The sequence below is a fragment of the Type-E symbiont of Plautia stali genome, assembly GCF_059731115.1.
Genome location: NZ_AP035906.1, coordinates 172,711 through 230,381, shown reverse-complemented (window position 1 = coordinate 230,381; position 57,671 = coordinate 172,711). Strand labels below are relative to the sequence as shown.

The following is a 57,671-nucleotide window of genomic DNA, read 5'->3' as shown; positions in this document are numbered from 1 at the left end:
TGCCCAGCATCAGGCTGGTGGTCAGCACATGATCATACCAGGCGAAATCGCCCACGGGCAGCAGATCCACCCCCGCGTCTTTCTGCTGTTGCCAGTGGCGAGCGCGCAGCTCGCACCCCACCGCCAGCAGCGCTTCCTGTGAGCTGTTACCTGCCCAGTAGCTTTCCTGTGCTTTTTTCAGTTCACGACGCAGACCGACACGAGGGAAACCGAGCGTATGGTTCAGAATGGTCATTTAGTGATCTCCAGATATGCTTAACGGGTCGAGCCCGTTTACGTTCATCCAGCGAGTGACATTGCCGTCCGCTGAACGCCTGAACTGGACGAAAGTCATGTGGCGGTGGCGCTTGCTTGAGATGTTTAGCCGTCCAGATGTTTACACCGCCATAATCTGCGGGTACTGTATGTTCCTCAAGCGCAATTTGTTCAATCTCGATGTGAAGGACTCTCATGATCGAACTCAAACATCTGAGAACGCTGCAGGCGTTGCAAAATACCGGCTCGTTGGCCGCTGCCGCCGCTCAGCTTCATCAGACACAATCGGCGTTATCGCATCAGTTCAGCGATCTGGAACAGCGGCTGGGCTTTCGCCTGTTTGTGCGCAAGAGCCAGCCGTTGCGGTTTACGCCGCAGGGGGAAATCATGCTGCAGTTGGCCGAGCAGATTTTGCCGCAGATTCAGCAGGCGTTGCAGGCATGCCACGAGCCGCATCAGACCACGTTACGCATCGCCATTGAGTGCCACAGCTGCATTCAGTGGCTAACGCCAGCCCTCAATAATTTCCGCCAGAGCTGGCCGCAAGTGGTGGTCGATTTTAAATCGGGCGTGACTTTTGATCCCCAGCCCGCCCTGCAACAGGGCGAACTGGATGTGGTGTTGACCTCCGATATCCTGCCGCGCAGCGGTTTGTTCTATACGCCGATGTTTGATTTTGAGGTACGTCTGGTGCTGGCCCCGGACCATCCGCTGGCGAAGCTGGAACATATCTCACCGGAAGATTTGGCCGATGAGGTACTGATGATCTATCCGGTGCAGCGTCAGCGTCTCGATATCTGGCGTCATTTCCTGCAGCCTGCAGGCATCAGCCCGGCGCTGAAGAGTGTGGATAATACGCTGTTGCTGATTCAGATGGTGTCAGCACAGATGGGTATTGCGGCCCTTCCGCATTGGGTGGTGGAGAGTTTTGAAAAGCAGGGTCTGGTGGTGACCAAGACATTGGGTGAGGGTTTGTGGAGCCGTTTATATGCCGCCGTGCGCGATGGTGAGCAGCGTCAGCCGGTGTTAGAAGCCTTTGTGCGCTTCGCCCGCCAGCACGCCTGTGACCATCTGCCGTTTGTACGTGATGCCGCTCGCCCGGGTTCATTGCAGTCAATTTCTTGATCATCCCACGGGCGACCTGTGTCGCCCGTGCTGTTATCCCTGCCCGGCCTGCTCTATAATGCGCCGCCTCAATCCGCGACCAAGAGAGTTTCACCATGACGAGTAACGATGTTCTGCGCAGCGTGCGCTATATGCTTGATTTGAGCGATAGCAAAGTGGTGGAGATTTTTGCCTTAGCGGGCAGTGAAGTGCCGCTGGAGGATGTGCAGGCGTGGATGAAGAAGGATGAAGACGCGGCATTCCGTAAGCTGCCGGACGTGCTGATGGGCTATTTCCTCAACGGTTTGATTTTCTTCCGTCGCGGTAAGAGTGAAGATGCACCAGCGCCGTCAGTCGAACGTCGTATGAATAACAATATTTTCATCAAGAAGCTGCGTATCGCCTTTGCGCTGAAGACCACGGATATTCCGGTGGTGCTGGAGAAGGCAAACTTTAAGATTTCCCAGGCGGAAGTCGGTGCGATTTTCCGCAATCCGGATCATAAAAACTACCGCGAGTGCGGTGACCAGATTCTGCGTAACTTTTTGAAGGGATTGACGATGATGAATCGTCCTGCGGCGCCCGCGAAAAAGCCCTGATGGCTTTGTGTTAGTGCTCAGTCGGGAAAGGGCTGATTGCTATGTGTTAGTGCTCAGTCAGGGATAGCATGGCAGATCGCAAAAGAAGCCCACATCCCTGTGGATCGGCCTCGCCATCCATAGCTCGGACGCTTTACTCCTCTGCCACGCTATCCCTTCCCTTTAGCTTTGAGCGTCGCTTTGATACCAGGTCAGATGCAGGCCGCTCCGATCATGAAGGAATCTCACTTCCCTGTTGATCGGCCTGTCTCTTCACTCTGGCTCAGGTGCTACTTTTTACTAACACCTCATACAGCGAAGCCAGAGCAAAGCAAAGAGCGTCTTAGCAGTTCAGCTAATTAGGCATCGCTTTTAGCGACATGCCCCACTACCCAACGCTTGTGCACGTATAGTGAAGCGAAAATGACGATCGCCCCGGCAATAAAGCTCGGCCAGTGCGGTTTTTCCTGCCAGATCGCCAGATTCACCAGCAAGCCCGCCGGCACGTGCATGTTGTTCATGATGCCCAGCGTACCGGCATCGACCTGCGTCGCACCGTAGTTCCACATAAAGTAGCCCAGCCCGGAAGCCGCCACGCCCAGCCACACCAGAATGCCCCACTGCAGTGAGGTGGTTGGCAGTTTGTTCGGGTTACCCCACAGGCTCCACGCAATGATGGCGATGATCACCGCGCCAAGATAGAACCAAGAGAAGGCCGTGTGTTGCGGCATTGGGCGGGTTTCCTGCAAGCGCTTGTAGCCAACCATACCAATGGCGAAGCAGATGTTAGCCGCCTGAACCAGCAGCAAACCGAACCAGAAATGATCGCTGACTTTGTCATAGCGAATGATGGCCGCACCGGCTACCGCCAACAGCGCGCTGAAGGCATAGCCTATTCGCAGCCGACGTCTGCTGAGCAAATCGTAAATCAACGTGACGTAGAGCGGCGTCATCACGGTAAACAACAGGAATTCTGTCACGCTCAGGTAGGTATAAGCCTCAAAACTCAGCAGATACATGATGCCGAGTTGCAGCATCCCCACCAGCATATACAGCAGGATGGTTGAGGCGCGATAGCCCTTCCAGCGCAGGAAGGGCAAAAAAACGAGCGCAGCCAACCCAAGGCGCATTAGTACAGAGAACCAGGAGTCAACCTGGCCCGCAAGGTATTCCCCTATCAAACTAAAGGAAAAAGCCCACAAAATGGTGGTAACGATCAGTAACAGCACGGTATTGATCCCAAAATGAACAGTGGCGCTAGTGTAAACAAACTGTCGTGGACGGGCTGAAATATCTGGTTGACGAGTGGTCAAATTAAAATCAAACAAATCGCCGTATCCCCGTCACTCATTAAGATAAGGCCCACTGCTGAAATCAGGTTGCTGGTTGCAGATGCAGTGAATCTGATTCGACACGGCAACGGATTCCCCTTACAAACCCAAAAGCCCCGACGCTTCATGCGCGAATACCAACATTTCCTGGTTTATATCGCTCTTTAATGTCATCAAACTGTAACAATTGTGTCACACATCACAGTAACGTAGCGTAACCATCACTATCCTTTGCGCGAAATGGAACTTTGGTTTTGTTGTTACGCCAGAGGGCATTTGACCCAACCTGCTGGGAATTTATAAAAATATTGCGCCCTGGAGGGCCACCTTCATGTTAAGTATCTTCAAACCGGCACCGCATCAGCCGCAAGTCGCTGACGATCGTGTCGATCCGCTCTATCGTCGGCTACGCTGGCAAATCTTCATCGGCATTTTCTTTGGCTATGCCGCCTATTACCTGGTCCGTAAAAACTTTGCGCTGGCGATGCCCTATTTGGTTGAGCAAGGCTTTTCGCGTGGCGATCTTGGCTTTGCGCTGTCCGGAATCTCCATCGCCTACGGTTTTTCCAAGTTCATCATGGGTTCCGTCTCTGACCGTTCAAACCCGCGTGTCTTTTTACCTGCCGGACTGATTCTGGCCGCTGCGGTGATGCTGTTTATGGGCTTTGTACCCTGGGCCACCTCCAGCATCATGGTGATGTTTGTGCTGCTGTTCCTGTGCGGTTGGTTCCAGGGTATGGGCTGGCCACCGTGCGGGCGCACCATGGTGCACTGGTGGTCACAGAAGGAGCGTGGCGGGATTGTCTCGGTGTGGAACTGCGCCCATAACGTGGGCGGTGGTATTCCACCCTTGCTGTTCCTGCTGGGTATGGCGTGGTTTAACGACTGGAAAGCCGCGCTCTATATGCCGGCGTTTGGTGCCATCCTCATCGCGATTATTGCCTTTGCTCTGATGCGCGATACGCCGCAGTCTTGTGGTTTGCCGCCGATTGAGGCGTACAAGAATGATTATCCGCCAGACTACAGCGAGGATCATGAGGAGGAGTTGACGGCGAAGCAGATTTTTATGCAGTACATCCTGCCTAATAAGCTGCTGTGGTATATCGCGCTGGCCAACGTGTTCGTTTACCTGCTGCGCTACGGCATTCTCGACTGGTCACCGACCTACCTGAAAGAGGTGAAGCATTTCACGCTGGATAAATCTTCGTGGGCTTACTTCTTCTATGAATATGCGGGCATTCCCGGCACCTTGCTGTGCGGCTGGATGTCGGACAAGGTGTTCAGAGGCAATCGTGGCGCCACCGGCGTGTTCTTTATGACGCTGGTAACCATCGCAACGGTGGTGTACTGGCTTAACCCACCCGGCAATCCAGGTCTCGATATGCTGTGCATGATCGTCATTGGCTTCCTGATCTACGGCCCGGTGATGCTGATTGGTCTGCATGCGCTGGAGTTAGCGCCGAAGAAAGCGGCCGGCACGGCAGCAGGCTTTACCGGTTTGTTTGGTTATCTCGGCGGTTCAGTGGCAGCCAGTGCGATTGTCGGTTACACCGTGGATTACTTCGGCTGGGATGGTGGATTCATGGTGATGATTGCCGGATCGGTGTTGGCGGTGATTTTGTTGCTGCTCACCATGGTCAGCGAGCATAAACATAAGAAACAGATGGCATAACAAAAATGGGCCAGTATCACCGGCCCATTTTTTTAAGCAAGGAACAACTTACGTAGCGTATGCGGCACCGCATCTTCAGCGTTGCTGCCAATCACTTCCAGCGTCGGCAAGGTATCTTTCAGGCGCTGCTGCGCATTACGCATGATGCAGCCTTTACCCGCCATACTCAGCATTTCCACGTCATTCATGCCATCACCAAAAGCGATGCACTCTTTCAATGAGAAGCCAAGCTGCTTTGATACCGCCTCCAGCGCGTGACCTTTGGATACGCCACCCGCCATCACTTCCAGACAGGTCGGCAGTGAGAAGCTGACGTTAACGCGATCGCCCCAGCGCGCTTCGATCGCTAGCTCCAGCGGCACCAGACGTTCAGGATCGTCGCAGGTAAAGAACACCTTGCTGATGCCGTCGGTTTCAAGCATGCCCGGCTGATAAACCTGATAGTTAAACACCGACTCACGGAAGTAGTCCTGCTCCTCCGGGCGATGGCGGCTCATATACCACTCATCGTCACGATACACGTGCGTCAGGATATGTTCATCGTGGTACTGCAGACCGTAAAGCTCGCTGGCGATGTCGGCGTCGAGGTTATGGCTAAACACCAGTTCACCGTCTGCGTTGTGTACGCGGGCCCCGTTGGAAGTAATCATGTACGCCGGAATGCCAAGGTTATCGCGCATCTGGCCTACGTCGATATAGTGGCGGCCGGTGGCGAAAACGAAGTGGACATCTTGCGCCACCAGTTCCTGCAGCGTGGTACGGGCAAAAGGTGTCAGGCGGTGTTCCGGTGAGAGCAGCGTGCCATCCAGGTCGGATGCGACGATGTGGTACATGTAAACCTCTGGTATTGATGTCGGAAAATGAGTTAAACGTGGCGCTCGAAAAAATCGACCACCAGGTTGAGCGCTTCAGCGCGCATGGCGTCTGTTTCGAACAAAATCTCGTGACGCGCGCCTTGAATCACATACGGCACGGTGCCTTCGCAGGGATGTCCCGCCTCAGCCATCGCCGTACAAAAAATATCTTGCGAGCGGTTATCCACCACATCGTCTTCACTGGCCTGCAATACCAGGGAAGGCGTGGTGATTTTCGCCGCCTGGCTGATGATACTGCGTCCGGCATGCACGCCTTCGCGCACCCAATGATAGGTTGGGCCACCGACGCGCAGCCCCGGATCGTCCGCGTAAAAACGCAGGTTGCGCCGATAGCGCTCCCGGCTGTGCGTCAGGCGATTAATGCCAAACGGGCTGGCGCGCCAGCGGCCGGTGCCAAGCGCATAGCGTTCGCGAATCGCCGGCAGTTTTTCCGCCCAGTCCAAAATCGGGTGAGCCATCCAGTCAGGCAACGGCAGCACAATGCCAAACATCGGTGCCGAAAATACCGCGGCATGGAACGCCTGCGGCTGACGCGCCAGAAACAGCGCTAAAATCGCGCCGCCCATCGAATGCGCCAGCACGTAGCGTTGCTGATAATGGTTGCTGACCATCTCTTTCAGATACAGCGTTTCTAAGTCGTCGACATAGTGGCTGAACTCCACCACATGGCCGCGATGCGAATCCGCCAGCAAGCGATCGGAGCGGCCCTGCCCGCGATGGTCAATAATCACCACGTCATAGCCGCAGTGGAACAGATCGTAAGCCAGTTCCGGGTATTTGATATAGCTTTCGATGCGGCCAGGAACAATCAGGATGACACGGCGATGTTGCGGTGAGGTGAAACGAACATAGCGAATCTTCAGGTTACCGACGCCGGTGAATTCGCACTCTTCACGACGACGCCAGAAGTCGAGCAGCGGACCGGTAGCAAAGGCGGAAAAGCCTTTCTCTCGCCCGAGCCAACGCTGTTTGTGATGCTGCATCCGTCCCCCTGAAAAAAAGCCTCATCGCGCGTCTGTACGCCATAGCGCACCGCGATATTCTGGCGTATTGTGTCACACTTCGTTCACTTCAGGGAATGTCACACATGACCATTGAATGGTGGTTAACCTACCTGTTGACCACAACTATCCTCAGCCTTTCACCCGGTTCCGGTGCCATCAACACCATGAGCACCGGCATTAGCCATGGCTATCGCGGCGCGGCGGCTTCCATCACTGGCTTACAGCTTGGGCTGGCGATTCACATTGTGCTGGTGGGTGCCGGTTTGGGTGCGCTATTTTCACAATCGATCATGGCGTTTGAAGTGCTGAAGTGGGCAGGCGCCGCCTATTTGGTGTGGCTGGGCATTCAGCAGTGGCGTTCCGCAGGCGGTATTGATCTGGATGCCGTGGCAAAAGCGATGCCGCGTCGTCGCCTGTTCAAACGCGCCATTCTGGTGAATCTCACCAATCCGAAAAGCATCGTGTTTCTCGCCGCGCTTTTCCCGCAGTTTATTCAGCCACACCAGCCGCAGTTGATGCAGTATCTGGTGCTCGGTGTCACCACCATCGTGGTCGATATTATCGTGATGATTGGTTACGCCACGCTGGCAACCCGTATTGCGGGCTGGATTAAAGGGCCAAAACAGATGAAGCTGATGAACCGCACCTTCGGTGGCTTGTTTATGGCCGTCGGAGCCTTGCTGGCAAGTGCGCGCAGAATCGCGTAAGAGGCTTTAAAAAACCGCGGCACCGAGGTGATAACCGTCAGTGCCGCAGCTATTTCAAGGTAGTCAGTGCGCAAGTTCTAATGCACAGATGCTGAACGTAAAGCACGCGAGCGCTGCCCGGTGGCGAAATGGCAAGTCAACCCGATTTAACGCGAGATAATCAGGTGAATGCCGAATCCGGCAAACAGCACACCCGCCATCCCATCGACCCACTTCGCCATACGCTGATACTTATCACGCATCCACGGTAGTGCAAAAATCGCCGCGACCAGCGTGAACCAGGCAAAGGTCTCACCGATAATCAGCAGGAATAACCCCCAACGCTCCATCGCGCCCACATCATTACCCACAAACAGCGAGAACACGCTGCCGAAATAGATAATCGCTTTCGGGTTCGACAGATTAGTCAGAAAACCTTTCAGGAAACTCATGCCTTTTTTTGGCAGCTCCACCACCGGCGCATCAACCTGCGGGGCTTTATGCTGCTGACGTGCCGAGCGCAGGAGTTGCCAACCCATCCACAGCAGGTACAAACCACCGCCCACCATGATGATTTCATGCAGCCAGGCCATTTTTTGCAGGATCAGATGCAGCCCCATCAGCGCCACACTGGCCCAGATCACGATTCCCAGCGTGATGCCCAACACGCCCATCATCGCCTCTTTACGTGAACGGCTGGCCGCCGTTTGCGACACAAAGAAGAAGTCCGGGCCGGGACTCATCAGCGCAACCAAATGCACCAGCGCGACGGTGGCGAATAACATCAACATGGTTTCTTTCCTTTACTCTTCATCGACATGTTCTTTGATCATCACCAGGAACGGTTTACCAAAACGTTCCAGCTTGCGATGACCGACACCGTTCACGCTCAACATTTCTGACGCGGTAATCGGCATTTGCTCCGCCATCTCAATCAATGTGGCATCGTTAAACACCACGTAAGGCGGAATGTTGGATTCGTCGGCAATCGCCTTACGCAATTTACGCAGTTTGCCAAATAGCGTGCGATCGTAATTGCCGCTGTGCACTTTCGGCGAGCTGCTGCGGCTCTTCACCGTGACGATACGCGGCACCGCCAGCATCAATGGCACTTCGGCACGCAATACCGGACGCGCCGCTTCCGTTAGCTGTAAAGCGGAGTGCATGGCGATATTTTGCGTCACCATACCAAGATGGATCAGCTGACGCAGCACGCTGACCCAATGCTCCTGGCTCTGCTCACGACCAATGCCGTACACCGGCAATTTGTCGTGCCCGTTATCGCGAACGCGATGGTTAGTGGAACCGCGCAGCACGTCGACAATATAGCCCATACCAAAGCGCTGGCCGGTACGATAGATGCTGGAAAGCGCCTTCTGCGCCTCCACCAAACCATCATAGCGACGCGGAGGATCAAGGCAGATATCGCAGTTGCCGCACTGCTGCTGACGCCCTTCACCAAAGTAGTTGAGCAGCACTAAACGACGGCAGGTTTGCGCTTCGGCAAACGCGCCCATCGCATTGAGCTTGTGACGCTCAATATCCTGTAACGGGCCGGGCGCCTTCTCCTCCAGACATTTACGGAGCCACGCCATATCCGCCGGATCGTAAAGCATCATCGCTTCTGCGGGCAGGCCATCACGCCCGGCGCGGCCGGTTTCCTGATAGTAGGATTCGATATTGCGCGGAATATCGAAGTGCACCACGAAACGCACGTTAGGCTTGTTGATGCCCATACCAAATGCCACAGTGGCGACCACAATTTGCAAATCATCACGCTGGAAGGCTTCCTGCACGTGCGCACGCTGAGCGCTGTCGATACCGGCGTGATACGCGCCGACACTCAGCCCACGGCTTTGCAGACGCGCAGCCGTGTCTTCCACCTTGGCACGGCTGTTACAGTAAATGATGCCGCTCTTACCGCGCTGCTCTTGCACATAGCGCAACAGCTGATCGGTGGGTTTGAATTTCTCCACCAGCGTGTAGCGAATATTTGGGCGGTCAAAGCTGCTGATTTGAATCAGCGGATCGTCCATCTGCAACAGATGGGCGATGTCGTTACGCGTGGTTTCATCGGCGGTTGCCGTCAGCGCCATCACCGGCAGATCCGGGAAACGCTGACGCAGTTGACCAATCGAGCCATATTCCGGGCGGAAATCATGGCCCCATTGCGAGATACAGTGCGCCTCATCCACCGCCAACATCACCGGATTCCACTGGTGCAGGCTGTCGAGGAAGTTATCCATCATCAGACGTTCAGGCGCGATATACAGCAGTTTCAGCTTGCCGGTACGGCAATCCGCAAAGACCTGTTGCTGCTGCTCACGCGTTTGCGTCGAGTTAAGACACGCCGCTGCCACGCCGTTGGCCAGCAATTGATCGACCTGATCTTTCATCAGTGAGATCAGCGGTGAAACCACCAGCGTCAACCCTTCGCGCACCAGCGCCGGGATTTGATAGCACAGCGATTTCCCGCCGCCGGTCGGCATCACCACCAGACAATCACGCCCGGCAAGAGCGGTTTCGATGATGGTTTGCTGACCGGGACGAAATTGCTGGTAGCCGAAGGTATCTTGTAATACCTGCTGCGCCAGCATTTCCTGATTAAGCACTGCCGATGTTGCCACGGTAATCCTGTTTTTCTGACTGGTTAGAACAGATCGTTAAGTGTTACGCCCACGCCAAAACGGGTCTGGCGGTGGTTATAGTCGATAAGCGATTCACCATACCCGCTGAACAGCTGGGTGTAAAAGCGCACATGTTCAGAGATAGGATAGCTCCAGGCAAAAGTCGCGCCGCCATAGCCGCTGTTCCAGTTGTAATTACCTTCCACGCTGAAAATACTTTCACCCATTTCATAACCGAGCTTGGCGCGATAGTAGCCCATGTACTTGGTGATGTCGGGGTTATCATCATTATTTTCATTTTCTGGAATTCGATACCAGGGTTTGATTTCCGCGAGGAAGTTACCGTTCTGTGCCATCAGACGCGCATAGACGCGGTTCCAGCTGCGTGAAGTCGGATCGCTGCGGCCGTTCGACTCGTGGTTCAGACCGGTTTCAATATCACGCAGTGTCCAGCCCGCAAAGGTATAATCCGTTGCCCAGCCGAGGAAAATCTGCGGTTCATAGTTGGTTTCACGGAACGGCGATGAGGCTCCACGGTTAGAGAGCTGCCACCACGAACGTTGGGTATAGGATGCGGCCAATACCGAATTATCACCCAGAATGCCACGCCACAGCGGGAACGCCAGGCTGAGCTGGAATTTTACTTCATCGTTTTTTGCTTTGTCTGCCCAGTTGTACGAAGAGATCGCCTCTTTGTTCATGTCGCTGGTGTAGGTGTAGAGCAAATAGTTGTTTTCGTAAGGATAAAGCACGAACGGGTTATCGTGTTTCTCCAACAGGTTCGCAATAATACTGCCCTTCACTGCCGGGGCGTCATGCACCTCTTTTATGGTGGCTTCATCAGCCTGTGCCAGCGCAGGTATCATCAAAGCTGCGGTCAGCAACGCGTATAGCTTACGCATAACATTCTCCAGGGAACTGCGTGTTGTCATTATTAGGCCCATGTTCAAAAAGCACGCCATTCTACACGCAAAGAGACAGGTTGATCAGTGCCGATTTCTGAAACTGGAAAGCCGCGCGAACGCGGCATAATATACACAACTCTTTAACATCTTAAGGCAGAAAACATGTCATCCCCGTTGCTGTCACAGCAGGAAGCTCGCCGACTGATTGGCGAAATCTTTGTTTATCACATGCCCTTCAACCAGGCGCTGGGTTTAGAGCTGGATCGACTCGAAGCGGATTACGCCGAGTTGGGCTTTGCCAACAAAACCATGCTGGTTGGCAATGCTGCCCAAAATATTTTGCACGGTGGCGTGATTGCATCAGTGCTGGATGTCGCTGCCGGGCTGGTGTGCGTCAGTCATGCACTGTCGCGTCAGGAGAGCATCAGCGAAGAGGAACTGCGTCAGCGTCTGTCGCGCATGGGCACTATCGATATGCGCGTTGATTATTTACGTCCCGGACGCGGCGATCGCTTTGTCGCCACCAGCAGCCTGCTACGCGCCGGCAATAAAGTGGCGGTAGCGCGAGTGGAACTGCACAACCAGCAGGGCGATTATATCGCCACAGCAACCGCCACCTATTTGATTGGCTAGTTACCTTTTTTGGAAAGCATGATGGATACGCAACAAACGCGTCAGGGCATTGGCTATGCGCTCGGCGCTTATTTTATCTGGGGCATTGCGCCAGCCTACTTCAAGCTGGTGAAAGAAGTCCCGCCAACAGAAATCATGACGCATCGCGTGATTTGGTCGGCACTGTTTATGCTGGTACTGATTACCCTGAGCCGGAGCTGGCAGCAGGTGCGCACGGTGCTCGCTCAGCCAAAGAAAGTGCTGTTGCTGGCCGTCACTGCCGTCACCATTGGCGGCAACTGGCTGCTGTTTATCTGGGCAGTGAATAATCAGCACATGCTGGAAGCCAGCCTCGGCTACTTTATCAACCCGCTGATCAACGTAGTGTTTGGCATGCTGTTCCTGCGCGAGCGCTTCCGCCGCTTGCAGTGGCTGGCGGTGTTGCTGGCAACGATTGGCGTACTGGTGCAGCTGTGGCAATTTGGCTCGCTGCCGATTATTGGCCTGGGGCTGGCGCTGAGTTTTGCCGTCTACGGTCTGCTGAGGAAAAAAATCCAGGTGGATGCGCAAAGCGGCATGCTGATCGAGACCGCATGGTTATTCCCGCTGGCGGCAATCTATTTGTTTGGCTTTGCTGACAGCGCCACCAGCCACCTCAGCGTCAATCCAATGAGCCTCAATTTCAAGCTGATCGCGGCGGGCATCGTCACCACGATTCCGCTGATGCTGTTTGCCGCCGCCTGTGCGCGTCTGCGTTTGTCGACCGTGGGCTTTTTCCAATACATCGGTCCCACGTTGATGTTCCTTTTGGCCGTGCTGTTCTACGGCGAGAGCCTGACGCCGGACAAGATGGTCACCTTCGGCTTTATCTGGCTGGCACTCGCCGTATTTATCGTTGATGCAATCGCGTTCTCAGCTCGCACCCGCGTGCGCGTAGCGTGAGATAAAGCGCGCGATAGCCGGGCCGGTCAGCAGGATGGTGAACAGGCGTAAGGTCTGCAACGCCATCACAAACGCGATATCGACCCGGCTGCCCGCCGCAATAATCGCCACGGTATCCAGCCCGCCCGGGCTGGTTGCCAGATACGCCGTCATCAGATCGACGTGCAGCACCTGCGTCAGCATCCACGCCAATCCACCACACAGCAGCATCAAGCCGAAAATCGACACCAGCATTTGCGGAAGGGTGCGCAGCGCCAGCAGGAAGATCGGGCGCGTAAAGCGCAAACCCACGCTCCAGCCAATCAACGCATAGGCCAGCGCCAGCAACCACTCCGGCACCTGCAAAGTGGCGACATCGGTGCCGTGGAGCGTCGCACCAATCAGCGCGGGCAGCAGCAGCGCACCCGAAGGGATACGCAGTTTTTGTCCCAGCCAGGCGCCCGCGAACATCACCACCAATGTCAGGATGAAGCTGCTTTGTAAGGCAGGGAACCATACCAGCTCCACTGCACCACCGTTGGTGCCCAGCCCAATGCGCGCCACCACTGCCGCTGCAGTCGCCACAAACAGCACGCGAAGATACTGCATAAACGCCACTAAGCGCACGTCCGCACCGAAATCACCGGCCATCGCCACCATCGCAGAAGCGCCGCCGGGAGACGATCCCCACGCACCGGTAGGCCCTGGAAGGTTGCTAAAGCGTACCAGTAGAAAACCTGACAAACCGCTGGCCGCCAGCGTAAGCACCAACACCGCCAGCACCACCGGCCAATCCGCTAACAGCGGTGAGAGAATAGCCGGTGAGAGTGTTTGCCCGATCATGCAACCCAACACCGCTTGTGCGAGCACAAACAAACGTTTGTCGATGCGTACGGTGGCGCCAGAAAGGCCCATGACGGTTCCGACGATCATCGGACCTAAAAGCAGTGCAGCAGGAAGGTGAAACAGCTGGAGAATGATCCCCAGTACTAACGAAGCAATCAGCAGAATGGTCCACTGCTGTCGCAAAGAAAAACGCGCCATAGGGTGGAAATCAGAAAGTGAGAAGTGACAACAGCCTACGCAGAATTGTGATGCAGCGCCAGTTTAAAGGGCCGCAAATGCGGCCCCGAAAGCGTTACAACCAGTTTTTCCGTTTGAAATAGAGGTACGGCGCCAGACCGGCAAGGATCATCAGCGTAATCGCGCCAGGATAACCAAAACTCCATTTCAGCTCAGGCATAAACTCGAAGTTCATCCCGTAGCTGGATGCCACTAGCGTGGGTGGCAGGAACACCACCGACACCACTGAGAAGATCTTAATGATGCGGTTCTGCTCGATGTTGATAAAGCCCATCGCCGCCTGCATCAGGAAGTTGACCTTCTGGAACAGCGATTCGTTATGCGGCAGCAGGGATTCGATATCGCGCAGGATCTCACGCGCCTGCTCCAGCTGATTGCCTGGCAGACGGGCTTTACGCACCAGGAAGTTAAGCGCGCGTTGGGTATCCATCAGACACAAACGCACTTTCCAGCCGATATCCTCCAGCTCCGCCAGACGCGACAGCGCCTGATCGTACTCTTCGCCCTGTTGCCCTTCCATGATCACGCGGCTGAGTTTTTCCAGCGCGCTGTAGATGTTCTCGATCTCATCCGCCAGCTGTTCGATTTTCGTCTCAAACAGATCCAGCAACAGCTCGTAGGCGTTGCCATCGGTCAGCGTCTGGTTGCGCGCACGCATACGATACAGACGAAAAGCCGGCAGCTCGCGCTCGCGTAATGTATAGAGGCGATCTTCACGGATGGTGAATGCCACGGTGGAGTTGCCAGCGTGGTCTTCCGCATCTTCAAAGAAGAAGAAGGAGTGAATGTGCAGACCATCTTCATCTTCGAAGAAACGTGCGGAGGCCTCGATGTCTTCCAGCTCCGGACGCGTCGCCAGGCTTTGACCCAGCTCGGATTGCACACGATCACGCTCAGTGTCGTCGGGCTCGATGAGATCGACCCACACCGAGGTGTTGAGTGTGTCGTTGTTATCTTCCAGTTCGATGCGCGTCAGGCGATCGCGTTCGAGTTTAAAAGCGCTCAGCATAGCAATACTCCCCATTGCAGACTTAATGGGACAAGGCGGCACACCGTGATGCCGAAGGCAAAACGGGCACGGCAAAGCCTGAACGCGGAAACTTTCGCTTCAAGGGTAAATCAGTGCTGACTCGTGCGACGAGAGTGTAAAGGGAGGTCGCTGATAACCGCTAAGGCTACCCGCGTATAGAGGTAGCCTTAGATGTTATTCCTGTTAAACAGGCGGTTGAGCCAGCATCGACTGGGCGCGTCCAAGGCATTGTCCTCTCATGATAATAGTGCGCGCATGTTACGCTGAGACGAAAAAGTCGTCAAGGTAACGCAACGGCGCTACACCGTTTCCAGACGCGCGTACGCCGCCACCAGCCACTTGATGCCCTGGCCCTGAAATGCCACCTGCAAGCGGCTGTGTTCACCGCTGCCTTCGAGGTTGATGATGGTGCCTTCACCGAATTTGGCATGGCGTACACGCTGGCCCAGCGCGAAACCACTGTCGTTTTCCGTGATTGGCGTGCCCATGCGTTGATGGCTCACCGGACGGCTCACACTGGCGCGCAGACGCACTTCCTCGACGCACTCTTCCGGCAATTCGCCGATGAAGCGCGATGGACGGTGATACACTTCTTTACCATAAAGGCGGCGAGTTTCGGCGTAGGTCAGCGTGAGCTTCTCCATCGCGCGCGTGACGCCAACGTAGGCAAGACGACGCTCCTCTTCCAGACGTCCGCCTTCATCCAGCGACATCTGGCTTGGGAACATGCCCTCTTCCATACCCACGATAAATACCTGAGTGAACTCAAGACCTTTCGCCGAGTGCATGGTCATCAGCTGTACCGCATCCTGCCATTTGTCGGCCTGACCTTCACCGGCCTCCAGCGCCGCATGCGACAGAAACGCCTGTAGCGGCATCAGATCTTCGTCCTCGTCCTGATAGCTGAACTGACGCGTTGCCGTCACCAGCTCCTCTAAGTTTTCGATACGTGCCTGGCCTTTTTCGCCCTTTTCCTGCTCGTACATGATCCACAGGCCGGAATCCTTGATCACGCGATCGGTCTGCACGTGCAGTGGCATATCGGCGGTTTCCGTGGCCAGCGAATCCACCAGCTCGCAGAAGCGCTGCAGCGCGGAAGCCGCACGTCCCGCCAGGGCTTTGTTTTGCAGCAGTTCACGCGTCGCTTGCCACAGCGTTAATTGCTGTTCGCGCGCGGTCTGGCGCACCACATCCAATGTGCGATCGCCCACGCCGCGCACTGGCGTGTTCACCACGCGCTCAAACGCGGCATCGTCATTGCGGTTCGCCATCAGACGCAGATACGCCAGCGCATCTTTGATCTCCTGGCGTTCGAAGAAGCGCATGCCGCCGTAAATGCGGTACGGCATGCTGCCTTGCAACAGCGCTTCTTCCAGCACGCGCGACTGGGCGTTGCTGCGGTAAAGAATAGCGCAATCCTGCAGCGCGTTGCCATTCTCATGCCAGGTTTTGATGCGGTTGACCACAAAGCGCGCTTCATCTAACTCATTGAACGCGCAGTAGAGAGAAATTTTTTCGCCGTCGCTGCCATCAGTCCACAGCTCTTTCCCGAGGCGGCCATTATTATTGGCGATCAGCGTGTTGGCCGCTTTCAGGATGTTATTGGTCGAGCGGTAGTTCTGCTCCAGACGGATGGTTTCTGCGCCAGGGAAATCCTGCAGGAAGCGCTGGATGTTCTCGACCTGCGCGCCACGCCAGCCGTAAATCGACTGATCGTCATCCCCGACGATAATCACACGACCGGTATCGCCCGCCAGCATACGGATCCACGCGTACTGGATGTTGTTGGTATCCTGGAATTCGTCCACCAGCACGTTGCTAAAACGCTCGCGGTAATGATTCAGGATATGCGGCTTGTTCAGCCACAGCTCATGCGCACGCAGCAGCAGTTCGGCAAAATCCACTAAGCCCGCGCGATCGCAAGCCTCCTGATAAGCCTGATAGATGCGCAGCCAGGTTTGTTCAATCGGATTACCGTAGCTTTCGATGTGTTTTGGACGTAGCCCTTCATCTTTTTTGCCGTTGATGTACCACATGCCCTGGCGTGCAGGCCACTGTTTCTCATCAAGGTTCATGGCTTTGATCAGACGCTTGAGCAGGCGCAGCTGATCGTCGCTATCGAGAATCTGGAAATCCTGCGGCAGATTGGCATCAAGATGATGGGCACGCAGTAAACGGTGCGCCAGGCCGTGGAAGGTGCCAATCCACATACCGCCCTGACTGGTGCCGATCAGTTGATCAATACGATGGCGCATCTCTGCCGCCGCTTTGTTGGTAAAGGTCACCGCCATGATCGAGTAAGGCGAGCAATTCTCTACCGACAGCAGCCAGGCAATGCGATGCACCAGCACGCGCGTTTTGCCACTGCCTGCCCCGGCCAGCACCAGCAGATTGCTGCGCGGCGCGGCGACCGCCTCGCGCTGTTTGTCATTCAAGCCGTTAAGCAGATCAGAAACGTCCATAAGCACCGTTTTGCCAAAATAATAAAAGGAGGATTGAGAAATGCGGTTTCTCAGCATTCAGTCAACGCACCATTTGTAGCGGCGCTATTCATCGCAAAATGAAGGGTGCCGCTACGATTTGTGCGTTAGGAAATGCCTGCCATCATCCAGCCATTAGCTGGATGAACATACAGCATTATAGCAGCGAGGTCAGCGATGCCAACTGATGAATTTCGACGTGCGGCAGCAAACGCGCATCATCAATCTTCATCAGATTGCCATCGCGCAGGTTGATCCAGCAGGCTTGCATGCCCGCGTTTATTGAACCGACCACATCGGTGGTGAGATCGTCGCCCACATGAAGAATATGCTCAGGTGCGATGTTCAAACGCTCAGCCGCCAGCTGATACATATCCTGCCACGGCTTAGCACGGCCGTGCGGGCCGGCGCGCAGGGCGAACTGGAAGTAGTGGTTGATCCCCAGCTTTTCCGGACAGGCATTGCCGTTGGTGATCGCCACCAGCGGGACGCGCTCGCCCAGCCACGTCAGCGTTTGGTGCGTCTCATCTGGCATCTCGACTTCGCTGCGCCACTGATGGAACACGCCCATCACTTCGCTGGCACCGGCGCGGGCTTCAGCAGCGGATAAGCCGATATTGATCATTGCCAGCTCAACCGAGCGGCGGCGCCACTCAGATACGTCGTGGTAAATTTCCGGCTCACGCGCCAGCAGTTCGTCACGCAGCGCCTGATAATCAGCGGGGGTGAATTCACGCAGTGCCGGATGGAAGGCCTGCAACGCGGCGTGGGATTCGGCGGTGGTTTTACGGATCACCGGATGGTTGTCATACAGCGTATCGTCGAGATCGAATGTGATCGCTTTGATCGGGCCCAGCGGGCGGTAGAACTTCATTCAGACTTTCCTCGTTTAGCACGTGGATGCGCCGCGTCGTACACGGTCGCCAGATGCTGGAAATCGAGATGGGTATAGATTTGCGTGGTCGACAGATTAGCGTGCCCGAGCAGTTCCTGCACGGCGCGCAGATCGCCACTCGATTCGAGCAAATGGGTCGCAAAAGAGTGACGCAGTTTATGCGGATGAATATGGTTGGCCACGCCCTGCTTGATGCCCCACTCGGCAAAACGCTTTTGCACGTTACGCGCCGAAATACGCGTGCCGCGACTGGAAACAAACATCGCATCATCCTGCGGCGCGAAGCTTGCACGCAGTGGCAGCCAGTGTTGCAGCCAGGTCACCGCCGTGCCACCAATCGGCACACGTCGCTCTTTACTGCCTTTCCCCAACACCCACACTTCACCGGCATCGAGATCGACATGACGACAATCCATGCCCACCAGCTCCGACAGACGTAAACCACCGCCGTACATGGTTTCCAGCATCGCTCGGTCGCGCACCGCCAGCGGATCGTTGAGGTCGATCTCCAGCAGCTGGTTAACCTCGTCGACATCCATATTTTTTGGCAGATGACGAGCATTGCGCGGCGTGGAAATGCCTTTGGCCGGATTGGCGCTTAGCATCCCCTGACTGACCTGCCAGTCGAGAAAACTGCGTAGCGCCGACATGCGCAGCGCCAGGCTGCTGGGCCCGAGTCCGGCACGACGGCTGCGAGCCGCCAGCTGACGAACCTGTGCGGGCTCCAGTTGTGCCCATGAGGCGATCTTCATCTCATCGGCCATCGCGGTCATCGTCTGCAACTGGCGGGTGTAATTCTTTTGCGTCAACGGGCTGAGCTGGCGTTCGACTTTCAGATAACGCAGAAAGCCCTCAACGGCAGGCTGCAACGGGCTGACGTCACTCATGCGCGTTCAATCCAGCGAGACAGCAGATCCGGCAGCATTTGCGCCAGATGCTGTAACAGCAAAGTGCCCATGCCCGCTTGATAGTGCTGTTTGTCACGGCTGCTGAAAATCAGCACGCCAAGCTCGCCGCGTTCGCCCATCAGCGACATCGCCACCGAACCGATGGCTTTCGCCTGTGGCAACAGCAGCAGCAATTCGGGGCCGTTCAGGCTGCCAAGGTAATGATGTTCATCACCAAAGCGTTGAATGCGCAGCGGCTCAAACGCCTGACGAGAAAGACCCAACTGGGTGAAATCAGAAGGTGCGCCGATGTGCCAATGGTCGTTGAACACCCGCACATTGGCGCCGGCCAGACCCAACTCACGCGCCCAACGGTGCAGACGCGTTAACATTTCCTGCAGGCTGTCCGCCGCGGCAAGATGGCCTTGTAACCCCAGCAGACGATCGAACAGTTGATGGTTGGCCGTAGCCTGCTCCATCAACAGCGTGATTTCCTCTTCCAGCTGCTGGATGTGGTTGCGCTGACGCGCCATATGCCACTCCACCAGCGATACGCTGCCGCGCACCGGATGAGGCACCATCATCTGTTCGACCTGGCGCGCATTGCGAATAAAGAAATCGGGGTTCTGGCGCAGGAAGGCGCTTACCGACCGATCGTCCAGCAAAACCGCGCTGTCGGTTTGCTCTTCGACATTTTTCATAGATGAATAAACCCATCGTAGACGTGTGTGGCTGGCCCGGTCATAAACAGCGGCTGACCCACTCCTTTCCAGGCGATATGCAGCGTTCCGCCAGGCAAATCAACGCGAACTTTTTCCGCCAGAATGCCTTGCTGAATGCCGCAGGCAACGGCTGCGCAAGCGCCGCTGCCACAGGCCTGGGTTTCACCCGCGCCGCGTTCATACACGCGCAGACGAATGTGTTCAGGATTAACCACTTCCATAAAGCCCACGTTGACGCGCTCCGGGAAGCGTTCGTGGCTTTCCAGCAGCGGACCGAGGGTTTCCACGGCGGCCGTTTTCACACTCTCAACCTGAATCACACAGTGCGGGTTGCCCATCGACACGGCGCCAAACATCACGGTCTGCTCCGCAACACGTTGCAGATACAGGCTTTCCGCTTTATTGGCGCGCAGCGGCACCTGTTGCGGATCGAAGTTGGGTTCACCCATGTTGACACGTACCAGCTCATCGCTGGTCACGCTCAGCACCATGCGACCGGTTTGCGTACTCACGCGAATGTCGCTTTTGTTGGTCAGCCCTTTCAGGCGCACAAAGCGAGCGAAACAGCGCGCGCCGTTGCCGCACTGGGCCACTTCACTGCCATCGGCGTTGAAAATTCGGTAATGAAAATCGAGGTCCGGATCGTAAGGCGGTTCGACGATCAACAGCTGATCGAAACCGATCCCCAGATGCCGATCCGCCAGACGGCGAATCAGTTCCGGCGAAAAAAAGACGTTTTGCGTCACAGCATCCACAACCATGAAATCGTTGCCGAGACCGTGCATTTTAGAGAACTGCATTTTCTGCTCCGCCGGATTACTCATAGAGATTAGTTCGCCTGTGAACCCGATTTGCTGGTGACCAAACCGTTAACGTCAGCATTCTGCGCCGCTTTTTGCTGCTGCTCGGTGACCTGCTGATTTTGTTTAGTCGGCTGATCTTTGGGCGGGAAATACAGCGGTCCTTTCAGGCCACAGCCTGCGAGGCTGACCAGTGCCAGCGCGATACCCAGCTGACTTATCATGTGTCTCATTCTGTCTGCTCTTCCTGTCCTTAAGCCTTGGCTGCTTATCATCGCAGTTGACGTTGTAAAAGCAACAGGAAATACCCGCAAATCCGGGCGCATGTCAGAGGAAAAGCCAATCCCACCGCGCGAACGCGGGCGGGATCAGTGCATTTGGTATCGCGGCTGGAAATCGCCGTTGTCGTTATCGGGTTGCGTCGCGCAGAGCTGCGTCAGCGTCTGGCTGCGGAAAGGAATCACCTGGAAGCGATCGCCCGCGTGCACAATCTGGTAGAACTGCGGCAGGTTGAAGTTAATAAAGCTGGAGCCGTAGGTGAAACGGTCATGCGACGAGGAGTAAAAACGGCTCACGTCACGTACCAGCTCTTCTTTGCTGCCTTCGCAATGGTGATAAACCTCAACGCGATTGGTTTCGTCGAGGATATAAATGTTGAAGCCGCGATCGTCATTGGTGTCTTCGAAGAAGAACTGAATGATACCTTCGCTGGCATAGCCATTCACCACCGGCGGCAATGGCGTCTGATTCGATTCCACTTTGATCGACAAACCGTGCAGCTTGTTGTTGGAAATCGCGCCGTAGAACTCCACCGCATTTTCCAGTTTCTGCACCGAGACGCTCATGCGCTCGAAGAACAAGCCCCACGTCTGGCCCGCCATGCGCAGCGCTTTAAAGCGGCCAGGCTCCTGACGGGTACTCGACAGGCGCAGCTCAATACACTCAGACACCAGCTGCTGTACGCGGGTACGAATCAAACCGCGCAGGTGCTGGCTGTAGCAGAACACTTCCACCGTATCCGGCGGTGCGGCATCCTGATGCATTTTGCCGAGAATGGTTTTCAGCGCTTCGATCATCGCCTGCTCACCGCTGAAGTGCAGCGTACGCACTTCATTCCATGAGTTGCGGTACAGCAGATCAATGCTGCCAATCAGGCACTGTTGCTGCTGACCGAAGCTGAACACATCCAGCTTGCGGAAATCAAAGTGCACCACCTGATTGCGGAAGGCGGAGGTCGGATCGTGTTCGAGGTTAACGATAATCGCCAGATGACGGATTTCGCACGGACTGTATAACGCTTTTGGCGTCGGTGCAGGCACACGCAGCGGGAAGTGGCTCGACACATCGTTCACCAATTCCTGCAAACGTGGCAGATCGCAGAATTCGTTGCCCTTCATGTGCAGACGCGTTTTGCTGGTCAGTAAACCGTTGAACCACGCCCACGCCACTAACTTGTTCAGGTAGCGGTTAAATTCCAGCGGCTGATGGCTGATGATCGAACTCATGTCCGGCGACTGGTTGTAAAGATACCAACCCGCACGATTAGCGCGGCCTTCCGGCACATGAATGAAGGTCAGATTATCTTCCGACAGATCTGGCGAAATCTGTGGGTTCACCAGCGTCACTTTACCCGGCAGCGCTTCAAACGCGGCATACAGTTTACGCGTCAGCACGCCGATGTCCTGCGGGCTGGCACTGACGCTTAAATTGTTACGACGGGCAAAACGGATCAGGTTGCGATAGCTCTGCATCATCGCATCCAGCAGCTCGTTGTGTGCTTCACGCACACGTTCGATTTTCCACTGGGCGCGGTTATCCAGCACTGCAAGTTTCTCTTCATCCCAGCCCCACTCTTTCACCAGCTGCGAAAGAATCTCGCGACGCCAGCCTGAGCGGTGATGATGGTGATCGTCGCTCGAGAGCTTCTCGCACACTTTCAAATAGAAACATCGACGCACCAGATCGAGGCGCGCCATGTCATCGACGCTGGTCAGATAGCGCGTCACGCGCTCCAGCATCATGCAATAGGGGTCGAGGCCGAAGCAGACGATTTCGCCATCGTGCAGGCGCTGTTTGATATCCATCGCCAGCAGTTGCGTGTTCGGGTATTCCCAGCTGTACGCTTCTAACAGCAGGGTTTTCAGCACCGCTTTGTAGGGTGAATCGATGCTTTTATACAGCTGCCACAAGCTGGCGCCGAAGTACTCTTCGGCTGACAGCGTGCCGAGGCCGCCGAGATCCAGCCATTCATTCGGCGTCAACACGCCTTGTGAATAGAGTGACATCACGTAATCGTCGTAATGCTGCTCTTCTTCGCCAGGCACCATGTTCCATAGGATGCGTTTGCCCGCCATGCGCACAGCGGTACGGTAAAACTCATCCAGCAGCAAAATATGTTGGGTCGAACCGCAGTCTTCGCCACCGAGGCTGCCGCTCTCATTGTGACGGAAGCGGTTCTCGTCGATCAGGAAGAAACTGACTTCCACACCCATCGACACACACCATTTCTGTAACAGCGTACACTTGCGCTGCAGATTGAGGCGTTCTTCATTATCTAACCAGGATTGGTGACACACCCAGATGTCGAGATCGGACACGCTGTTCTGACCGACGGACGAGGTACTGCCCATCGAATAGATGCCGGTAATCGGACGCTCGCCTTTGACGGCAGTGCTGAGATCCAGAGACTGATCGCCTGCCAACTGTTGCAACAGATGCTGTTGGTTTTCATCAGGCGTGAAGAAGCTGACGCCGTGGGGAACGCTACCGTCAAGGTAGCCCGGCATCAGCGGGTGATGATAGTGCAGTAATGTTGGCAGCAGACTGTAGACTTGCTGGAAGGCAGGTCCCATAGCAGCCAGTGCGCGATCAACGCGCAGCTGGTTAATTGCATCCAGTCTCTGTTTCAGTGTCTCAATGTAGAGGTACAAGACGTTTCGCCTGATTGTCCCAGTGTTAAGCACCCTGTTTCCAAAACCTGCCGCTTAATAATAAAGATGTTGGGCAAATTATTGCTGGAAACGTGATCAATCTAACACCTGGAGGATTGACCGTAAAGAAAGTTGCGCTACATGACAGTTTAGCACGTTCCCCATGTAGCCCTGCTTTTTCGGACTTAGACGTCAGAAAATGACGCAATAATGCGTAACAACTGACATCGAGGCCTTTTCAATCCGTTGAAACTGACAGCATTCCCCTATCAATGATAGGATAATCGATGAACGATCAAAATGGTTAACAGCATGTTAAACAAAATTTTCAGAATTGCTACCAGACAAAGCCCCCTTGCTTTATGGCAGGCACAATATGTCCAACAGCGCCTGATGGCAGCACATCCGGGTGTGCAGGTTGAGCTGGTGCCAATGGTCACCAAAGGCGACATCATTCTCGATACGCCGCTGGCTAAAGTCGGTGGAAAAGGCCTGTTTGTCAAAGAACTTGAACTGGCAATGCTGGAAAACCGAGCCGATCTTGCGGTGCACTCCATGAAGGATGTGCCGGTAGATTTCCCGGAAGGCCTGGGCCTCGTCACCATTTGCGAGCGTGAAGACCCGCGTGATGCCTTCGTTTCCAACCTGTATAACAGTATTGATGAACTGCCACAGGGCGCGATTGTGGGGACGTCCAGTCTGCGTCGTCAGTGTCAGCTCAGCGCGCGTCGTCCCGATCTGATCATCCGTTCGTTACGCGGGAACGTGGGCACCCGTTTAGGTAAGCTTGATGCCGGAGAATATGACGCCATTATTCTGGCCGCGGCAGGCCTGAAGCGCTTGAACCTCGACGACCGCATTCGTCAGGCGATGCCCGCTGAAATCTCGCTGCCCGCCGTGGGTCAGGGCGCCGTCGGCATCGAATGTCGCCTTGATGATCACGAACTGATTACCTTATTGCAGGCGCTGAATCACGCCGACACCGATGTTTGTGTGCGCGCTGAACGCGCGATGAACACACGCCTCGAGGGCGGTTGTCAGGTACCGATCGGCAGCTTTGCCGTGCTGGAAGATAATCAGTTATGGTTACGTGGCTTAGTCGGCTCACCGGATGGCCAGCAAATGGTGGTAGGTGAACGCCGTGGTCCGCGCGAAAACGCGGTGCAAATGGGGATTTCCCTTGCAGAAGAGCTGCTGGATGGCGGCGCCCGCGACATTCTGCGCGACGTTTATCAGGGGCAAACGCCTGCATGACCGTTCTCGTGACCCGCCCGGAACCCGCTGCCAGTGAACTGGTTTCGCGTCTGCGAACCCAGGGAAAACTGGCGTGGACTCTACCGCTGATTGAATTCACGCCGGGTCGCGATCTGCAACAATTGCCGCAAAAACTGGCGGCTTTACGGCCGGGCGATCTGGTGTTTCTGCTGTCACAGCAGGTGGTGCTGTTTGCCCATCCAGCGCTACAGCAGAGTGCCCTCACCTGGCCCGAAACACTCGACTACTATGCGATAGGGCGCAGCACCGCGCTGGCACTGCATACCGTCAGTCATCTGAAAGTAGACTATCCTCATGCGCGGGAGACCAGCGAAGAGTTAGTGCGCCTCAACCGTCTGCAGCAGGTAAAAGGCAAGCGTGCGCTGATTTTGCGCGGCAGCCCAGGCCGTGAGTTACTGGCTGAAACCCTGCTGGAACGCGGCGCCGAGGTGGAATACTGCGAGTGCTATCAACGGTGTGAAAAGTATTATGAGGGCGCGATTGAGGGTCGTCGCTGGCGCGATCGCGGAATTACCACGCTGGTGGTCACCAGCGGTGAGATGTTACAACAACTGTTTGCACTGTTTCCGCCAATCGATCGTCGGGAATGGTTATTGCACTGTCGACTGGTGGTCGTCAGTGAACGTTTGGCTACTCAGGCCGCCGAATTAGGCTGGCAGGATATTGAGGTAGCCGATGGTGCTGATAACGATGCGCTGCTGCGCGCGTTACGCTGAACTTAACAATGGGATGAGCCATAATGACGGAACAAAAAGCCTCCTCCGCCATGGTTGAAGAAACCACCCCTGCGGACACTTCCCCCACGCCAGACGGTAAAAAGCCTCGCGATAAAAAAAGCGATGGCAAAGTACTGAGTGCGGTGGCGATTGTGATTGCGCTGGCGATTGGCGCGGGACTTTACCTCAATGGGAAACATCAGGCCGATTTACAGGCTCAGACAAACCAGAACCTGAGTGAACAGCTGAGCGCCCTGCAGCAGCAACTGGGCAGCGACAAACAGCAGCTGACGCAACAACTGGACACCGCGAACACAGCGTTGCAGGAAGCGCGGACGCAGCAGGACAACAGTGCCAAAGAGCTGGAAACCCTGCGCGATAAAGTCGCGACGATTTCCGGCAATGACACCCGCACCTGGCTGCTGGCACAGGCGGATTACCTCGTGAAACTGGCCGGCCGCAAGCTGTGGAGCGATCAGGATGTCACTACCGCCGCCGCGCTGTTGAAAAGTGCCGATACCAGCCTGGCCGATATGAATGACCCGAGCGTAATGAATGTGCGCCGTGCGCTGACGCAAGACATCAGTTCTCTCTCAACGGTGAGCCAGGTCGATTACGATGGCATCATCCTCAAACTCAATCAGCTGTCGAACGGCGTCGATAATCTGCGTCTGGCTGACAATGACAGTGATGATTCACCGATGGATGCCGATGGCGGAGAGCTTTCCAGCTCGCTGCACGAATGGCGTCAAAACCTGGTGAAGAGCTGGCATAACTTTATGGATGATTTCATTACCATCCGCCGCCGTGATAATACCGCACAGCCGCTGCTGGCACCGAATCAGGACGTTTACCTGCGTGAAAACATTCGTTCACGTCTGCTGATTGCCGCCCAGGCTGTGCCACGTCATCAGGATGAAATCTACAAACAGTCGATTGATGCGGTCTCGACCTGGGTGCGCGCCTGGTACGACACCAATGACGCTGCCACCAAAGCTTTCCTCGCACAGCTGGATGAACTGAGTCAGCAAAACATCTCAATGGATGTGCCGGATACGCTGGAAAGTCAGGCGCTGCTGGAAAAATTGATGCAGACGCGCGTGCGCAACCTGCTGGCACAGCCATCGGTTCCGGCTGATCAACAGGGAGGCTAAGCATGCTGAAAGTATTGGTGCTTTTCCTGCTGCTGATCGCAGGCGTGGTATTGGGGCCGATGATTGCCGGCCACCAGGGCTACGTGCTGATTCAGACTGATAACTGGAACGTGGAAACCAGCGTTACGGGACTGGCAATCATCCTGATTCTCAGTCTGCTGGTGATTCTGTTCATTGAATGGATTTTACGCCGCGTATTCCGCACCGGTGCACGCACGCGTGGTTGGTTCACTGGACGTAAACGCCGCAGCGCACAGCGTCACACGCAGAGCGCTCTGATGAAGCTGGCGGAAGGTGATTACAAGCAGGTTGAAAAACTGCTGTCGAAGAATGCCGATCACGCCGATCAGCCGGTGGCTAACTATCTGTTAGCAGCCGAAGCGGCACAGCAGCGTGGTGACGAAGTGCGTGCCAATCAACATCTGGAACGTGCGTCTGAGCTGTCTGAGAATGACACCATTCCGGTTGAGATCACTCGCGTGCGCCTGCAGCTGGCACGTAATGAAGATCATGCAGCACGCCACGGCATTGACCGTTTGCTGGAAGTCGCGCCGCGTCATCCTGAAGTGCTGCGTCTGGCTGAACAAGCTTATATTCGCACCGGCGCATGGGGCGCATTGCTGGATATTCTGCCCTCTATGCAGAAATCTCAGGTCAACGACGAAGCCCATCGTGAGGCGCTACAACAGCAGGCCTGGCTGGGCATGATGAATCAGGCCATGGCCGATCAAGGCAGCGAAGGCCTGAAGAAGTGGTGGCAAAACCAGAGCCGTAAAACGCGTCAGGAAACGGCGCTGCAGGTGGCGATGGCGGAACATCTGATTGAGTGTGATGACCCTGATACTGCACAAAGCATCGTGCTGGAAGGATTGAAGCGCCAGTATGACGATCGCCTGGTGCTGTTAATGCCACGCATTAAAAGTGGCGATCCGCAATCGCTGGAGAAAGCGCTGCGCCAGCAAATCAAACAACATGGCGCAACGCCGCTGCTGCACAGCACCTTGGGCCAGATGCTGATGCGCCACGGTGAGTGGCAACAGGCCGCTGAAGCTTTCCAGCAGGCACTGGCACAACGCCCTGATGCTTTTGATTATGCCTGGTTGGCCGATGTCTATGATCGCCTGCATCGCCCCGAGGACGCTGCTCAAATGCGCCGTGAAGGTCTGCTTCTCACCTTGAAGACGAATCCAAACGCTTGATTTAACGATTGTTACTTTTGTGCACGCCGGGCTTGTCCCGGCTTTTTTTTTGCCTGAAGAGTAGCGGCGTGAGGGTAAATCGCAGATAAAAAAACACCTGCCATAAGCAGGTGTAAGATCAGGTCGTTCAGACAACTGATGGTATCCGACTCAACGTAATGTCCTTCTTACTGCAGTAAAGCGTGCGCAATAACTGCCAGGCTGGACAACGGATACCGTAAGGGGCTCTGCATCATTCCCAGGTTTATGTAGCATCAGCAAACATAAGAGGTGGAATGAGCATCTACAGGATTATTATTGCATAAGTCGTGCCAGAATTGCAGATTCAGAGATAAGTTATTTTAAATCAGCAAGATAACCATACAGCCTCACTTCAGGCTGAAAAATGCGTCGTTATTTCGCAACACTCCCCTCAATAACTGTCTCCTCTCAACGACAACCAATGCAAGGAACTGTCAGTCCATTTAAAATCAATGGGTTATGAGTCTCATTATGACGACAACAGTCGGTGGCGTGATTTAAGAAGCCGCATGGTGTTGAGAAGCCGGGATGCTGAGTTGCTGAGTTGCTGAGTTGCTGAGTTGCTGAGTTGCTGAGTTGCTGAGTTGCTGAGTTGCTGAAGAGGATAAGATCAGTTTAGGGAAAGATAAAACGAAAAAAGCCTGCTTTTTCAAGCAGGCTTTTCGAATATGGTCGGCGAGAGAGGATTCGAACCTCCGACCCACTGGTCCCAAACCAGTTGCGCTACCAAGCTGCGCTACTCGCCGATTTTTTCTGTATCTTATTTCTTCACGCTACCGCGTAATTTTGCCTGGTGCGAAGGGAGGGACTTGAACCCTCACGTCCGTAAGAACACTAACACCTGAAGCTAGCGCGTCTACCAATTCCGCCACCATCGCGTGCCCAGCAAAATTTGGGGTGGCTAATGGGACTCGAACCCACGACAACTGGAATCACAATCCAGGGCTCTACCAACTGAGCTATAGCCACCATAATTCTGGTGCGTAAGCATCTCTGCTTACTATTTTCACTGCATAACGCGGTTAAAACCAACCACCGAAGCTCTTGCGCACAAACTAAATGGCGCGCCCGACAGGATTCGAACCTGAGACCTCTGCCTCCGGAGGGCAGCGCTCTATCCAGCTGAGCTACGGGCGCGTAGCGCCGTTGCGGATGGGCATACTACGGGCTTGACCTCATACTGTCCAGCGCTTTTTTATAAAAAAAACGCGTTTGATTACGCTTTGTGCATTCCGTCGATTATTAATGCAGTTTTGCTGCCTGCACTGATGATATTGCTGAATAAATCGGCGATATCAGAGATCGCCACGCCAATGATAGCGCAAATATTTCAGCAGTTTTAACTGGCGGCGCCAACGCGAAGGCTGCCGAATCAAACGATAGAGCCATTCCAGACCTAATTTCTGCCAGATTCGCGGTGCACGCGCAACGTGGCCGGTGAAAACATCGTAGGTACCGCCTACGCCCATATAGAGCGCATGCGGCCAGTGCGCGCGGCAATCACGCATCAGCAACTCCTGACGCGGCGAGCCCTGCGCCACCGTGACAATCTGTGCACCGCTGGCCGCAATGCGCGCAAACAACGCCTCACGCTCTGCCGGGGCAAAATAGCCATCCTGACTGCCGACGATGTTCACATTCCACTGACGACGCAGTTTGTCACAGGTTTCATCCAGCACCGCCTGACGACCACCAATCAGAAACACCGGAATGCCGCTGCGGCCTGCGCGCTCCATCAGGGCTTCCCACAGATCGGCGCCAGCGATGCGACTAACCTGCAACTGAGGATATTTTTTGCGTAAGGAGCGCACAATGCTAATGCCATCCGGATATTTAAATTCCGCTTCAGCAATCAGTGCACGCAGTTGCGCATCTTCTTCCAGCGTCAGCATCTTTTCTGCATTCATCGCCACCAGCGTACCACAGCGCGGTTTGCCATCCGGCAGCAAGAAGTGCAGGAAGCTGTCCATGTCGTTAAAGGCGTGAAGATCGACACCGCGCAGGTTATAGCGCGGCTTATCGGTTTTCATGAATAATGTTCCCAAAGGTTAAGACAGGCTGTGAACCACCGGCTCGCTACGTGAGCGAATTAAACCCGCGCGCGCTAACAGCCAGTACAGCAATTTAGCCACCGCCATGCAGGCAGCAAAAATAATGCAAAAGAACACCACGCGCGAACCGAAAGCATCCAGCCCTTCACGCGCCAGCACGATCATATTGAAGACCGCGCCGAAGCAGAAGCTCTGCAGAATCGCCCCGCTATAGCGGTTTGAAGCATCACGGCCTTGCAGATAGAGGTTATCGAACCCTTTCATCAGCCAGCCGACGGCAATCGCACCCAGCGGAATAAACCACACGCCGCCCATTACCAGCAACGAACCCAGCAGCGTCGGCGAAATCGCCAGCCCTGAATGGTTGTTCAGCACTTCCCAGGTAAAGTAGTTGGCGCTGTTTAACACAATCGATGGACGGCCAGGCCAGAGCCAGCTCGGGATGAAGACATAAAAGTCACGCCAGATCGGTGCTAAGCCCTGGAAGTCAATTTTGTCGTAGTTCTGCAACAACAGCGCGAGATTTTCCCAGGGGGAGAAGGTATCACGCGTTAAATACAGGAAGGTGTAAAACGCTTCATCGCCCACCACATCGAGGTTATAGCGCCGCAGTGCCAGCCAGAACATACCCGCAATCGCCATCACGCCTGCGCCCACCAGCATCCACAAGGTGATCCAGCCGCGCGTAATGCCGATGAACAGGAACAGGGCGAAGGCGATGATGATATTGGCGCGCGTCCCGCCCACCAGCGCATAGGTCAGTAAACCAAATGCCACCGACACCAGCAAAAACCCCAGCCACTGGCGCTGCGTCGGGTTGAGGAAATAACGAATCAGCATCGCCGGAATAAAGAAGTAGAAGAAGCGTTTGAGCGCTACGCCGGACACTTCGCTGGAGAAAATCTGGTTATACGCAGAGAGTCGGAACAACAGTAACCCGTTGTGCATAAAGAACACGGTCACCGTGCCAATCGCCACCAGCGCCAGTAACAGGCAGGTAAGATGGGTTTCGACTCGGTTCATCTGCAACCAGGGTTTGCGCGGTGCAGCGTTGATCGGCCTCAACCGGACTTTATAACTGACGTAATAAATCGCATAAAAACTGGTCGCGGCCAGCAACGCCTGTAACAGGTACTCCGGCGGCACCACTTCAACATTAAAGCGGAATACCAGCACACTGGTGAGGGGGAACCCGAAATAAAAGGTCAGTAAAAAAAGGATGGTGAAGAACAGGTGGAAGTTAAAACGCACCCGTTTAAATTCCCGCCAGGTCAGCGTCAAAATGAAACCTAGCGAGAACAGATAAACCACCAGCAGACCACTAAACTGCATCAGGCTCATGTTCTCTCCCTTTCACTCAGGCTCAACGCGTTGCGCCAGCCAGCCAGATAACCAGGGGCGAAAAAGGCAATCGCGGATTTATCACACTGTGCCAGCTGACGCTGAGCTTCAGCCACACTCGACGCATCCAGTGCATCTTCACTAAAAAGAACCGGCAACCCTTGTTCGCTGAGGTCGCGCCAGAACGGATTTTTTCGGTTCAGCACAAAGGGAATATTGGCCTGAATCAGCAGACATAAGGTGCCAATGCCTTGCTGGCGCTCGAACATAAAATAGCCGAGCTGACAGTCGCTGAGCAATTGCAGATAGGTGTCAAAATCTATCTTGTCGCGCAATAAGGTTACCTGACCTTGGGGGAACAGGCGCTGCGCGGCCGTATTGATCTCTTCGATGTACTCATGATTATTTTCCGGGTAGCCCAGCGGGATCAGTATTTTCACCCTATCGCCAAACTGCGCTCGAATCGCCTGCAGGCCTTCAATATGGTTGTTGCTGCGATCGCCTGAGTTACCCAACAGCACGGTGAAATCACCGCTCGTGCTACCGCCCGGCACTGCGGCATCGGGCATGCGTGTTGGGAAATAGAGCAGTGAAGTGGGCACACGCGGATGGCGTTGTTGAAAAGCGTGCAAATCCCCACGCGTTGCGAACACGTGAGCAATGCGACGCTGTGCCATACGGCGCAGCAGATAAAACAACTGATACTTCAGGCCACGCCCTTCTTCATACAAATCAGCGCCCCAGATGTGCCAGAACGCCTGCTCACGCCGTAATTTACCGCTGAGCAAAGCCAGCCAGATTTGCGGATTAAACTGTCCATGAAAGAAGAAGCGTTGCGTGCGGTCAGCCGCACGGGTTATCACCGTCTGCGCCAGCGCGCGCTTGCTGGGATAGGTTTCAATCTGCAGCGCGGTATAAGCTTGCAGCGCTTCAGGCGTTGAAGTCACCACCATAAACTGGCGCGGTCCAGCACCCGGCAATTCGGTGCTCATCACCTCATTAAAGAAGCGCAACACCGTATGGTTATGATGTGGGATATCCGATCCCAGCACGTGAAATAAAGTCATTTTTTTCGGCAATAAATCATAAAGGCGCCACAGCAAAGGGCGAAGTAGAGCACGTAAGTCGCCATATAGGCTTGTGCGGCTCCGGCGGTTCCATGTAATGGAATCAGCCAATGTGAGAACGCGGTCAGCAGCACGAACTGGCTGATTTCCGTCAAAATATAAAAGCGCAGTGAAGCTTTAGCGATCACCAGATATCCGAAAACATAGGCGCCAACTTTAAAGACGTCACCGCATAACTGCCAGATAAACAGGTCCCGCATCGCGGTAAACTGCGGTGAAAACAGCAGCCAGATGGCAATGTCACGCAGTAACCACACGCAGAAACTCGCAGCCGCCACTGCAGGTAACACAAAACGCAGCGCACGCCCAATTTCACGCGCAATCTGCGGCTTACTTTCCAGTCGCGCCAGCGTCGGCAGTAACCAGACACTAAAAGTCGCCGTGATAAATTGCAGATAGGCATCGGAAATACTGGTCACACCCTGCCACAGGCCTACCTGCGCCCACCCCTGCTGTTCGGCCAGCAGATTACGCATCATCACCCACGCCACTGGCAGGGTCACGGAGGTGATAAGCGCCATCAGGGTGAATTTTGCCAGATTTCGCGCCAAATCCGGCTGCCATCTCGGTGTTAACCAGCGCAGTGGCAGTACCTGACGATGACGGCGCAGCATCAGCAGTGCCGGGAACACCAACAGTGCAGGTACTAGCGCTAAGCCGACTAACGATCCGGCATATCCACCCAGCCACCAGCACAACACATAACCCAGCACGCCCACCAGACTACCGATAATCAGCGCCTGCGCATTGCCGCGCGCATCGCGAAACCCCTTGAGCAAGGCCAGCGTCAGATTGGCCCAGGCAATGCCAAACTGCAGAAAAGCCACGATGCGCACCACGTTGGCATAGTCGTCGTGACCAAATAGCGCATGACTGATCGGCCCCGCTGCCAGCAAGAACACCAGCGCCACCAGCGTGGAGAAGCCGATCACCATGGTGGATGCCGTACCCGTCACGGCACGCAGTTGCTCAGGTTGCTGCTGAAATTGCGCGATGTAGGTGGTCACACCGTTGAAAATGCCTGCGCCGGCCAATACACCCAATACGGTAATCAGTTGGCGAAAGTTACCGGCCTGGCCAACCCCTTCTGGCCCAAAGCTGACCGCCAGCAGTTTCACCACCAGCAGACCGGCAATGATTTTTACCAACGTCGATGAGGCCGTCCAGACTGAGGCTTTGGCTAACGACATCAGGCAAAGAAACTCAACAGCGAGCTGATAACGGTGCGCTGATTGTTATCCGACAGGTTATAAAACAGCGGCAGGCGCAGCAGGCGCTCACTCTCTTTGGTGGTGAAGCGGTCATCACCGTGGAAGCGACCAAAACGTTCACCGGCTGGCGAAGAGTGCAAGGGGATGTAGTGGAACACCGTGAGGATTTCCGCCTCTTTCATCCAGTTAATTAGTGCCTGACGGTCGTCGCTGTCGCGCAGTTTGATGTAAAACATGTGCGCGTTGTGAAGGCAGTTTTCCGGCACCATCGGTAGCTCGATGCGTCCCGCCGCCGCCAGCGGTTGCAGGGCATCATAATAGCGCTGCCACAGGCGCAAACGCTGCTGGTTAATACGCTCAGCCGCTTCGAGTTGCGCCCACAGGTAGGCAGCCTGCAGATCCGCCATCAAATAGCTCGAACCGATATCGCGCCAGGTGTATTTATCCACCTGACCACGGAAGAACTGGCTACGGTTGGTGCCTTTTTCACGGATGATCTCAGCGCGCTCCACCAGCTTCGCGTCATTAATCAGCGTCGCACCACCTTCGCCACCGGCAGTGTAGTTTTTGGTTTCATGGAAGCTGAAGCAGCCAATATGACCAATCGTGCCCAGCGCACGCCCCTTGTACTGCGACATCACCCCTTGCGCCGCATCTTCAATCACAAACAATTGATGCTTCGCCGCCAGCGCCATGATGCTATCCATCTCGCAGGCCACGCCCGCGTAGTGCACCGGCACGATCGCACGGGTTCTCTCGGTGATCGCCGCTTCAATCAGGGTTTCATCGATATTTAGCGTATCGGGGCGAACATCGACGAACACGATCACGGCACCGCGCAGTACAAAGGCATTGGCGGTGGAGACAAAGGTATAGCTCGGCATGATCACTTCATCGCCGGGCTGGATATCGATTAACAGCGCGGCCATTTCCAGTGATGCGGTGCAGGATGGCGTCAGCAGCACCTTTTTGCTGCCAAAATGCTGCTCCATCCACTGCTGACAGCGACGGGTAAATCCACCGTCACCGCAGAGTTTGCCGCTGGCCATCGCCGACTGCATATATTCAAGTTCACTGCCGACGACTGGCGGCGCATTAAATGGGATCATGTAGCTGTCCTGTAAAACCAGTAGGCGGTGCTTTCAAGGCGTGCACCGCTGCGTAAATAGAGGCGCATCGCCGTAAGATTGCTAAGCTGGGTCGCGACGCGCAGTCGTTCAAGTTGTCGCACGCGGCCCCAATCCGCTGCCGCCAACAGCAAGCGTTGACCAATGCCCTGCCCTTGCGCTGCGGGTAACACGGCGAGCAGGCCGATACGCGCATCACCGTTCACTTCACGCATCGAGACATAGCCTTGTAATTGGCCGGATTCGTCGCTGGCCACCAGGCATTGGTGATCAAAGGTGCCGCGTACCGCGTTTTCAATCCACTGCGCATAGAAACGACCGCTGTCATCGGCGTTAAACCAGGGCGCACGAAAACGGCTTTGGCGAAAGGCATGCGATGCCGCCTCACGCAATGCCGGAATCTGTGCTTCACGCGCGATGCGCACGCCAACCTGGCGCTCGGTGCGTTTGATATTGATGGCCAGATCGGCCTCACCTTCCACCAGCTGAAAACCGTGCTGGCTTAAGGCATCAATGGCGTCGGTGCGCTCGGCGGGCACTTTGGCCTGCCACAACGTATCTGGCTGTTGCAGCGCGTCGGCAAGGGTGAAGTCGCCATCCAGGTCGATACGCGCACTGTTCACGCCAAAGAAATCGCTTTCCCACTCGAGGGGGTTAATACTGACGCGGACGGGCATGGAGAACATCCATCAGGTATTGGCCGTAGCCGGTTTTGGTCAACGCTTGCGCCGCCGCCAGCAACTGTTCGTCACTTAGCCAACCGTTGCGCCACGCAATCTCTTCCAGACAGGCAATTTTAAAGCCCTGACGTTTCTCCACGGTCTGCACAAACATACTCGCTTCAATCAGACTGTCGTGTGTACCGGTATCCAGCCAGGCAAAACCGCGTCCCAGCAACTCGACAGAGAGTTCACCCTGCTCAAGATACATCTGGTTAATCGCGGTGATTTCCAGCTCGCCCCGTGCAGAAGGCTGCACCAGTTTGGCAAACTCCACCACGCGATTGTCGTAGAAGTAGAGGCCGGTTACCGCCCAACGTGATTTGGGTTGCTGCGGCTTCTCCTCGATGGAAAGCGCATTGAAGTCGTCATCAAACTCCACCACACCAAACCGCTCGGGATCCATCACCTGATAGGCAAACACCGTCGCACCGCTACTGCGCGCAGCCACTTTTTTCAGTTTCGGACTGAAGCCCTGGCCAAAATAGAGGTTGTCGCCCAGCACCAAACAGCAGCTGTCATTGCCAATGAAGGACTCACCAATGATAAACGCCTGCGCCAGACCATCAGGGCTGGGTTGCTCAGCATACTCTAGCTGCAGGCCGAACTCGCTGCCATCACCGAGCAAACGCTCGAAGTGCGCGCGATCTTCCGGCGTGGTGATAATCAGGACCTCGCGGATCCCCGCCAGCATCAGCACCGACAGCGGATAGTAGATCATCGGTTTGTCGTAAACTGGCAGTAGCTGCTTTGAGATAGCGCGAGTAATAGGGTGCAAACGCGTGCCCGAACCGCCCGCCAGGATGATACCTTTCATCGTTGCTGCTCCTGTATTGCGCCTCAGCGCGGCGTGGTTAAACCCAACCGCTCGCCACGATAGCTACCGTTGAGAATCGCCTGCCACCATTGTGGGTTTGCCAAATACCACTGCACGGTTTTGCGAATGCCACTTTCGAAGGTTTCCTGCGGCATCCAGCCTAATTCACGCGCAATTTTGCTGGCATCAATGGCGTAACGCAGATCGTGACCGGGCCGATCGGTGACAAAAGTAATCAGATCTCGATAGCGCGCCAGATGCGTGGCGCGCTGCTGCGGTGCCAGTTCGTCCAGCAGATCGCACAGGGTTTCCACCACCTCAATATTACGGCGTTCGTTGTGACCACCAATATTATAGGTTTCACCCACTTTGCCGCTGCTCACCACACTGTAGAGTGCTCGCGCATGATCCTCTACATACAGCCAGTCGCGAATCTGGCTGCCGTTGCCATACACCGGCAAAGGCTTACCCGCCAACGCATTGATGATAGTCAGTGGAATCAATTTTTCAGGAAAGTGATAAGGGCCATAATTGTTCGAACAGTTGGTGACGATGATCGGCAAGCCGTAAGTGCGTAACCAGGCGCGAACCAAATGATCGCTGCTGGCTTTCGTCGCTGAATAAGGACTGCTGGGCGCATACGGCGTGGTTTCAGTAAAGAAATCATCGCTGCCATGCAAATCGCCAAACACTTCATCAGTGGAAATGTGGTGGAAGATAAAGCCTTTTTTACGCTCATCCGCCATCTCATTCCAGTAATGGCGTGCGGCTTCCAGTAACTGATAGGTGCCCACGATATTGGTTTCGATGAAGGCAATCGGGCCATCAATCGAGCGATCCACATGGCTTTCTGCGGCCAGATGCATAATGCAATCCGGTTGATATTGGGCAATGACACGGTCCAGTTCGGCTCGGTCGCAAATATCCACCTGCTCAAAGGCATAGCGCGCATCATTCTGTATTGAAGCCAGAGAGGCTAAATTGCCTGCGTAGCTGAGTTTATCCACCACCACCACCTGATGGTCGGTTTGCTCAATCAGAAATCGCACCAGTGCGGACCCAATAAAGCCTGCGCCACCTGTCACCAGGAACTGTTTCATCGCCAGACACCTTTGGTATCGATAATCCACTGCTGCGTGATCTCGCTGGCATCGATAGCGCGGAACTGCGCGTGATCAACCAGCATCACGATGATATCTGCTTGCTGCAATGCATCCTGGGTGGAAACCAGAGCCGCTTCATGGGCCAGTTGCGCAGGGATTTCTGCCACATGCGGTTCAACCACCAGCGTGCTGCCGCTGTGCCACTCGGCAATCAGGTGCGCCACTGTCATTGCCGGGCTCTCGCGCAAATCATCAATGTTCGGTTTAAACGCCAGGCCGAAGCAGGCAATCGTCACCTCAGAAGCACGTTTGCCGCTGGCAGTCAGGCAATCAGCCAACTGCTGTTTGACCTGATCTAACACCCACGTCGGTTTCGCATCATTCACTTCCCGCGCGGTGCGAATCAGACGCGCCAGATCCGGATTTTGCGCCACGATAAACCAGGGATCGACAGCGATACAGTGCCCACCGACGCCCGGTCCGGGCTGCAGAATGTTGACGCGTGGATGGCGGTTCGCCAGCGCAATCAATTCCCACACGTTGATATTCTGTTCCGCGCAGATCAGCGACAGCTCATTAGCGAAGGCAATATTCACATCACGGAAGCTGTTCTCCGTAAGCTTACACATCTCGGCAGTACGCGCGTTGGTTTCCACACATTCGCCGCGCAGGAAGATGCGATACAGTTCGCTGGCCCGTGCTGAGCACGCAGGCGTCATGCCGCCAATCACACGGTCATTTTCCAGCAGCTCTACCATCACTTTGCCGGGCAGCACGCGCTCCGGGCAGTAAGCGATAAACACGTCACAGTTATCACCGTGCTGCGGGAAACGCAGGTCAGGACGTGCCTCTGCCAGCCAGGCGGCCATCTGTTCGGTCGCGCCAACCGGTGATGTCGATTCGAGGATCACCAAGTCGCCCGTTTTCAGCACCGGTGCAATCGACAACGCGGCTGCCTGTACGTAGCTCAGATCCGGCTGATGATCGCCGATAAACGGCGTGGGCACGGCAATCAGGAAGGCGTCCGCAGCTTCGGCTTCCGTAGTGGCGCGCAGATATCCTGCCTGAACGGCGTTGCGTACCACGTCACTCAGCTCCGGCTCAACAATGTGAATGTCGCCGCGATTAATGGTCTCGACCGCGCGGACATTGATATCCACGCCGATCACTTTTTTTCCCTTTGAGGCAAAAACGGCCGCCGTTGGCAGCCCAATGTAGCCCAGTCCGATAACGGAAATGGTTTCAAAACGCATAATTATACTCTGTGTTGTTTCAGTGCCTGCAGGATGCGCGAGCAGGCTTGTCCATCGCCATACGGATTGTGCGCGCGACTCATCCTCTGCCAGGCTTCCTCGTCCTGCAGCAGCAGGCTAACTTCTTCGACAATCCGGTTGATATCGGTACCGACCAGTTTTACTGTGCCCGCATCCACCGCTTCCGGACGCTCAGTCGTATCACGCATGACCAGAACAGGTTTGCCCAACGATGGCGCTTCTTCCTGAATACCACCGGAATCGGTGAGGATCAGCCAGGAACGGTTCATCAGCCAGACAAACGGCAAATACTCCTGTGGCTCAATCAAAATGATATTGTCGATACCACTCAGGATACGATTTACCGGCTCGCTGACGTTGGGATTGAGGTGCACCGGATAGACGATTTGCGCCTGCGGATGCTGACGTGCAATCTGCGCCAGCGCGCTGCAAATGCGTTCAAAACCGCCGCCAAAGCTTTCACGACGATGGCCGGTGACCAGAATCAGTTTTTTGTCCGCATCAAGGAACGGATAACGTGCTGCAAGACGTGCATTCAGATCGCCATCATCCAGCACCCGATCGCGCACCCATAGCAACGCATCAATCACCGTATTGCCGGTAACTACGATACAGTCATCCGGCAAATTTTCACGCAGCAGATTCTGCCGCGAACTCTCGGTTGGGGTGAAATGGTAGCTCGCCAGATGACCGGTTAAGGTGCGGTTAGCCTCTTCCGGCCAGGGCGACATCAGGTTGCCGGTGCGCAATCCTGCTTCGACGTGCCCCACCGGAATCTGATGATAAAAAGCGGCTAAGCTAGCAGCAAAAGTGGTGGTGGTATCACCGTGCACCAGCACCACATCGGGCTGAAAATCGGCGAGCACCGTTTTCATCCCCTGCAAAATGCGGCTGGTGATCTCCGTCAGCCCCTGTTCCGGGCGCATGATATTGAGATCGTAATCGGGCTGCAGCTTGAACAGCCGCAGCACCTGATCGAGCATTTCACGATGCTGCGCGGTCACGCATAAGCGCGATTCAAACGCCGGATCCTGCGCCAGTGCTTGCACCAGCGGGGCCATTTTGATCGCCTCAGGACGCGTGCCAAATACGGTCAGAACTTTCACGTGGCTTCTCTTAATGGCTCGTTGGTGACGTTGGACGAGGACGGCGCACCAGCGCCACACCTGCACCCACCAGCGCGCCAATGACGCCCCACATGATCATCATAAACACTCGGCGCGGACTGTCGCGCGACACCGGCTCTTCAGGCGTACGCAGATAGCGGTAGGTCTGGAATGGCTTATCCAACTGCGCACCTGCCTGCAACGTGCCCAGCATCGCTCTGTTTTGATCATAGCTCAAATCGTAAGCGGGCCCGCTGGCCTGCAATGTATCGAGCTGAGCCTGCAACATTTGCTGTCCGAGCAGGAAGCGATCGCTGTCAGGCAGCGCTTCGCCAATGGCCGGAGCACGGTTTTCTTTGATGCCCTGCTGACTAGCAACCTTTAAGGCCTGTTCAATACGTTGACGCTGGCGATCAAATACCGCCTGTGCCACTTCCTGCTGACGGGTAACCTGCGCCTGCAGCTGCGCGCTGCGCGCCTGCCATGCCCCCTTCAATTCTGCATTCAAATGGCGCGCCGCGCGTTCGCTGGCATAGGCGATATATTGGCGCAGCAGGTTATTCGCGTCGCCAGCGGTTTCGGCAATCAGCTTAATGTTATCCAGCGTGTTATGCGCCGCATCCGCTGGTGTGAACTGGATATTGGTAATCAAATCATCCAGCAGTGCGGCATCGTTATGCGCGTTGCCACTTTTGCGGCTTTTGAAATAATCGGTCTGCTGCCAAAAATCACGGCGCGTGTCCCAGGAGGCCAACTGCATAGTGAACTCCTGATAGACCTCATCCATCACTGTTGGGGCGGGTGTGTTGAGATTGAGCGTGTTGTTACGCACATCGAGGTTATTGAGGAATTGCTGCTGCACGAAGAAGTCACCCAGCATGTTAACCGTTGGACGATCGGTAACGGCGGTGGTGCTCCAGGCTTGCTTCATCAGCATCGAGGCGAGCCAAGCCAATAAGGCAAACAGCAGCGCAAAGCCGATAACCCAGCGCTTACCGCGCCACAGCGTGCAGCCAAGGCCGCGCACATCCAGTTCGTTCTCCACAACGACAGAGGTCATAACAAAAGTCCTTATCGGGGTACTGATCGGGGTAATTTATTTTTTATCTTCGCCACTGCTTTGCCAGCGGCGTTTAATACGACGAATTTTGCGCGCCACACGCCAGGCGTGTTTCAGGCAATAGCCGTAAAGGAAAAAGGCCATCAGGAACAGCACCAGCATCACCCACTCGGGGATGAAGGCAAGGTATTCGCCCAACACACCAATACCGGCCAACAGCGCTGCAGCTACGGTAATCAGCACAAAGGCCTGACGCGAAGTGAAACCCGCTCGCATGATCAAATGGTGAATGTGCTGGCGGTCAGCTGAAAACGGACTCATCCCCTTACGCAGACGGCGATACATAATCGCCACCATGTCCATTAGCGGAATGGCAATCAGCCAAAGTGCCGTGACCGGCGTAATCGGATGGCTCAAACCCTGGGTGGTTTCCAGCAGGATCCAGATAATGGTGAAGCCAATCATGGTGCTGCCGGCGTCGCCCATAAACACTTTGTAGCGGCGACCAATCAGACCCAGATTGAGCAAAATATAGGGGATGGTGGCGGCGATCATGGCGAAACACCACATCGCAAGACTGGTTTGCCCGTCGAAAAAGAGGATGATGCCCATGGCGGCAAAGGTCACACTGGCCAGCCCACCCAGTAAGCCATCAATGCCATCCACCATGTTAAAGGCGTTAATGGCCGCCCAAACGGCGAACAGTGTAAGTACGTAGCCAAATGGCCCAACAACCAATTCCACCGGACCAATGATAAATCCAAGGCTCAGCAGATACAGTTTTGAGCCGACCATCATCACGATGGCCACCGCCGCTTGTACTAATGCGCGGATTTTAACGCTGATATCGAACCGATCGTCCAGTGCACCCACCAGCACCAGCACCCCTGCGCAACTTAAATAGAGTGCCGCATGGGGTAAATAATAATCTGAAATAGCGAAAGCAAAGCAAATCCCCGCATAAACGGAGATCCCACCTACTAACGGAATGGCGCCATGGTGTCGTTTTCTTGAATTAGGTGTGTCTACCAGCCCAATTTTTTTAGCGGCTTTACGGGCAAAAAATAGGAACACTAAAGTAAACAGAAAAACAAAACCAAGCTCAGTACTCATAGTGAGTAAATTCACGTTAACGCTCTCAGCTAAAATCATCGACAACAATAAGCAAAATTCTTGCCATTGCCGTATATCCCTTGTCCGAATTCTGCCTGGGAAAAATCTTATTGCTGAAAAAATCAGCACATTTCTGGCACAATCATTATATTTCTTCCTGACTGGGCTAATCCTAATGCCCATAAAAAAAAAACGCCACGTTAAGACGTGGCGTTATCAATAAATCCTGGCAAATTGTGCGAAAGAATCGCTTCGCTTAGCGATTCAATTTCGCCAACTTACGAACGCTTCATCATATCGAAGAATTCGTCGTTGGTTTTGGTCATCGCCAGCTTATTGATGAGGAACTCCATCGCATCAATTTCACCCATTGGATGGATGATTTTGCGCAGGATCCACATTTTCTGCAGCTCTTCCTGCGTGGTGAGGAGTTCTTCTTTACGGGTACCGGAGCGGTTGTAATCAATCGCTGGGAAGACACGTTTTTCAGCAATTTTACGCGACAGGTGCAGTTCCATGTTACCTGTACCTTTAAATTCTTCGTAAATCACTTCGTCCATCTTCGAACCGGTATCAACCAGCGCAGTCGCGATGATGGTCAGGCTGCCGCCCTCTTCCACGTTACGTGCTGCACCGAAGAAACGCTTCGGACGATGCAGGGCGTTGGCGTCCACACCACCGGTCAATACTTTACCGGAAGCCGGTACCACGGTGTTGTAAGCACGCGCCAGACGGGTGATGGAGTCAAGCAGGATAATAACGTCTTTCTTGTGCTCGACCAGGCGCTTAGCCTTCTCGATCACCATCTCAGCGACCTGAACGTGGCGTGAAGCCGGTTCGTCGAAGGTGGATGCGATGACTTCGCCTTTCACCAGACGCTGCATCTCGGTCACTTCTTCCGGACGCTCGTCAATCAGCAGCACCATCAGCACGCAATCCGGATAGTTGTACGCAATGCTCTGTGCGATGTTCTGCAGCAGCATGGTTTTACCGGCTTTCGGTGGCGCCACGATCAGACCACGCTGACCGCGACCGATCGGCGATGCCAGATCCAGTACGCGAGCGGTCAAATCTTCGGTTGAGCCATTACCGCGCTCCATACGCAGACGATTGTTTGCGTGCAGTGGCGTGAGGTTTTCGAACAGAATCTTATTACGCGCGTTTTCCGGCTTGTCGTAGTTAACTTCGTTAACTTTCAACAGCGCAAAGTAACGTTCACCCTCTTTTGGCGGGCGAATTTTACCAGAAATGGTGTCACCAGTGCGGAGGTTGAAGCGGCGGATTTGGCTGGGAGAAACGTAGATATCATCGGGACCGGCGAGGTAGGAGCTGTCTCCAGAGCGGAGGAAACCAAATCCGTCCTGCAATATCTCCAGCACACCATCACCAAAGATGTCTTCGCCACTTTTCGCATGCTGTTTAAGGATAGAGAAAATAATATCCTGTTTACGCATACGTGCCTGGTTTTCCAGACCCATATTTTCGCCGAGGGTAATCAGCTCAGAAACCGGCGTGTTCTTTAATTCGGTAAGATTCATAGTGAGGGTTCTTAAACTCGGGGTAATTCTCGAAATGATTGTCGTGGGTGGTATGGCAAAAATTCCATGCCGTTAATGGCTCTTTTTCAACTCTGCTCGACGATTATCGTCTGATGTGGCGATAGGAAACGAAGAGATGGTCGAAAGGTGATGCCGAATGTGCTAGTCATCAGATTGCCAAACCACGATAACGTTCAATGCGAGCAGGGTCTGACAAGGGAAAACTTTAGATGCAAACTACAAGGTAAGTGCGTAATGCAGTGAGGTCAACTTAACACGCCTGAAGGGAGACGTCCAGCAGTGGCGAAAAAATTCACCACTGCGGAACAACACCGCGCCGGGCTTAGGCCAGGTTAGCGTTCAGGAACTCTTTCAGCTGGCCTTTAGACAAGGCGCCTACTTTGGTCGCAGCCACTTCACCGTTCTTGAACAGCAGCAGTGTCGGGATACCACGAATGCCATATTTAGGCGCAGTGCCCGGGTTGTCATCAATGTTCAACTTGGCGATGGTAAGCTTACCGTCGTACTCTTCTGCGACTTCGTCGAGAATTGGGGCGATCATTTTGCAAGGACCACACCATTCAGCCCAGAAATCTACCAGAGTGACACCGTCGGCTTTCAGCACGTCAGTGTCGAAACTGTCATCGGTCAAGTGAACGATTTTATCGCTGCTCATGTTTAACTCCAAAGATTGTGCCTGGCGAATTGGCGTAAAATATACCAACGTAGGTTGACTTTATTTCATCGGATACGCTTTCGTAAAGCGCTAGTAAGCTGATATTCTACCACACTATGAGCAAAACACACTTAACTGAACAGAAGTTTTCCGACTTCGCCCTGCACCCACAGGTGGTTGAAGCCCTTGATACCAAAGGCTTTTCTAACTGCACGCCTATTCAGGCGTTGGCACTGCCTTTTGCGCTTTCAGGGCGTGATGTTGCGGGTCAGGCGCAAACCGGTACCGGCAAAACGATGGCGTTCCTGACGTCAACGTTTCATCATCTTCTTTCTCATCCAGCCGCTGAAGGCCGCCAGATTAATCAGCCACGTGCGCTGATCATGGCCCCGACGCGTGAACTTGCTGTGCAGATCCATGCCGATGCAGAGCCACTGTCGAAAGTCACGGGTCTGAAACTGGGTCTGGCTTATGGCGGTGACGGCTACGACAAACAGCTGAAAGTGTTGGCCGATGGCGTCGATATTCTGGTGGGCACCACCGGTCGCCTCATCGACTATGCGAAACAAAATCACATCAACCTCGGCGCCATTCAGGTCGTGGTTCTGGATGAAGCCGATCGCATGTTCGATCTTGGCTTTATTAAAGATATCCGTTGGTTGTTCCGCCGCATGCCGCCGGCCACCCAGCGTCTGAGCATGTTGTTCTCGGCGACCCTCTCTTACCGCGTACGTGAACTGGCGTTCGAACATATGAACAACGCTGAATACGTGGAAGTGGAACCGGAGCAGAAAACCGGCCACCGCATCAAAGAAGAACTTTTCTACCCTTCGAATGAAGAGAAGATGCGTCTGCTGCAAACCTTGATCGAAGAAGAGTGGCCCGACCGCGCCATCATCTTCGCCAACACCAAACACCGCTGTGAAGATATCTGGGGCCATCTGGCCGCGGACGGTCACCGTGTAGGTCTGCTGACGGGCGATGTGGCACAGAAAAAACGTCTGCGTATTCTGGATGACTTCACCAAAGGTGATGTAGATATTCTGGTCGCGACTGACGTTGCGGCGCGAGGTCTGCACATTCCTGCAGTGACCCACGTGTTCAACTACGATCTGCCTGACGACCGTGAAGACTACGTGCATCGCATCGGTCGTACCGGCCGCGCGGGTGCCAGCGGACACTCCATCAGCCTGGCGTGCGAAGAGTACGCACTGAACCTGCCAGCGATTGAAGAGTACATTGGTCACGGTATTCCGGTGAGTAAGTACAGCAGTGAAGCACTGATGAGTGAGCTGCCTCCGCCGAAACGTCTGCAGCGCAGCCGTTCTGGAAACGGCCCACGCCGTGGCGGGAACAACAGCAACCGTCGTAGCGGCGCGCCGCGCAATAACAACCGTAAACGTTCGAGTTAAGCACACCATGCTGAGCGCATCGTCACTTTATGCTGCGATTGATTTAGGCTCTAACAGCTTTCATATGTTGGTGGTGCGCGAAGTGTCCGGCAGTATTCAGACCATTGCGCGTATAAAGCGTAAGGTACGTCTGGCTGCCGGTCTGGACAAAGCCAATCACCTCTCCGCCGAGGCGATGCAGCGTGGCTGGCAATGTCTGAAACTCTTCTCTGAACAGTTGCAAGATATTCCGCCCGAGCAAATCCGCGTGGTCGCCACGGCTACGCTGCGTATTGCTGAAAATGCCCAGGACTTCCTGGCTCACGCCGAAGAAATTCTTTGCTGCCCGGTGAATGTCATCAGCGGCGAGGAAGAAGCACGCCTGATTTATCAAGGTGTTGCCCACACTACCGGAGGCTCCGATCAGCGCCTGGTGGTGGATATCGGCGGCGGCAGCACCGAGCTGGTCACCGGCGAGGGTTCGCACGCGACCACGTTGTTTAGTTTGTCGATGGGTTGCGTCACCTGGCTGGAACGCTACTTTGGCGATCGTCACCTGGCGAAAGAGAATTTCGAGCAGGCTGAATTAGCGGCCCGCGACATGATTCGTCCGGTCGCGGCGGCACTGCGCGAAAAAGGCTGGCAGATCTGCGTCGGTGCTTCTGGCACCGTGCAGGCACTGCAGGAAATTATGGTTGCGCAGGGCATGGATGAACGCATCACCCTGAGCAAGCTGCAGCAGCTAAAACAGCGTGCGATTCAGTGCGGCAAGCTGGAAGAGCTGGAAATCGAAGGATTGACACTCGAGCGCGCGCTGGTATTCCCCAGCGGCCTGTCGATTCTGATCGCTATCTTCCATGAACTAAGCATCGACAGCATGACGCTGGCCGGTGGCGCACTGCGTGAGGGGTTGGTGTACGGCATGCTGCATCTGCCGATTGACCGCGACATTCGTAGCCGCACGTTGCAAAACGTCCAGCGCCGCTTCTCTATCGATGTGGAGCAGGCAAGCCGCGTGCGTCAGCTGGCTGAAAGCTTTTTCCGCCAGGTGAGCACTGCCTGGAAGCTGGATAACCGATGTCGCGATCTGCTGCTGAGCGCCTGTTCAATTCACGAAATAGGCCTGAGCGTCGATTTCCGCCAGGCACCCCAGCACGCCGCTTACCTGATTCGCCATCTCGATCTTCCTGGTTTTACGCCCGCACAGAAAAAAATGCTCGCCTGCCTGCTGCAGAATCAGAGTGGCAGTATCGATCTCGCTTTACTGACGCAGCAGAACGCTGTGCCACCACGTATGGCGGAACGCTTAAGCCGTTTACTGCGTCTGGCGATTATTTTCTCCAGCCGTCGTCGCGATGACACGCTGCCTGCGGTTCGTTTACAGGCGGATGATGATGCGCTGCACCTGACACTCCCTGCTGGCTGGCTGGATGCGCATCCGCTGCGGGCCGAATTGCTGGAACAAGAGAGTCATTACCAGTCTTATGTGCACTGGTTGCTGACTATCTCTTAATCAAACCTGCTGCGCTTGCTGATGCTGCGTTGAAAAGCTCCCGTCAAATGCTCATTGACGGCATGTGAACTCCGCTTTGCCGGGAACTTTTCGTCTTGCCTCCGCTACGCTCGCAACGGTTCTCGCTACAGGCCTGGCCTGAACGAACGACGGGGGATTTACCCCTTCTTCGCATTCTCCAGCATCGCACGTAAGCCCGCGACGCGCGTCTGCCCGGTTTTCACCCGCTCCTCGGCGCTGATCACCTTTTTCTCGCGCTCCCACACCACATCATCCTGCGGCAGCTCCATCAGGAAGCGGCTTGGTTCTGGGCGGACCAGTTCGCCGTACTGACGGCGTTCACGGCACAGGGTAAAGGTCAGCTCTTTTTGCGCGCGGGTAATGCCCACATAGGCCAGACGGCGTTCCTCTTCGATGTTGTTCTCATCAATGCTGCTCTGATGCGGTAACAACCCCTCTTCCATACCGACCAGATAAACATACGGGAACTCCAACCCTTTGGAGGCGTGCAAGGTCATCAGCTGCACCTGGTCGCTCTCCTCATCGCTCTCGCCGCGTTCCATCATGTCACGCAGCGTAAAGCGCGTCACCACCTGCGCCAACGTCATCGGCTCATTCAGCTCATCGCCCTCCAGCATCTCCGTCATCCACTGGAATAGCGTGTTGACGTTTTTCATGCGCATTTCGGCGGCTTTGGGGCTTGGCGAGGTCTCAAACAACCAGCTTTCATAATCGACACCGCGAATCAGGTCGCGTACCGCATTCACCGGTTCGCGTTCCGTCAGCTGGATAATCTCATTAAGCCATTGAGTAAAACGCTGCAGATGCTCCAGACCGCGCCCGCTCAGCGTCTGTTCCAGCCCCATATCGAAGCTGGCATTGAACAGACTTTTATTGCGCAGGTTGGCCCATTCACCCAGCTTTTGCAGCGTGGCGGGGCCAATTTCACGACGCGGCGTGTTAACGATACGCAGGAAAGCACTGTCGTCTTCCTGATTGGTCAGTACACGCAGATAAGCCAGCAAATCTTTAATTTCCGGCCGCGAGAAGAACGAGGTGCCACCAGAGATGCGATAAGGAATACGGTTCTGCATCAGCTGCTTTTCAAAGACGCGTGACTGATGGTTGCCGCGATAGAGAATCGCATAATCTTTGTAGGCGGTTTTATTAACGAAGTGATGGGCAATCAACTCACCGGCGACCCTCTCGGCCTCATGATCTTCATTGTTGGCACTCAGCACCTTCAGCTCGCTGCCCTCGCCCAGCTCGGAGAACAGGCGCTTCTCAAACACATGCGGATTATTGGCAATCAGGATGTTAGCTGACTTCAAAATGCGCTGGGTTGAGCGATAGTTCTGCTCCAGCTTCACCACTTCCAGCGCCGGGAAATCCTCTTTCAGCAGCACCAGGTTTTGCGGTCGCGCACCACGCCAGGAGTAAATCGACTGGTCATCATCGCCTACCACGGTGAAACGCGCCCGCGCGCCCACCAGCAGTTTCACCAGCTCATACTGGCTGGTGTTGGTATCCTGATACTCATCCACCAATAAATAGCGAATACGCTGCTGCCAACGCTCGCGCACTTCCTGATTGCGTTGCAGCAACAGCGTCGGCAGCGCAATCAAATCGTCGAAATCCAGTACGTTGCAGGATTTCAGATGCTGGTCGTACAGCTGATAACATTGGGCAAAAATCTGGTCGCGCTGGGATTTGGCCAGGCCAGCCGCACCCTGCGGATCGACCAGATCATTCTTCCAGTTGGAAATGGTGGAGATCAGCTGCTGCAACAGCGTTTTGTCTTCCTCCAGCCACTGTTTAGTGAGGTCTTTCAACAGCGCCAGCTGATCTTGATCGTCGAACAGCGAGAAGCTCGCTTTCATTCCTAACGCTTTGTATTCACGTTTGATTATCTCCAGCCCCAACGTATGGAAGGTGGAGATCATCAGGCCGCGCGCCTCTTTACGTCCAAGCGTTTGTGCGACACGCTCTTTCATCTCGCGCGAGGCTTTATTGGTGAAGGTGACGGCCGCGATATGGCGCGCCTGATAGCCACACTCGCGGATCAGGTGGGCGATTTTATTGGTGATGACGCGGGTCTTACCCGAGCCTGCACCGGCCAGCACCAGGCAGGGACCGGTGACAAATTCGACAGCACGTTGTTGGCCGGGGTTTAAACGCATAACGGAATATCACTCAACTAATGAAAAGGAGATCCCCTGACGATTTCGCATGGCAGGAATATGGACAGGTGAGCGACTCCCGGAAACTGACTCAATCAGTCACCGTATCAAGCATACGCAGCCAACGCACCTGCAATTTGAAGTAGGACGGGGATATAATGCGCCGAACATTATACATACATACAGAGACACCAACATGGCGAAAACCGCGGCAGCTTTGCACATCCTCGTCAAGGATGAAGCGCAGGCCAAATCCCTGCTGGCCCAGCTGGAAAAGGGCGCAAACTTCCAGCAGCTGGCAAAAAAACACTCCACCTGTCCATCGGGACGTAACGGCGGCGATCTGGGTGAATTTCGTAAAGGCCAGATGGTGCCCGCCTTTGATAAGGCGGTGTTCTCCTGCCCGCTATTGCAACCTTACGGGCCGGTGAAAACCGCCTTTGGTTATCACATCATCAAAGTGCTGTGGCGCAACTGATCACTTTTTACTTTTCATCTGCTGCAACACGTTGCTGCACTGGTTGGCATCTGTATCACTGGGTGAAATCAGTGCCAGCAGTGCGGCGGCCGGCGCCACCACTGCGCCCAGCGCCACCGCAGCAGCGCCACGTGCGATCAGCGGCCCGGCTTTCACTCCCGCATCCGGATTTTTGAAGGTGCCACGCACATACAGTGGCGATCGCAAGGTGATGATACGAATGCCTTTGCTCTCTGGATTAATGGATAAGTCCATCCTTTCATTGGCAAAGTTAACGTTGCCGGTGACATTAATCACCGCATTCTCCGTATCCAGCACAAACACTTTCGGCGTGGCGAGACCCTGACGGATATTGAGATCGGTGGCAGCACAGTTGATGCGCACCTCATCATCGCCAAACAGTTTGCCGACCACATAGTTACCGACATTCAGGCCGGCAATCTCCATCAGACTACGGCTGATCAATCCGTCATTCATCAGCAGTTTCAGCTCGCCGTTGCTGGTCCCCAGAATATCCGCCACCGAGTTGCCGGTACCGCTCAGGCTGGCATCCCCGTTTAACTGACCCAGGCTACGCTGCATCGCCGTGACATTCGGGAACAGCTGACGCAGTTGCAGCTTACGCGCATGCAAATCCGCGCGCCCGCGCATCGGGCTTTTATCCCCTTCCAGATGAATGGTGGAGTTGATACTACCGCCCGCCATGCCGAAGCGCAGCGGATCGAGCAGCAGGTCACCGTTTTTCAACTGCAGATGGGTATAAAGGTCGCTAAGCGGCAGCTTGCTGCTGTGTTCGATGCGTTTTCCGCTGAATTTCACATCCGCATCCATCACGTCCCAGCTTTTGGTATCAAACTTGTCATGTGGCAGCACGCGATCGGCCGGTTGAGTCGAAGCGTCACCACGCTGGGCTTTAGCCTGCTGGGTTTTCTCACTGCCCTTGCCCGAATTCACGCCAATCAGCGGGCCTAAATCCGCCATGCGCAACTGGTTCGAGGTTAATTCTCCGGTCAACGTTGGGCGCGGTTTCACCTGGTGATAAGCCAGCGAGCCGTGAATATCGCTATCGCCAATATGCCCATTGAAGTTTTCGTAACGGAACAGCGGCCCTTTCTCTTCATTGAAGCGCGCGATCAAATGGCCGTCAGTTTCGTACGGCGGCGTATCAGGCAGCAGCACGCCGGTTAAACCGTACAGATTCGCCAGCGTATCGCCAGCAAAGCGCAGACGCACATCCAGCCCGCCGAGATTTAAAGGATCCTGCAACGTCCCGTCAACGCGCACGCGCGTGGTGCCGTTGCGCACATCCACCTGCAGTGGGAACGGTGTGGTTTTGCTGCGCAACGAGAGCATGCCGCCGATCTTGCCGTCGCCAGTCAGTTTCTGATCGTTGTATGTCCCCTCCGCCTGCCAGCCAAAGACAAAATCGCCCGCGCCTTTCTGCTGGTCGTTACCGCCCGCTACCTGCGCGTAAGGCACCGGTTTGCCCAGTGGATTAAGGGTGACGGTCACATCGGCTTTATTGATGGCATCGCGATAGCGAATCTGACCTTTGTCGAACAGAATATTATCGAGGCGGAAAGACCAGGCAGAAGGCGGCGCATTGGCATCGCTGTTCTCGCTGCTGGCTAAGTTGAAGGTCCAGTTATTCTTTTTATCCGCCGTCTGCACCAGCCGCGCATCGGGCAGCTGCATTTTAATCCACGGCAAATAAACCTGTTTATGCAGGAGCGCCAGCGGCGCAAGCGTGGCTTCAACGCGCTGCAAATGCACCATGGTGACATCGGGAATATTCGGCGGATTGCCCAGCATAATGTCATCAGCATGCACCTGCGGCCACGGCACCCAACTGCGCCAACCGGGTTCTTCGCGATTGCGCACCCAGGCAACACCCAGATCACCACGAATGGCGAAAGGCCGGTTTAACTCAGTGGAGACTTTTTGGTTGATGGTTGGCTTCAGGCGGTTCCAGTCAAACGTGGCGATAATCACCACCACCACCACAACCAACAACAATAAAATCCCGAAAACCCAACTCAGGACTTTTCCCGTACGTGACATTCTGCTTCCTCCTTGCCCTCAACGTCTCACATAACTGTAGTCGAGACGTTGCGGATCGGGATCAGGGAAGCTCGAGCGCCAGGGATTCCAGCGTGCTGAAGGGAACAGGCCGCGAGAAGAAATAGCCTTGTGCCGCCATTGCAGGCGAATTGCGCACCTGCTGCCACTCCTCTTCGGTCTCCACGCCTTCAACAATAACGCCGTTGCAATAGCGATTGATCAACGCCAGTAGCATGGAGAACAGCGAGCGGCCTTCATCGGTAGAGCGCAGCAGCATGAACAGTTCGCGCGACAGTTTAATGTAGTCATAGCGCAGCTCAGTCAGCGCAGAGAAGTTTGCCATGCCTGATCCAAAGTCATCTAGCCACAGCGGGCCCAGTTCAGGCATCTTCGCCACCATCTCTTCCTGCGGCAATGCATGGTGCTCCGTGAGTTCAAATCGCACCCAGGGGAGTTGCGTAATCAACTGGCGGATATCGTCATGCTGCTCAATGGCTAACAGCGTCGGACCATCAATATTCACCGAGGCCACCAGCTGACGCTGACTGAAAAAGTGTGACCACTGTAATAACAGCTCAAGCTGTTCCTCGACGACATCAAGGCGCTGCGCGATAGTCAGCGCATCAAAATAGGTTTCGGGCGACAACCTTTTCTCTGGTGCGGAGGGGTGTGTCACCGCAGTCAGTAATTCAATAGCCAGTAAACGGCCGGAGACCTGGTAAATCGGCTGGAAAGTATAGAATCGTTGGCACTGCTGCCAGAAGAAACGCGTTTCCTGTTGTTGCTCCAGTTCAATTGAAATAGGCAGCCGATGACTTAAATTGTTCATCACCATGGTTTTTTCCTGGTAGGTGGTGGGTGCCTGCAAATTGTTTCTCAGCGGCAAGTATCGGCGAGTAACACGATAACTTTATTGGTCTCAGCCACCTCACGAGCAGTTGAGTGTATCAGCGCGTTTCAGGCTTAATCGGCAAAACAAGCGGCGCTTTGTCCGTTAAATCGCCGTGGAAAGTGGGTGCAGGCACCTTAAGTTAAATTAAAACATCGTTTTAAAAACCATTGACAGCTGCCATACCAGACGCGAGACTCGAGGGCAGAATTCACTACAGGCCGAAGACCATGACGCAGAAGAACATTGCCATCATTGGCGAATGCATGATTGAGCTGTCCGAAAAAGGTGAGAACATCAAACGTGGCTTTGGCGGCGACACGCTAAACACGGCGGTTTATCTGGCACGCCAGTCAGATAGCCAGCAGCTGCGGGTGGACTATGTCACCGCGCTGGGCACCGACAGTTTCAGTGACCAGATGATCGCTGCCTGGCAGCAGGAGCAGGTTCACACCCAGCTCATTCAGCGTCTCGACAATAAAATGCCGGGCCTCTATTTCATTGAAACCGACGAACACGGCGAGCGCACCTTCTGGTATTGGCGCAATGATGCCGCTGCGCGCTTCTGGCTGGATGGCCCAGAGTCTGACGCGATTTGCGCCCAGTTGGCCCACTACGATTACCTCTATCTCAGCGGTATAAGCCTGGCGATTCTGCCGGCCACCAGCCGAGAGAAACTGATGGCACTGCTCAGCGCCTGTCGCCAAAACGGTGGCAAGGTCATTTTCGATAACAATTACCGTCCACGTCTGTGGGCAGACAAATCCAGCGCGCAACAGGCTTATGCCGAGATGCTGCATCATGCCGATATCGCCTTCCTGACGCTGGATGATGAGCACCTGCTGTGGGGTGAACAGCCGCTGGACGCAGTGATTGCACGCACGCGCGAAGCCGGTGTGCAGGAAATCGCCATCAAACGCGGTGCCGATTCCTGTTTAGTGGCGATAGGCGATGAGCCGCTGCGTGAAGTGCCCGCCATCAAGTTGGCAAAAGAGAAGGTGATCGACACCACTGCCGCAGGCGACTCTTTCAGCGCCGGTTATCTGGCCGTACGTTTAGCCGGAGGGAGGGCAGAAGATGCGGCCGCGCGCGGTCATCTCACCGCCAGCACGGTGATCCAGCATCGCGGAGCCATTATCCCTTTAAGCGCTATGCCGCAATAACCCTCCCCTCAACATTTCCCAGCGGCGCTATTTCAGGCACGACGCCTGGCGCCGCTGGATATCCGTTGGCACGATGCATGGCGCCAATCGTTCACTTTGCCGCTGTTGATTTGATAATCACGACTTACACAATGCACAGGATAATTTGCCTTAAATCCCGAGATTACACTGTGAATTTTAACTAACCTCGCCAGCGATCCATCTTTGGCTCATATCCGCCTACGCCAGTTTAGCAGCCCTTACCATATCAATTTAAATTCAATAGATTACCGACAGAAATCGGGCCGCCAGGCATAGTCCGAAACTGCAGAAATGGTGGGTTTTCGGCTGGACGCCAGCGCGAAAACAGACCATGTTTTAATCAATAACAGCAGGACGCTGTTAATCCGGCCGCGAACAAAATAATGACAACACGACTCGCTCAGGACTGATTTATGCACACAGAAATCATTAATATCTGGCCACACGGTGATGCGCCAGGCGCGAGTGATTCGCGCGCTCAACCGCAAATCGTCGATCTCGCCAAAGAGTACGAACCCTATGACCGCGCCGCGACCGGCGTGCGTTGCCCTGAAATGGCAATCTGGCACCCGGAAACCTCCAACGGCATTACGCTGCTGGTGGCGCCCGGCGGCGGCTATCAGCGAGTGCTGATTGACCGTGAAGGCAGTGCCCTCGCCACGTTCTTCACATCGATGGGGTATACGCTGGCAGTGATGACTTATCGCCTGCCCTACGATGGCCATCACGAAGGTCCCGATGCCCCACTGGCCGATGCACAACGTGCGGTGCGCGTGTTGCGCGATCGTGCGCAGCGCGGCATGAACGGCAAATACATTGTGATGATGGGCTTCTCAGCGGGTGGGCACGTGGCTGCCAGCCTGGGGACGCGCTTTGGTGAGAAAATTTATCCGGTGCAGGATCAGGCCGACAGCTTCTCGCCGCGTCCAGATGCCATGGTGCTACTCTACCCGGTGATCAGCATGCGCGACGGTCTGGCACACGAAAGCTCGCGCACTCGCCTGCTCGGCGCATGGCCGGATCAGAGGTTGATTGATGCGTATTCCATGGAAACGCGCGTACATGCGCAGACACCGCCCACGCTGCTGATTCACGCTAGCGATGATGACGCGGTTTCGGTGAACAACAGCATGGTGTTTTTCAGCGCCCTGCGTGAGCACAAGGTGCCGGTGGAAATCCACTTTTATCAGAAAGGCGGCCATGGATTTGGCATTCGCGGCGTCGCTGATCTGCCCCTCGCCAGTTGGCCGATGCTGGTCACCGAATGGCTACGCGCTAAGACATAATCCCCTTCATAATTTGAACCGCAGCGGCGCTGGCTGCATGCAGTCACCCCAGTCACCGGCTTAAGTCAGTGACTGGCGATGAACATACTTGCCGCCTTACTGCAGCTCAAATTATTTCAGGGATAATTCATGCCCTGAAACGCAGCGACGTGGCTGCATGGATGTGATGTTCAAAAGCGCCTCAAGGCGCTTTTGTGCTGCTACTCAAATTATTTTGGCGATCTCATATGCCATGAATCATAAGACTTGATGACTCGGCCATGAATGATAAATCCTGCGTCATGACGAGGGTTGAGCCGGGTCGGTCGCGCTCGCGCTGCCGTTACTTTCCGGTTTAGCTTCATCAGAAGCCGCCGGTGCCGCAGGCGCATCCGGTACCTTCATCACTTTATCCCAGCCGTCCTGCAGCATCTTCACGTTGGTCTCAGCTTCACCTTGTGGTTGAATCAGCACCATCGTCAGTTCCTGCGTCAGTTGCTGGCGCAATTCCTGATTCAGCTGGTCACGCGTCAACCCACTGAGAAACGCCTGACGCAGCTTTTGATACTGCTCCGGCGCGATATCCACCACCGCATTCTGCTGCGAGCGCAGACGCTGCCCCATCAAGATATCGGTATCCGTGCGCGCATAGGTGGCGAACAGCTTATTCAGTTCCAGCAACTTCTGCGCCATCAGCGCATCAAACTCATCCTGCGGTAACCCTTTATCACGTACTGCCGCCAGTTCTTTCGCCACCTGGTTCATGTTCTGCGCCAGCGATGCGTTCGGGCTGTCCATGTTGATGGAACACTGCGCACGCTGGTAAAGCACGCGGCAATCAAAGCCCACCTGCACGCTCTGTGCTTTGCTGTCCGCCAGCGCGCGTTGCACATGCCAGAACAGCGCTTCACGCGCCAAATCACTCTGCCAATAGTGCTGTAAGTTCTGTGAGTCACGAATCGGTTGCCACGGCGTATCCCACACCAGCGACAGGCGATCCTGACTCATCCCGCCATTCACCAGATTGACGGGCTGATGCGGCAAAGGAGAGAGCGTAGGCAGCGCTGCGGGCGCAACCCGTTTACCCTTCAGCGCGGAGAAGGTTTTGTTAATTTGTTCTGCCATGCTGCGGCTGTCAACGTTGCCCACCACATACAGGGTCATGCCATCCGGCGTGTACCACTGCTGATAGAAGCTGTTGAGCTGTGCAATATCCACCGGCGCGCGCGGTTGTTCGCCCGGATCGTGCGCAAGCATCGCGGAACCTTTCAGACGGTAACGCCACCAGACATCCTGGGTATTTGGCGGCCAGGTGGCGATGGGATCGGTCGCGGTCAGCGCGGTCGAAACCACCTGCTCATTAATGGTCATTTTCCCTGCGGTCGCCGCCAGCCAGTTCAGCGCTTCTTTCAGCAGCTCCGGGCGGTTGTTGGGCAAGCTCAGGTTGTATTGGGTGTAATCGTACGATGAGATCGCTGGCGGCAACGGGCGTTGCGGATCCATGGCTTGCTGCCACAGTGCACGCTGTTGATTGGTATCCAGCGCGGTGTTGTGCACCATTGCCAGACGCGGTATCAGATGGCTGAAACCGGTTTGCTGAGCGCTCTCCACCAGTGAACCGGTGTTAACAATCAGACGTAATTCAATACGATCGCTTGGACGTTGTGGCGTGGTGAGTAACTGCCAGCTAAAACCATTGTCCAGTTTGCCTTCCTGCCACGCGGGATCGGGCTGGAGTGTCTCGGCGTGCGCGCCAAAGCCGGATGCCGCAAGGATTAATCCGCCAACCAAAAGTCGAATTCTGGTGCCCTGCATGTGAACCCCTACATAAACAGATCAACGCTCGTTATCGCGACATGTACGGTCACATCTTTGGTGACCGGCGCGGCCCATAGCCGCCACGTTTAATGAAGAACAGACTCTTTGACCACAGGAAGGTCAGGATGTCGCGCAACGAGGTAAAAAATCGGGAAAAAAATCAATGGGGTTTATTATGCAAATGCCCGCTGTCAGGGCAAGCGACAGCGGGCATTTCTCAGGAAATTAACGCAAATAGACGATCAGACGCTGGTTTGTGAGGCGTTATTGACCTTTTTCGCTGAAGAAAGCGTCGCTTTCATCTGCTTCTCATCCAGCTGACCGACCCACTTCGCCACAACAACCGTCGCCACGCCGTTACCCACCAGGTTGGTCAATGCACGCGCTTCGGACATAAAGCGGTCGATACCCAGAATCAGCGCCAGACCCGCTACCGGCAAATGTCCGACTGCAGACAAGGTGGCCGCCAGCACGATAAAGCCACTGCCGGTTACGCCCGCTGCGCCTTTTGAGGAGAGCAGCAGCACCACTAACAACGTGATCTGGTGGAAGATATCCATGTGCGCATTAGTGGCCTGGGCAATGAATACCGCCGCCATGGTCAGGTAAATCGAGGTGCCATCAAGGTTAAAAGAGTATCCCGTTGGAATAACGAGACCCACCACTGATTTCTTACAACCCAGCTTCTCCATCTTGTCGAGCATACGCGGCAGCGCAGATTCAGATGAAGAGGTACCCAGCACGATCAGCAGCTCTTCTTTGATGTAGGCGACAAATTTGAAGATGTTAAAGCCGGCCCAGCGTGCAATTAAACCTAACACCACCACCACAAACAGTACGCAGGTGATGTAGAAGCAGATGATCAGC

The 57,671-nt window shown here is 55.0% G+C and carries 50 protein-coding genes and 4 tRNA genes (2 of these 54 only partly in view); 15 read left to right on the top strand and 39 right to left on the bottom strand.

Annotated features, from left to right (window positions below; translation table 11 throughout):
- Window positions 1-235 carry the 5' end (the start) of a 5-methyltetrahydropteroyltriglutamate--homocysteine S-methyltransferase gene (gene metE / locus AC6I8L_RS01030; protein ID WP_058960355.1) on the bottom strand. The gene continues 2,036 nt to the left of window position 1, outside the view, so the window shows 235 of its 2,271 coding nt (coding positions 1-235); its start codon is at window positions 233-235; its stop codon lies off the left edge, out of view.
- A gap of 215 nt (window positions 236-450) precedes the next feature.
- Between metE and metR the strand changes: the two genes are divergently transcribed.
- Window positions 451-1,380 (top strand): HTH-type transcriptional regulator MetR, encoded by a 930-nt coding sequence (gene metR, locus AC6I8L_RS01025; protein ID WP_034827906.1) that lies wholly within the window; start codon window positions 451-453, stop codon window positions 1,378-1,380.
- A 95-nt stretch (window positions 1,381-1,475) separates the two neighbouring features.
- Window positions 1,476-1,958, top strand: a complete 483-nt coding sequence (locus AC6I8L_RS01020; protein ID WP_058960356.1) for a YehS family protein — start codon at window positions 1,476-1,478, stop codon at window positions 1,956-1,958.
- A gap of 338 nt (window positions 1,959-2,296) precedes the next feature.
- Here AC6I8L_RS01020 and AC6I8L_RS01015 read toward each other — a convergent pair whose 3' ends face one another.
- Window positions 2,297-3,166, bottom strand: a complete 870-nt coding sequence (locus tag AC6I8L_RS01015) for a carboxylate/amino acid/amine transporter (RefSeq protein ID WP_479397928.1) — start codon at window positions 3,164-3,166, stop codon at window positions 2,297-2,299.
- Window positions 3,167-3,599: 433 nt separating this feature from the next.
- On the opposite strand from AC6I8L_RS01015, the gene glpT reads away from it, so the two are divergent.
- The gene (gene glpT, locus AC6I8L_RS01010) at window positions 3,600-4,940 is read left to right on the top strand and encodes a glycerol-3-phosphate transporter (protein WP_058960357.1); all 1,341 of its coding nucleotides are present in this window, start codon (window positions 3,600-3,602) and stop codon (window positions 4,938-4,940) included.
- Window positions 4,941-4,972: 32 nt separating this feature from the next.
- On the opposite strand, the gene yigL is transcribed toward glpT, so the two are convergent.
- The gene (gene yigL, locus AC6I8L_RS01005; protein ID WP_034827894.1) at window positions 4,973-5,773 is read right to left on the bottom strand and encodes a sugar/pyridoxal phosphate phosphatase YigL; all 801 of its coding nucleotides are present in this window, start codon (window positions 5,771-5,773) and stop codon (window positions 4,973-4,975) included.
- Window positions 5,774-5,805: 32 nt separating this feature from the next.
- Window positions 5,806-6,798, bottom strand: coding sequence for a lysophospholipase L2 (pldB, locus tag AC6I8L_RS01000; RefSeq protein ID WP_058960358.1), 993 nt, complete (start codon window positions 6,796-6,798; stop codon window positions 5,806-5,808).
- Window positions 6,799-6,902: 104 nt separating this feature from the next.
- On the opposite strand from pldB, the gene rhtB reads away from it, so the two are divergent.
- Entirely contained in the window at window positions 6,903-7,526 is a 624-nt protein-coding gene (gene rhtB, locus AC6I8L_RS00995) for a homoserine/homoserine lactone efflux protein (RefSeq protein ID WP_034827889.1), read from the top strand.
- Window positions 7,527-7,672: 146 nt separating this feature from the next.
- On the opposite strand, the gene rhtC is transcribed toward rhtB, so the two are convergent.
- The 3 genes from rhtC to pldA are packed head-to-tail and all read right to left on the bottom strand — an operon-like array spanning window position 7,673 to window position 11,034.
- Window positions 7,673-8,296, bottom strand: coding sequence for a threonine export protein RhtC (rhtC, locus tag AC6I8L_RS00990; RefSeq protein ID WP_058960359.1), 624 nt, complete (start codon window positions 8,294-8,296; stop codon window positions 7,673-7,675).
- Between the two features lie 12 nt (window positions 8,297-8,308).
- On the bottom strand, window positions 8,309-10,132 hold the full coding sequence (recQ, locus tag AC6I8L_RS00985) for an ATP-dependent DNA helicase RecQ (RefSeq protein ID WP_058960360.1): 1,824 nt from the start codon (window positions 10,130-10,132) through the stop codon (window positions 8,309-8,311).
- Between the two features lie 23 nt (window positions 10,133-10,155).
- Window positions 10,156-11,034, bottom strand: coding sequence for a phospholipase A (gene pldA, locus AC6I8L_RS00980; RefSeq protein WP_034827877.1), 879 nt, complete (start codon window positions 11,032-11,034; stop codon window positions 10,156-10,158).
- A 165-nt stretch (window positions 11,035-11,199) separates the two neighbouring features.
- On the opposite strand from pldA, the gene AC6I8L_RS00975 reads away from it, so the two are divergent.
- The gene (locus AC6I8L_RS00975; protein WP_058960361.1) at window positions 11,200-11,670 is read left to right on the top strand and encodes a thioesterase family protein; all 471 of its coding nucleotides are present in this window, start codon (window positions 11,200-11,202) and stop codon (window positions 11,668-11,670) included.
- Window positions 11,671-11,691: 21 nt separating this feature from the next.
- Window positions 11,692-12,591, top strand: coding sequence for an EamA family transporter RarD (gene rarD / locus AC6I8L_RS00970; protein ID WP_058960362.1), 900 nt, complete (start codon window positions 11,692-11,694; stop codon window positions 12,589-12,591).
- On the opposite strand, the gene AC6I8L_RS00965 is transcribed toward rarD, so the two are convergent.
- The 9 genes from AC6I8L_RS00965 to AC6I8L_RS00925 form a co-directional block, all read right to left on the bottom strand.
- The gene (locus AC6I8L_RS00965) at window positions 12,562-13,614 is read right to left on the bottom strand and encodes an AbrB family transcriptional regulator (RefSeq protein ID WP_058960363.1); all 1,053 of its coding nucleotides are present in this window, start codon (window positions 13,612-13,614) and stop codon (window positions 12,562-12,564) included. The two genes, rarD and AC6I8L_RS00965, sit on opposite strands and share 30 nt — an antisense overlap.
- 94 nt (window positions 13,615-13,708) lie before the next feature.
- Window positions 13,709-14,662 carry a magnesium/cobalt transporter CorA gene (gene corA / locus AC6I8L_RS00960; protein ID WP_034827871.1) on the bottom strand — a complete coding sequence of 318 codons (954 nt, stop codon included), beginning with the start codon at window positions 14,660-14,662 and terminating at the stop codon, window positions 13,709-13,711.
- A 320-nt stretch (window positions 14,663-14,982) separates the two neighbouring features.
- Window positions 14,983-17,145 carry a DNA helicase II gene (gene uvrD, locus AC6I8L_RS00955; RefSeq protein ID WP_058960397.1) on the bottom strand — a complete coding sequence of 721 codons (2,163 nt, stop codon included), beginning with the start codon at window positions 17,143-17,145 and terminating at the stop codon, window positions 14,983-14,985.
- Between the two features lie 175 nt (window positions 17,146-17,320).
- A complete protein-coding gene (gene yigB / locus AC6I8L_RS00950) occupies window positions 17,321-18,037 on the bottom strand; it encodes a 5-amino-6-(5-phospho-D-ribitylamino)uracil phosphatase YigB (protein WP_058960364.1) in 717 nt (238 codons plus the stop codon).
- The gene (gene xerC, locus AC6I8L_RS00945) at window positions 18,034-18,945 is read right to left on the bottom strand and encodes a tyrosine recombinase XerC (protein WP_058960365.1); all 912 of its coding nucleotides are present in this window, start codon (window positions 18,943-18,945) and stop codon (window positions 18,034-18,036) included. Before xerC ends, yigB begins: the two co-directional genes overlap by 4 nt.
- Window positions 18,942-19,646, bottom strand: coding sequence for a DUF484 domain-containing protein (locus AC6I8L_RS00940; protein ID WP_058960366.1), 705 nt, complete (start codon window positions 19,644-19,646; stop codon window positions 18,942-18,944). The genes xerC and AC6I8L_RS00940 overlap by 4 nt, the downstream gene beginning before the upstream one ends.
- Window positions 19,643-20,467 carry a diaminopimelate epimerase gene (dapF, locus tag AC6I8L_RS00935; protein WP_058960398.1) on the bottom strand — a complete coding sequence of 275 codons (825 nt, stop codon included), beginning with the start codon at window positions 20,465-20,467 and terminating at the stop codon, window positions 19,643-19,645. The genes AC6I8L_RS00940 and dapF overlap by 4 nt, the downstream gene beginning before the upstream one ends.
- 29 nt (window positions 20,468-20,496) lie before the next feature.
- Complete coding sequence (gene lptM, locus AC6I8L_RS00930) at window positions 20,497-20,700, bottom strand: LPS translocon maturation chaperone LptM (protein ID WP_058960367.1); 204 nt, start codon at window positions 20,698-20,700, stop codon at window positions 20,497-20,499.
- 135 nt (window positions 20,701-20,835) lie between these two features.
- Window positions 20,836-23,397 carry a class I adenylate cyclase gene (locus AC6I8L_RS00925; protein ID WP_058960368.1) on the bottom strand — a complete coding sequence of 854 codons (2,562 nt, stop codon included), beginning with the start codon at window positions 23,395-23,397 and terminating at the stop codon, window positions 20,836-20,838.
- Between the two features lie 312 nt (window positions 23,398-23,709).
- Here AC6I8L_RS00925 and hemC point away from each other — a divergent pair, with 312 nt between their 5' ends.
- From hemC to hemY, 4 genes are read left to right on the top strand one after another with little or no spacing between them, the layout of a single operon-like run.
- Window positions 23,710-24,651, top strand: a complete 942-nt coding sequence (hemC, locus tag AC6I8L_RS00920) for a hydroxymethylbilane synthase (RefSeq protein WP_058960399.1) — start codon at window positions 23,710-23,712, stop codon at window positions 24,649-24,651.
- Window positions 24,648-25,388 carry a uroporphyrinogen-III synthase gene (gene hemD, locus AC6I8L_RS00915; RefSeq protein WP_058960369.1) on the top strand — a complete coding sequence of 247 codons (741 nt, stop codon included), beginning with the start codon at window positions 24,648-24,650 and terminating at the stop codon, window positions 25,386-25,388. The genes hemC and hemD overlap by 4 nt, the downstream gene beginning before the upstream one ends.
- 23 nt (window positions 25,389-25,411) lie before the next feature.
- Window positions 25,412-26,542: a uroporphyrinogen-III C-methyltransferase gene (gene hemX, locus AC6I8L_RS00910; protein ID WP_034827857.1), complete on the top strand. Its 1,131-nt coding sequence runs from the start codon at window positions 25,412-25,414 to the stop codon at window positions 26,540-26,542.
- 2 nt (window positions 26,543-26,544) lie between these two features.
- A complete protein-coding gene (gene hemY / locus AC6I8L_RS00905) occupies window positions 26,545-27,741 on the top strand; it encodes a protoheme IX biogenesis protein HemY (protein ID WP_058960370.1) in 1,197 nt (398 codons plus the stop codon).
- A gap of 690 nt (window positions 27,742-28,431) precedes the next feature.
- Here the strand turns inward: hemY and AC6I8L_RS00900 are convergent.
- The 18 genes from AC6I8L_RS00900 to trxA all read right to left on the bottom strand — a co-directional run bounded on the left by AC6I8L_RS00900 (window position 28,432) and on the right by trxA (window position 44,025).
- A tRNA-Pro gene (locus AC6I8L_RS00900) sits at window positions 28,432-28,508 on the bottom strand.
- A 45-nt stretch (window positions 28,509-28,553) separates the two neighbouring features.
- Window positions 28,554-28,640, bottom strand: a tRNA-Leu gene (locus AC6I8L_RS00895).
- 15 nt (window positions 28,641-28,655) lie between these two features.
- Window positions 28,656-28,731: transfer RNA gene (locus AC6I8L_RS00890), tRNA-His, on the bottom strand.
- Between the two features lie 91 nt (window positions 28,732-28,822).
- Window positions 28,823-28,899: transfer RNA gene (locus tag AC6I8L_RS00885), tRNA-Arg, on the bottom strand.
- A 158-nt stretch (window positions 28,900-29,057) separates the two neighbouring features.
- The gene (gene wecG, locus AC6I8L_RS00880; protein WP_058960371.1) at window positions 29,058-29,792 is read right to left on the bottom strand and encodes a lipopolysaccharide N-acetylmannosaminouronosyltransferase; all 735 of its coding nucleotides are present in this window, start codon (window positions 29,790-29,792) and stop codon (window positions 29,058-29,060) included.
- Between the two features lie 18 nt (window positions 29,793-29,810).
- Window positions 29,811-31,154, bottom strand: a complete 1,344-nt coding sequence (gene wzyE, locus AC6I8L_RS00875) for an ECA oligosaccharide polymerase (protein ID WP_058960372.1) — start codon at window positions 31,152-31,154, stop codon at window positions 29,811-29,813.
- Window positions 31,151-32,221, bottom strand: coding sequence for a TDP-N-acetylfucosamine:lipid II N-acetylfucosaminyltransferase (gene wecF / locus AC6I8L_RS00870; protein WP_058960373.1), 1,071 nt, complete (start codon window positions 32,219-32,221; stop codon window positions 31,151-31,153). Before wecF ends, wzyE begins: the two co-directional genes overlap by 4 nt.
- Entirely contained in the window at window positions 32,218-33,471 is a 1,254-nt protein-coding gene (wzxE, locus tag AC6I8L_RS00865; RefSeq protein WP_058960374.1) for a lipid III flippase WzxE, read from the bottom strand. The genes wecF and wzxE overlap by 4 nt, the downstream gene beginning before the upstream one ends.
- Window positions 33,471-34,601, bottom strand: a complete 1,131-nt coding sequence (rffA, locus tag AC6I8L_RS00860) for a dTDP-4-amino-4,6-dideoxygalactose transaminase (RefSeq protein ID WP_058960375.1) — start codon at window positions 34,599-34,601, stop codon at window positions 33,471-33,473. Before rffA ends, wzxE begins: the two co-directional genes overlap by 1 nt.
- Window positions 34,598-35,296, bottom strand: a complete 699-nt coding sequence (gene rffC / locus AC6I8L_RS00855; RefSeq protein ID WP_034827844.1) for a dTDP-4-amino-4,6-dideoxy-D-galactose acyltransferase — start codon at window positions 35,294-35,296, stop codon at window positions 34,598-34,600. Before rffC ends, rffA begins: the two co-directional genes overlap by 4 nt.
- Entirely contained in the window at window positions 35,274-36,155 is an 882-nt protein-coding gene (gene rfbA, locus AC6I8L_RS00850) for a glucose-1-phosphate thymidylyltransferase RfbA (protein WP_058960376.1), read from the bottom strand. Before rfbA ends, rffC begins: the two co-directional genes overlap by 23 nt.
- Before the next feature lie 23 nt (window positions 36,156-36,178).
- Window positions 36,179-37,255, bottom strand: a complete 1,077-nt coding sequence (gene rffG / locus AC6I8L_RS00845; protein ID WP_058960377.1) for a dTDP-glucose 4,6-dehydratase — start codon at window positions 37,253-37,255, stop codon at window positions 36,179-36,181.
- Window positions 37,252-38,511: a UDP-N-acetyl-D-mannosamine dehydrogenase gene (gene wecC, locus AC6I8L_RS00840; RefSeq protein ID WP_058960378.1), complete on the bottom strand. Its 1,260-nt coding sequence runs from the start codon at window positions 38,509-38,511 to the stop codon at window positions 37,252-37,254. The genes rffG and wecC overlap by 4 nt, the downstream gene beginning before the upstream one ends.
- Before the next feature lie 2 nt (window positions 38,512-38,513).
- Complete coding sequence (wecB, locus tag AC6I8L_RS00835) at window positions 38,514-39,638, bottom strand: non-hydrolyzing UDP-N-acetylglucosamine 2-epimerase (protein ID WP_034827841.1); 1,125 nt, start codon at window positions 39,636-39,638, stop codon at window positions 38,514-38,516.
- 10 nt (window positions 39,639-39,648) lie between these two features.
- Window positions 39,649-40,698, bottom strand: coding sequence for an ECA polysaccharide chain length modulation protein (gene wzzE / locus AC6I8L_RS00830; protein WP_058960379.1), 1,050 nt, complete (start codon window positions 40,696-40,698; stop codon window positions 39,649-39,651).
- A 36-nt stretch (window positions 40,699-40,734) separates the two neighbouring features.
- Complete coding sequence (gene wecA, locus AC6I8L_RS00825) at window positions 40,735-41,811, bottom strand: UDP-N-acetylglucosamine--undecaprenyl-phosphate N-acetylglucosaminephosphotransferase (RefSeq protein WP_034827962.1); 1,077 nt, start codon at window positions 41,809-41,811, stop codon at window positions 40,735-40,737.
- A gap of 278 nt (window positions 41,812-42,089) precedes the next feature.
- Complete coding sequence (gene rho / locus AC6I8L_RS00820) at window positions 42,090-43,349, bottom strand: transcription termination factor Rho (RefSeq protein ID WP_034827837.1); 1,260 nt, start codon at window positions 43,347-43,349, stop codon at window positions 42,090-42,092.
- 343 nt (window positions 43,350-43,692) lie between these two features.
- Window positions 43,693-44,025, bottom strand: coding sequence for a thioredoxin TrxA (gene trxA, locus AC6I8L_RS00815; protein ID WP_003851963.1), 333 nt, complete (start codon window positions 44,023-44,025; stop codon window positions 43,693-43,695).
- Window positions 44,026-44,141: 116 nt separating this feature from the next.
- Between trxA and rhlB the strand changes: the two genes are divergently transcribed.
- Complete coding sequence (gene rhlB, locus AC6I8L_RS00810) at window positions 44,142-45,437, top strand: ATP-dependent RNA helicase RhlB (RefSeq protein WP_038643814.1); 1,296 nt, start codon at window positions 44,142-44,144, stop codon at window positions 45,435-45,437.
- A gap of 7 nt (window positions 45,438-45,444) precedes the next feature.
- The gene (gene gppA / locus AC6I8L_RS00805) at window positions 45,445-46,929 is read left to right on the top strand and encodes a guanosine-5'-triphosphate,3'-diphosphate diphosphatase (protein WP_058960380.1); all 1,485 of its coding nucleotides are present in this window, start codon (window positions 45,445-45,447) and stop codon (window positions 46,927-46,929) included.
- Between the two features lie 158 nt (window positions 46,930-47,087).
- Here the strand turns inward: gppA and rep are convergent, their stop codons facing one another.
- On the bottom strand, window positions 47,088-49,109 hold the full coding sequence (gene rep / locus AC6I8L_RS00800; RefSeq protein ID WP_058960381.1) for a DNA helicase Rep: 2,022 nt from the start codon (window positions 49,107-49,109) through the stop codon (window positions 47,088-47,090).
- Between the two features lie 196 nt (window positions 49,110-49,305).
- On the opposite strand from rep, the gene ppiC reads away from it, so the two are divergent.
- Window positions 49,306-49,587 carry a peptidylprolyl isomerase PpiC gene (ppiC, locus tag AC6I8L_RS00795; RefSeq protein ID WP_034827827.1) on the top strand — a complete coding sequence of 94 codons (282 nt, stop codon included), beginning with the start codon at window positions 49,306-49,308 and terminating at the stop codon, window positions 49,585-49,587.
- On the opposite strand, the gene AC6I8L_RS00790 is transcribed toward ppiC, so the two are convergent.
- Both AC6I8L_RS00790 and pdeH read right to left on the bottom strand, forming a co-directional pair.
- Window positions 49,588-51,648 (bottom strand): AsmA family protein, encoded by a 2,061-nt coding sequence (locus tag AC6I8L_RS00790; RefSeq protein ID WP_058960382.1) that lies wholly within the window; start codon window positions 51,646-51,648, stop codon window positions 49,588-49,590.
- Between the two features lie 61 nt (window positions 51,649-51,709).
- Window positions 51,710-52,483, bottom strand: a complete 774-nt coding sequence (gene pdeH, locus AC6I8L_RS00785) for a cyclic-guanylate-specific phosphodiesterase (RefSeq protein WP_038643818.1) — start codon at window positions 52,481-52,483, stop codon at window positions 51,710-51,712.
- 284 nt (window positions 52,484-52,767) lie between these two features.
- Between pdeH and kdgK the strand changes: the two genes are divergently transcribed.
- Both kdgK and AC6I8L_RS00775 read left to right on the top strand, forming a co-directional pair.
- Window positions 52,768-53,700: a 2-dehydro-3-deoxygluconokinase gene (kdgK, locus tag AC6I8L_RS00780; protein ID WP_058960383.1), complete on the top strand. Its 933-nt coding sequence runs from the start codon at window positions 52,768-52,770 to the stop codon at window positions 53,698-53,700.
- A 434-nt stretch (window positions 53,701-54,134) separates the two neighbouring features.
- Window positions 54,135-55,007 (top strand): alpha/beta hydrolase, encoded by an 873-nt coding sequence (locus AC6I8L_RS00775; RefSeq protein WP_034827823.1) that lies wholly within the window; start codon window positions 54,135-54,137, stop codon window positions 55,005-55,007.
- 279 nt (window positions 55,008-55,286) lie between these two features.
- Here AC6I8L_RS00775 and AC6I8L_RS00770 read toward each other — a convergent pair whose 3' ends face one another.
- Window positions 55,287-56,801: a M16 family metallopeptidase gene (locus AC6I8L_RS00770; protein ID WP_058960384.1), complete on the bottom strand. Its 1,515-nt coding sequence runs from the start codon at window positions 56,799-56,801 to the stop codon at window positions 55,287-55,289.
- Window positions 56,802-57,046: 245 nt separating this feature from the next.
- Window positions 57,047-57,671 carry the 3' end of a dicarboxylate/amino acid:cation symporter gene (locus AC6I8L_RS00765; RefSeq protein ID WP_034827821.1) on the bottom strand. Its footprint extends 656 nt past the window's final position, so the window shows 625 of its 1,281 coding nt (coding positions 657-1,281); its start codon lies off the right edge, out of view; it ends in the stop codon at window positions 57,047-57,049.

Excerpts from the sequence above, each read along its gene's own strand:
- metR (WP_034827906.1), top strand. The coding sequence starts at position 451 with ATGATCGAACTCAAACATCTGAGAACGCTGCAGGCGTTGCAAAATACC.
- AC6I8L_RS01020 (WP_058960356.1), top strand. The coding sequence starts at position 1,476 with ATGACGAGTAACGATGTTCTGCGCAGCGTGCGCTATATGCTTGATTTG.
- glpT (WP_058960357.1), top strand. The coding sequence starts at position 3,600 with ATGTTAAGTATCTTCAAACCGGCACCGCATCAGCCGCAAGTCGCTGAC.
- yigL (WP_034827894.1), bottom strand. The coding sequence starts at position 5,773 with ATGTACCACATCGTCGCATCCGACCTGGATGGCACGCTGCTCTCACCG.
- pldB (WP_058960358.1), bottom strand. The coding sequence starts at position 6,798 with ATGCAGCATCACAAACAGCGTTGGCTCGGGCGAGAGAAAGGCTTTTCC.
- rhtB (WP_034827889.1), top strand. The coding sequence starts at position 6,903 with ATGACCATTGAATGGTGGTTAACCTACCTGTTGACCACAACTATCCTC.
- rhtC (WP_058960359.1), bottom strand. The coding sequence starts at position 8,296 with ATGTTGATGTTATTCGCCACCGTCGCGCTGGTGCATTTGGTTGCGCTG.
- pldA (WP_034827877.1), bottom strand. The coding sequence starts at position 11,034 with ATGCGTAAGCTATACGCGTTGCTGACCGCAGCTTTGATGATACCTGCG.
- AC6I8L_RS00975 (WP_058960361.1), top strand. The coding sequence starts at position 11,200 with ATGTCATCCCCGTTGCTGTCACAGCAGGAAGCTCGCCGACTGATTGGC.
- rarD (WP_058960362.1), top strand. The coding sequence starts at position 11,692 with ATGGATACGCAACAAACGCGTCAGGGCATTGGCTATGCGCTCGGCGCT.
- AC6I8L_RS00965 (WP_058960363.1), bottom strand. The coding sequence starts at position 13,614 with ATGGCGCGTTTTTCTTTGCGACAGCAGTGGACCATTCTGCTGATTGCT.
- corA (WP_034827871.1), bottom strand. The coding sequence starts at position 14,662 with ATGCTGAGCGCTTTTAAACTCGAACGCGATCGCCTGACGCGCATCGAA.
- uvrD (WP_058960397.1), bottom strand. The coding sequence starts at position 17,145 with ATGGACGTTTCTGATCTGCTTAACGGCTTGAATGACAAACAGCGCGAG.
- yigB (WP_058960364.1), bottom strand. The coding sequence starts at position 18,037 with ATGAAGTTCTACCGCCCGCTGGGCCCGATCAAAGCGATCACATTCGAT.
- xerC (WP_058960365.1), bottom strand. The coding sequence starts at position 18,945 with ATGAGTGACGTCAGCCCGTTGCAGCCTGCCGTTGAGGGCTTTCTGCGT.
- AC6I8L_RS00940 (WP_058960366.1), bottom strand. The coding sequence starts at position 19,646 with ATGAAAAATGTCGAAGAGCAAACCGACAGCGCGGTTTTGCTGGACGAT.
- dapF (WP_058960398.1), bottom strand. The coding sequence starts at position 20,467 with ATGCAGTTCTCTAAAATGCACGGTCTCGGCAACGATTTCATGGTTGTG.
- lptM (WP_058960367.1), bottom strand. The coding sequence starts at position 20,700 with ATGAGACACATGATAAGTCAGCTGGGTATCGCGCTGGCACTGGTCAGC.
- hemC (WP_058960399.1), top strand. The coding sequence starts at position 23,710 with ATGTTAAACAAAATTTTCAGAATTGCTACCAGACAAAGCCCCCTTGCT.
- hemD (WP_058960369.1), top strand. The coding sequence starts at position 24,648 with ATGACCGTTCTCGTGACCCGCCCGGAACCCGCTGCCAGTGAACTGGTT.
- hemX (WP_034827857.1), top strand. The coding sequence starts at position 25,412 with ATGACGGAACAAAAAGCCTCCTCCGCCATGGTTGAAGAAACCACCCCT.
- hemY (WP_058960370.1), top strand. The coding sequence starts at position 26,545 with ATGCTGAAAGTATTGGTGCTTTTCCTGCTGCTGATCGCAGGCGTGGTA.
- wecG (WP_058960371.1), bottom strand. The coding sequence starts at position 29,792 with ATGAAAACCGATAAGCCGCGCTATAACCTGCGCGGTGTCGATCTTCAC.
- wzyE (WP_058960372.1), bottom strand. The coding sequence starts at position 31,154 with ATGAGCCTGATGCAGTTTAGTGGTCTGCTGGTGGTTTATCTGTTCTCG.
- wecF (WP_058960373.1), bottom strand. The coding sequence starts at position 32,221 with ATGACTTTATTTCACGTGCTGGGATCGGATATCCCACATCATAACCAT.
- wzxE (WP_058960374.1), bottom strand. The coding sequence starts at position 33,471 with ATGTCGTTAGCCAAAGCCTCAGTCTGGACGGCCTCATCGACGTTGGTA.
- rffA (WP_058960375.1), bottom strand. The coding sequence starts at position 34,601 with ATGATCCCATTTAATGCGCCGCCAGTCGTCGGCAGTGAACTTGAATAT.
- rffC (WP_034827844.1), bottom strand. The coding sequence starts at position 35,296 with ATGCCCGTCCGCGTCAGTATTAACCCCCTCGAGTGGGAAAGCGATTTC.
- rfbA (WP_058960376.1), bottom strand. The coding sequence starts at position 36,155 with ATGAAAGGTATCATCCTGGCGGGCGGTTCGGGCACGCGTTTGCACCCT.
- rffG (WP_058960377.1), bottom strand. The coding sequence starts at position 37,255 with ATGAAACAGTTCCTGGTGACAGGTGGCGCAGGCTTTATTGGGTCCGCA.
- wecC (WP_058960378.1), bottom strand. The coding sequence starts at position 38,511 with ATGCGTTTTGAAACCATTTCCGTTATCGGACTGGGCTACATTGGGCTG.
- wzzE (WP_058960379.1), bottom strand. The coding sequence starts at position 40,698 with ATGACCTCTGTCGTTGTGGAGAACGAACTGGATGTGCGCGGCCTTGGC.
- wecA (WP_034827962.1), bottom strand. The coding sequence starts at position 41,811 with ATGAGTACTGAGCTTGGTTTTGTTTTTCTGTTTACTTTAGTGTTCCTA.
- rho (WP_034827837.1), bottom strand. The coding sequence starts at position 43,349 with ATGAATCTTACCGAATTAAAGAACACGCCGGTTTCTGAGCTGATTACC.
- trxA (WP_003851963.1), bottom strand. The coding sequence starts at position 44,025 with ATGAGCAGCGATAAAATCGTTCACTTGACCGATGACAGTTTCGACACT.
- rhlB (WP_038643814.1), top strand. The coding sequence starts at position 44,142 with ATGAGCAAAACACACTTAACTGAACAGAAGTTTTCCGACTTCGCCCTG.
- gppA (WP_058960380.1), top strand. The coding sequence starts at position 45,445 with ATGCTGAGCGCATCGTCACTTTATGCTGCGATTGATTTAGGCTCTAAC.
- rep (WP_058960381.1), bottom strand. The coding sequence starts at position 49,109 with ATGCGTTTAAACCCCGGCCAACAACGTGCTGTCGAATTTGTCACCGGT.
- ppiC (WP_034827827.1), top strand. The coding sequence starts at position 49,306 with ATGGCGAAAACCGCGGCAGCTTTGCACATCCTCGTCAAGGATGAAGCG.
- AC6I8L_RS00790 (WP_058960382.1), bottom strand. The coding sequence starts at position 51,648 with ATGTCACGTACGGGAAAAGTCCTGAGTTGGGTTTTCGGGATTTTATTG.
- pdeH (WP_038643818.1), bottom strand. The coding sequence starts at position 52,483 with ATGGTGATGAACAATTTAAGTCATCGGCTGCCTATTTCAATTGAACTG.
- kdgK (WP_058960383.1), top strand. The coding sequence starts at position 52,768 with ATGACGCAGAAGAACATTGCCATCATTGGCGAATGCATGATTGAGCTG.
- AC6I8L_RS00775 (WP_034827823.1), top strand. The coding sequence starts at position 54,135 with ATGCACACAGAAATCATTAATATCTGGCCACACGGTGATGCGCCAGGC.
- AC6I8L_RS00770 (WP_058960384.1), bottom strand. The coding sequence starts at position 56,801 with ATGCAGGGCACCAGAATTCGACTTTTGGTTGGCGGATTAATCCTTGCG.